Source organism: Bacillus sp. FSL R5-0397, from assembly GCF_038593395.1.
Lineage (GTDB): Bacteria > Bacillota > Bacilli > Bacillales > Bacillaceae > Bacillus > Bacillus altitudinis.
Window position 1 is genome coordinate 1430761 of the sequence record NZ_CP151992.1, and the last position, 57671, is coordinate 1488431.

Annotated in this window: 61 protein-coding genes (2 of these 61 only partly in view); 57 read left to right on the top strand and 4 right to left on the bottom strand. The window is 41.1% G+C overall.

The features are described 5' to 3' along the window. The 4 genes in view from ctaD to ctaG are tightly spaced (at most 30 nt apart) and all read left to right on the top strand, a layout consistent with a single transcriptional unit that may run on beyond the window. Positions 1 to 696, top strand: the 3' portion of a protein-coding gene (gene ctaD, locus NSQ70_RS07225) for a cytochrome c oxidase subunit I (RefSeq protein ID WP_007499823.1). 1176 nt of this gene lie to the left of the window's left edge; the window shows 696 of its 1872 coding nt (coding positions 1177-1872); its start codon lies off the left edge, out of view; its stop codon occupies positions 694 to 696. Then, positions 693 to 1316, top strand: a complete 624-nt coding sequence (ctaE, locus tag NSQ70_RS07230; RefSeq protein ID WP_089374148.1) for a cytochrome c oxidase subunit III — start codon at positions 693 to 695, stop codon at positions 1314 to 1316. The genes ctaD and ctaE overlap by 4 nt, the downstream gene beginning before the upstream one ends. 2 nt (positions 1317 to 1318) lie before the next feature. Further along, on the top strand, positions 1319 to 1648 hold the full coding sequence (gene ctaF, locus NSQ70_RS07235; RefSeq protein ID WP_003211520.1) for a cytochrome c oxidase subunit IVB: 330 nt from the start codon (positions 1319 to 1321) through the stop codon (positions 1646 to 1648). Between the two features lie 30 nt (positions 1649 to 1678). Next, positions 1679 to 2557: a cytochrome c oxidase assembly factor CtaG gene (gene ctaG, locus NSQ70_RS07240; protein ID WP_017367183.1), complete on the top strand. Its 879-nt coding sequence runs from the start codon at positions 1679 to 1681 to the stop codon at positions 2555 to 2557. A 31-nt stretch (positions 2558 to 2588) separates the two neighbouring features. On the opposite strand, the gene NSQ70_RS07245 is transcribed toward ctaG, so the two are convergent. Continuing rightward, positions 2589 to 2954 carry a YugN family protein gene (locus NSQ70_RS07245; RefSeq protein WP_008345035.1) on the bottom strand — a complete coding sequence of 122 codons (366 nt, stop codon included), beginning with the start codon at positions 2952 to 2954 and terminating at the stop codon, positions 2589 to 2591. A 161-nt stretch (positions 2955 to 3115) separates the two neighbouring features. On the opposite strand from NSQ70_RS07245, the gene NSQ70_RS07250 reads away from it, so the two are divergent. The 9 genes from NSQ70_RS07250 to coaD all read left to right on the top strand — a co-directional run bounded on the left by NSQ70_RS07250 (position 3116) and on the right by coaD (position 8177). Next, a complete protein-coding gene (locus NSQ70_RS07250; protein WP_034646433.1) occupies positions 3116 to 3538 on the top strand; it encodes a CBS domain-containing protein in 423 nt (140 codons plus the stop codon). A 122-nt stretch (positions 3539 to 3660) separates the two neighbouring features. Continuing rightward, on the top strand, positions 3661 to 4704 hold the full coding sequence (locus tag NSQ70_RS07255; RefSeq protein ID WP_008345031.1) for a CAP domain-containing protein: 1044 nt from the start codon (positions 3661 to 3663) through the stop codon (positions 4702 to 4704). A 109-nt stretch (positions 4705 to 4813) separates the two neighbouring features. Next, the gene (locus NSQ70_RS07260; RefSeq protein ID WP_024720298.1) at positions 4814 to 5227 is read left to right on the top strand and encodes a YlbD family protein; all 414 of its coding nucleotides are present in this window, start codon (positions 4814 to 4816) and stop codon (positions 5225 to 5227) included. Between the two features lie 19 nt (positions 5228 to 5246). Next, positions 5247 to 5495: a YlbE-like family protein gene (locus NSQ70_RS07265; protein ID WP_017359376.1), complete on the top strand. Its 249-nt coding sequence runs from the start codon at positions 5247 to 5249 to the stop codon at positions 5493 to 5495. Positions 5496 to 5568: 73 nt separating this feature from the next. Beyond that, the gene (locus tag NSQ70_RS07270; protein ID WP_007499810.1) at positions 5569 to 5976 is read left to right on the top strand and encodes a hypothetical protein; all 408 of its coding nucleotides are present in this window, start codon (positions 5569 to 5571) and stop codon (positions 5974 to 5976) included. Positions 5977 to 6033: 57 nt separating this feature from the next. After that, entirely contained in the window at positions 6034 to 6483 is a 450-nt protein-coding gene (locus tag NSQ70_RS07275) for a YlbF family regulator (protein WP_017359375.1), read from the top strand. A 65-nt stretch (positions 6484 to 6548) separates the two neighbouring features. Further along, positions 6549 to 6821: a YlbG family protein gene (locus tag NSQ70_RS07280; RefSeq protein WP_008345023.1), complete on the top strand. Its 273-nt coding sequence runs from the start codon at positions 6549 to 6551 to the stop codon at positions 6819 to 6821. A gap of 312 nt (positions 6822 to 7133) precedes the next feature. Next, positions 7134 to 7691, top strand: coding sequence for a 16S rRNA (guanine(966)-N(2))-methyltransferase RsmD (gene rsmD, locus NSQ70_RS07285; RefSeq protein WP_327855507.1), 558 nt, complete (start codon positions 7134 to 7136; stop codon positions 7689 to 7691). Positions 7692 to 7694: 3 nt separating this feature from the next. Beyond that, positions 7695 to 8177, top strand: coding sequence for a pantetheine-phosphate adenylyltransferase (gene coaD / locus NSQ70_RS07290; protein WP_007499803.1), 483 nt, complete (start codon positions 7695 to 7697; stop codon positions 8175 to 8177). A gap of 13 nt (positions 8178 to 8190) precedes the next feature. On the opposite strand, the gene ylbJ is transcribed toward coaD, so the two are convergent. Then, positions 8191 to 9399 (bottom strand): sporulation integral membrane protein YlbJ, encoded by a 1209-nt coding sequence (gene ylbJ, locus NSQ70_RS07295; RefSeq protein ID WP_335372818.1) that lies wholly within the window; start codon positions 9397 to 9399, stop codon positions 8191 to 8193. Between the two features lie 156 nt (positions 9400 to 9555). Here ylbJ and NSQ70_RS07300 point away from each other — a divergent pair, with 156 nt between their 5' ends. Both NSQ70_RS07300 and NSQ70_RS07305 read left to right on the top strand, forming a co-directional pair. Then, entirely contained in the window at positions 9556 to 10335 is a 780-nt protein-coding gene (locus tag NSQ70_RS07300; RefSeq protein WP_025207288.1) for a patatin-like phospholipase family protein, read from the top strand. Positions 10336 to 10339: 4 nt separating this feature from the next. Beyond that, positions 10340 to 11368, top strand: a complete 1029-nt coding sequence (locus NSQ70_RS07305) for a SepM family pheromone-processing serine protease (protein ID WP_017359372.1) — start codon at positions 10340 to 10342, stop codon at positions 11366 to 11368. 34 nt (positions 11369 to 11402) lie between these two features. Here the strand turns inward: NSQ70_RS07305 and NSQ70_RS07310 are convergent, their stop codons facing one another. Then, on the bottom strand, positions 11403 to 12830 hold the full coding sequence (locus tag NSQ70_RS07310; protein WP_342502525.1) for a nucleotidyltransferase: 1428 nt from the start codon (positions 12828 to 12830) through the stop codon (positions 11403 to 11405). Positions 12831 to 12856: 26 nt separating this feature from the next. On the opposite strand from NSQ70_RS07310, the gene NSQ70_RS07315 reads away from it, so the two are divergent. The 3 genes from NSQ70_RS07315 (at position 12857) to gerR (ending at position 14248) form a co-directional block, all read left to right on the top strand. Continuing rightward, positions 12857 to 13375: a DUF177 domain-containing protein gene (locus NSQ70_RS07315; protein WP_039963609.1), complete on the top strand. Its 519-nt coding sequence runs from the start codon at positions 12857 to 12859 to the stop codon at positions 13373 to 13375. 21 nt (positions 13376 to 13396) lie between these two features. Continuing rightward, complete coding sequence (rpmF, locus tag NSQ70_RS07320) at positions 13397 to 13570, top strand: 50S ribosomal protein L32 (protein ID WP_008354700.1); 174 nt, start codon at positions 13397 to 13399, stop codon at positions 13568 to 13570. Between the two features lie 138 nt (positions 13571 to 13708). Continuing rightward, complete coding sequence (gene gerR, locus NSQ70_RS07325) at positions 13709 to 14248, top strand: sporulation-specific transcriptional regulator GerR (RefSeq protein ID WP_342502526.1); 540 nt, start codon at positions 13709 to 13711, stop codon at positions 14246 to 14248. Positions 14249 to 14301: 53 nt separating this feature from the next. On the opposite strand, the gene NSQ70_RS07330 is transcribed toward gerR, so the two are convergent. Further along, a complete protein-coding gene (locus NSQ70_RS07330; protein WP_007499784.1) occupies positions 14302 to 14781 on the bottom strand; it encodes an N-acetyltransferase in 480 nt (159 codons plus the stop codon). A gap of 210 nt (positions 14782 to 14991) precedes the next feature. On the opposite strand from NSQ70_RS07330, the gene NSQ70_RS07335 reads away from it, so the two are divergent. From NSQ70_RS07335 to NSQ70_RS07525, 39 genes are all read left to right on the top strand, one after another. Beyond that, positions 14992 to 15885, top strand: coding sequence for a 2-dehydropantoate 2-reductase (locus NSQ70_RS07335; RefSeq protein WP_342502527.1), 894 nt, complete (start codon positions 14992 to 14994; stop codon positions 15883 to 15885). 65 nt (positions 15886 to 15950) lie between these two features. After that, positions 15951 to 17570 (top strand): bacillithiol biosynthesis cysteine-adding enzyme BshC, encoded by a 1620-nt coding sequence (bshC, locus tag NSQ70_RS07340; protein WP_058337376.1) that lies wholly within the window; start codon positions 15951 to 15953, stop codon positions 17568 to 17570. A gap of 128 nt (positions 17571 to 17698) precedes the next feature. Next, on the top strand, positions 17699 to 18130 hold the full coding sequence (gene mraZ / locus NSQ70_RS07345) for a division/cell wall cluster transcriptional repressor MraZ (protein ID WP_003211163.1): 432 nt from the start codon (positions 17699 to 17701) through the stop codon (positions 18128 to 18130). Between the two features lie 66 nt (positions 18131 to 18196). Continuing rightward, positions 18197 to 19129 (top strand): 16S rRNA (cytosine(1402)-N(4))-methyltransferase RsmH, encoded by a 933-nt coding sequence (gene rsmH, locus NSQ70_RS07350; protein WP_007499781.1) that lies wholly within the window; start codon positions 18197 to 18199, stop codon positions 19127 to 19129. A gap of 36 nt (positions 19130 to 19165) precedes the next feature. Next, complete coding sequence (gene ftsL, locus NSQ70_RS07355; RefSeq protein WP_058337375.1) at positions 19166 to 19513, top strand: cell division protein FtsL; 348 nt, start codon at positions 19166 to 19168, stop codon at positions 19511 to 19513. A gap of 7 nt (positions 19514 to 19520) precedes the next feature. Further along, positions 19521 to 21671: a penicillin-binding protein gene (locus NSQ70_RS07360; protein ID WP_024720306.1), complete on the top strand. Its 2151-nt coding sequence runs from the start codon at positions 19521 to 19523 to the stop codon at positions 21669 to 21671. Between the two features lie 125 nt (positions 21672 to 21796). Further along, the gene (locus tag NSQ70_RS07365; RefSeq protein WP_017359366.1) at positions 21797 to 23716 is read left to right on the top strand and encodes a stage V sporulation protein D; all 1920 of its coding nucleotides are present in this window, start codon (positions 21797 to 21799) and stop codon (positions 23714 to 23716) included. 211 nt (positions 23717 to 23927) lie between these two features. Further along, positions 23928 to 25403 carry a UDP-N-acetylmuramoyl-L-alanyl-D-glutamate--2,6-diaminopimelate ligase gene (locus tag NSQ70_RS07370; protein WP_249855831.1) on the top strand — a complete coding sequence of 492 codons (1476 nt, stop codon included), beginning with the start codon at positions 23928 to 23930 and terminating at the stop codon, positions 25401 to 25403. A 136-nt stretch (positions 25404 to 25539) separates the two neighbouring features. After that, a complete protein-coding gene (gene mraY, locus NSQ70_RS07375; RefSeq protein ID WP_007499771.1) occupies positions 25540 to 26514 on the top strand; it encodes a phospho-N-acetylmuramoyl-pentapeptide-transferase in 975 nt (324 codons plus the stop codon). Beyond that, positions 26515 to 27870, top strand: coding sequence for a UDP-N-acetylmuramoyl-L-alanine--D-glutamate ligase (gene murD, locus NSQ70_RS07380; RefSeq protein WP_058337373.1), 1356 nt, complete (start codon positions 26515 to 26517; stop codon positions 27868 to 27870). A gap of 59 nt (positions 27871 to 27929) precedes the next feature. Next, positions 27930 to 29030, top strand: a complete 1101-nt coding sequence (gene spoVE / locus NSQ70_RS07385; protein ID WP_007499768.1) for a stage V sporulation protein E — start codon at positions 27930 to 27932, stop codon at positions 29028 to 29030. A 198-nt stretch (positions 29031 to 29228) separates the two neighbouring features. Beyond that, positions 29229 to 30323 (top strand): undecaprenyldiphospho-muramoylpentapeptide beta-N-acetylglucosaminyltransferase, encoded by a 1095-nt coding sequence (gene murG / locus NSQ70_RS07390; protein ID WP_342502528.1) that lies wholly within the window; start codon positions 29229 to 29231, stop codon positions 30321 to 30323. Positions 30324 to 30353: 30 nt separating this feature from the next. Continuing rightward, positions 30354 to 31265: a UDP-N-acetylmuramate dehydrogenase gene (gene murB, locus NSQ70_RS07395; protein WP_024720310.1), complete on the top strand. Its 912-nt coding sequence runs from the start codon at positions 30354 to 30356 to the stop codon at positions 31263 to 31265. A 136-nt stretch (positions 31266 to 31401) separates the two neighbouring features. Beyond that, complete coding sequence (locus NSQ70_RS07400) at positions 31402 to 32181, top strand: cell division protein FtsQ/DivIB (RefSeq protein WP_039166792.1); 780 nt, start codon at positions 31402 to 31404, stop codon at positions 32179 to 32181. Beyond that, positions 32178 to 32867 carry a DUF881 domain-containing protein gene (locus NSQ70_RS07405; protein WP_007499760.1) on the top strand — a complete coding sequence of 230 codons (690 nt, stop codon included), beginning with the start codon at positions 32178 to 32180 and terminating at the stop codon, positions 32865 to 32867. Before NSQ70_RS07400 ends, NSQ70_RS07405 begins: the two co-directional genes overlap by 4 nt. Before the next feature lie 20 nt (positions 32868 to 32887). Further along, positions 32888 to 33613, top strand: coding sequence for a DUF881 domain-containing protein (locus tag NSQ70_RS07410; protein ID WP_342502529.1), 726 nt, complete (start codon positions 32888 to 32890; stop codon positions 33611 to 33613). Continuing rightward, positions 33613 to 33981, top strand: a complete 369-nt coding sequence (locus NSQ70_RS07415; RefSeq protein ID WP_003210988.1) for a small basic family protein — start codon at positions 33613 to 33615, stop codon at positions 33979 to 33981. The genes NSQ70_RS07410 and NSQ70_RS07415 overlap by 1 nt, the downstream gene beginning before the upstream one ends. Before the next feature lie 159 nt (positions 33982 to 34140). Next, positions 34141 to 35463 (top strand): cell division protein FtsA, encoded by a 1323-nt coding sequence (gene ftsA / locus NSQ70_RS07420; protein ID WP_007499754.1) that lies wholly within the window; start codon positions 34141 to 34143, stop codon positions 35461 to 35463. A 33-nt stretch (positions 35464 to 35496) separates the two neighbouring features. Further along, positions 35497 to 36642, top strand: coding sequence for a cell division protein FtsZ (ftsZ, locus tag NSQ70_RS07425; RefSeq protein ID WP_242731977.1), 1146 nt, complete (start codon positions 35497 to 35499; stop codon positions 36640 to 36642). A 305-nt stretch (positions 36643 to 36947) separates the two neighbouring features. Beyond that, positions 36948 to 41261 carry a S8 family serine peptidase gene (locus NSQ70_RS07430; protein ID WP_342502585.1) on the top strand — a complete coding sequence of 1438 codons (4314 nt, stop codon included), beginning with the start codon at positions 36948 to 36950 and terminating at the stop codon, positions 41259 to 41261. Positions 41262 to 41510: 249 nt separating this feature from the next. Beyond that, positions 41511 to 42440, top strand: a complete 930-nt coding sequence (gene spoIIGA, locus NSQ70_RS07435; RefSeq protein WP_017367198.1) for a sigma-E processing peptidase SpoIIGA — start codon at positions 41511 to 41513, stop codon at positions 42438 to 42440. 59 nt (positions 42441 to 42499) lie between these two features. Further along, positions 42500 to 43219, top strand: coding sequence for an RNA polymerase sporulation sigma factor SigE (sigE, locus tag NSQ70_RS07440; RefSeq protein WP_007499746.1), 720 nt, complete (start codon positions 42500 to 42502; stop codon positions 43217 to 43219). A gap of 143 nt (positions 43220 to 43362) precedes the next feature. Beyond that, the gene (gene sigG / locus NSQ70_RS07445; RefSeq protein WP_003211879.1) at positions 43363 to 44142 is read left to right on the top strand and encodes an RNA polymerase sporulation sigma factor SigG; all 780 of its coding nucleotides are present in this window, start codon (positions 43363 to 43365) and stop codon (positions 44140 to 44142) included. A gap of 150 nt (positions 44143 to 44292) precedes the next feature. Continuing rightward, complete coding sequence (locus NSQ70_RS07450) at positions 44293 to 45231, top strand: sugar-binding transcriptional regulator (RefSeq protein ID WP_024720314.1); 939 nt, start codon at positions 44293 to 44295, stop codon at positions 45229 to 45231. Positions 45232 to 45474: 243 nt separating this feature from the next. Further along, positions 45475 to 46719, top strand: coding sequence for an SAF domain-containing protein (locus NSQ70_RS07455; protein WP_342502530.1), 1245 nt, complete (start codon positions 45475 to 45477; stop codon positions 46717 to 46719). A gap of 12 nt (positions 46720 to 46731) precedes the next feature. Continuing rightward, positions 46732 to 47163 (top strand): transcriptional regulator GutM, encoded by a 432-nt coding sequence (locus NSQ70_RS07460; RefSeq protein WP_008354650.1) that lies wholly within the window; start codon positions 46732 to 46734, stop codon positions 47161 to 47163. A 17-nt stretch (positions 47164 to 47180) separates the two neighbouring features. Beyond that, on the top strand, positions 47181 to 47711 hold the full coding sequence (locus NSQ70_RS07465) for a PTS glucitol/sorbitol transporter subunit IIC (RefSeq protein ID WP_003210918.1): 531 nt from the start codon (positions 47181 to 47183) through the stop codon (positions 47709 to 47711). 13 nt (positions 47712 to 47724) lie between these two features. Continuing rightward, positions 47725 to 48735, top strand: a complete 1011-nt coding sequence (locus NSQ70_RS07470) for a PTS glucitol/sorbitol transporter subunit IIB (RefSeq protein WP_024720315.1) — start codon at positions 47725 to 47727, stop codon at positions 48733 to 48735. Between the two features lie 26 nt (positions 48736 to 48761). Continuing rightward, positions 48762 to 49118: a PTS glucitol/sorbitol transporter subunit IIA gene (locus tag NSQ70_RS07475; RefSeq protein ID WP_007499733.1), complete on the top strand. Its 357-nt coding sequence runs from the start codon at positions 48762 to 48764 to the stop codon at positions 49116 to 49118. Between the two features lie 127 nt (positions 49119 to 49245). After that, positions 49246 to 50022, top strand: coding sequence for an ABC transporter ATP-binding protein (locus NSQ70_RS07480; RefSeq protein ID WP_342502531.1), 777 nt, complete (start codon positions 49246 to 49248; stop codon positions 50020 to 50022). Between the two features lie 79 nt (positions 50023 to 50101). Further along, positions 50102 to 50338, top strand: coding sequence for a YlmC/YmxH family sporulation protein (locus NSQ70_RS07485; protein WP_342502532.1), 237 nt, complete (start codon positions 50102 to 50104; stop codon positions 50336 to 50338). A gap of 212 nt (positions 50339 to 50550) precedes the next feature. Next, complete coding sequence (pgeF, locus tag NSQ70_RS07490) at positions 50551 to 51414, top strand: peptidoglycan editing factor PgeF (RefSeq protein ID WP_035700679.1); 864 nt, start codon at positions 50551 to 50553, stop codon at positions 51412 to 51414. 6 nt (positions 51415 to 51420) lie between these two features. Then, positions 51421 to 52110 (top strand): YggS family pyridoxal phosphate-dependent enzyme, encoded by a 690-nt coding sequence (locus NSQ70_RS07495; protein ID WP_026050091.1) that lies wholly within the window; start codon positions 51421 to 51423, stop codon positions 52108 to 52110. A gap of 1 nt (position 52111) precedes the next feature. Next, positions 52112 to 52570: a cell division protein SepF gene (gene sepF, locus NSQ70_RS07500; RefSeq protein WP_017359354.1), complete on the top strand. Its 459-nt coding sequence runs from the start codon at positions 52112 to 52114 to the stop codon at positions 52568 to 52570. A gap of 6 nt (positions 52571 to 52576) precedes the next feature. After that, positions 52577 to 52858, top strand: coding sequence for a YggT family protein (locus tag NSQ70_RS07505; RefSeq protein WP_024720319.1), 282 nt, complete (start codon positions 52577 to 52579; stop codon positions 52856 to 52858). A gap of 54 nt (positions 52859 to 52912) precedes the next feature. Next, positions 52913 to 53689, top strand: coding sequence for an RNA-binding protein (locus NSQ70_RS07510; protein ID WP_017367204.1), 777 nt, complete (start codon positions 52913 to 52915; stop codon positions 53687 to 53689). Between the two features lie 26 nt (positions 53690 to 53715). Beyond that, a complete protein-coding gene (locus NSQ70_RS07515; protein ID WP_008344947.1) occupies positions 53716 to 54210 on the top strand; it encodes a DivIVA domain-containing protein in 495 nt (164 codons plus the stop codon). Between the two features lie 356 nt (positions 54211 to 54566). Next, positions 54567 to 57332 (top strand): isoleucine--tRNA ligase, encoded by a 2766-nt coding sequence (gene ileS, locus NSQ70_RS07520; protein WP_342502533.1) that lies wholly within the window; start codon positions 54567 to 54569, stop codon positions 57330 to 57332. A 160-nt stretch (positions 57333 to 57492) separates the two neighbouring features. After that, a protein-coding gene (locus NSQ70_RS07525; RefSeq protein WP_008344944.1) for a hypothetical protein crosses the window boundary here: on the top strand, positions 57493 to 57671 show its 5' end (the start). It continues 196 nt past the right edge of the window; only the first 179 of its 375 coding nucleotides appear in the window; its start codon is at positions 57493 to 57495; the stop codon falls past the right edge of the window.

Below are 57671 nucleotides of genomic sequence, written 5' to 3' on the forward strand. Positions count from 1 at the left end.
GTGGTCTTCGGTATTTTAGCAGGTGTGCATTATTGGTGGCCGAAGATGTTTGGGAAAATACTGAATGAGAAGCTTGGGAAAATTGGCTTTGTGCTGTTTTTCGTCGGTTTCCATTTAACGTTCTTTATCCAGCATTTTCTCGGTCTTTGGGGCATGCCGCGCCGAGTCTTTACATTCTTGCCAGGTCAGGGTCTAGACCTTGGGAACTTGGTGAGTACGATTGGGGCACTGTTCATGTTTGTAGCAGTTGTCATCATGCTGATTAATATCATCTGGACGACAGCAAAAGGGGAGCGTGTATCGGGCGATCCTTGGGGAGATGGAAGAACGCTTGAATGGGCAGTATCTTCACCTCCGCCAGAATATAACTTTAAGCAGCTGCCTCTTGTACGGGGACTTGATCCATTATGGATTGAGAAAATGGATGGCAAAAAAGGAATGACAGCATCTGAACCGCTCGATGATATTCACATGCCGAATAATTCCATCTTGCCTATCATTATCTCATTCGGTCTATTTGTGTCAGCGTTTGGTTTTATGTATCGTCAAGAACACAGCTGGGGTCTACCGGTGATCTTCATTGGTCTTGGCATCACGTTTGCGACCATGCTCGTTCGCTCTCTTAAAGATGATCATGGATACCATATTCACAAAGAAGATTTGACGGATGACGATGACAAAGGGGTGAAAGCATAATGGAACCACAAAAAATGACAGCGGAAACCTTTCCGGCTTCTCCTGAGAAAGCCACGTTAGAAGGAAAGAATAAGTTCGTCGGGTTCTGGTTGTTTCTTGGGGGAGAAACGGTCCTGTTTGCATCTTTGTTTGCCACTTATTTGGCGCTGAAAAATTCAAATGCAGGCGGTGCAACAACAACTGAAATGTTTGACCTCACACTTGTCTTTATTGCCACAATGCTTCTGTTAACGAGCAGTTTAACGAGTGTGTATGCTATGTATCATATGAAAAACTTTGCCTTTAAAAAAATGCAGCTTTGGTTAGGTGTAACCGTTCTTTTAGGTGCTGGATTTTTAGGGGTAGAAATTTATGAGTTTTATCATTATGTGCATGCGTATGAATTTACCATTACGAGCTCTGCACTTGGCTCTTCCTTCTATACGCTTGTTGGAACACACGGGGCTCACGTCGCATTTGGACTTTGCTGGATCACCGCTCTGATGATTCGGAATATGAGACGCGGACTCGATTTATACAATGCACCAAAATATTATGTGGCAAGCCTTTATTGGCACTTCATTGATGTTGTGTGGGTCTTCATCTTTACCGTTGTATATTTAATGGGAATGGTGGGATAAGAATGGGAAATAAAAACACAAATCAGTCCAAAGTCGATCTTGTCTATCGGAAAAAGAAAAATGCCGAAGAAATGAAGCATCAGCTCATTTCTTTCGGCTTGATGATTGGTTTAACGTTTGTTGCCTTTTTAACAATCGCCTCTGAAGACGTCGGAAATTGGTTCGCTGTCCCTTTTATTTTACTGCTTGCAGTGATTCAGGTCGCTTTTCAGCTTTATTATTTTATGCACATGAACCAAAAAGGGCATGAAACACCCGCGTTGTTTCTTTACTCAGGTGTGTTTGTCGCGTTTATTACCGTTTTAGCCTTTTTGACCATTATTTGGTGGTAAGCTCGCTTTGCCCTTGAAGGAGGCGCAGCAATGGAAAACTTAGAGATATTTGGATTTCGTGCATTATGGAGTCCTTACTATTTGACATGTATTGTAGCAGCAGCCGCTTTTTATCTGCTTCTCGTGACGAAGGGTAAGCACCGTGCGACGGTGAAAGAGAAAACGCTGTTTCTCACGGGGCTTGTGTTGCTTTATGCAGTGAAGGGGAGCCCGATTGATTTAATGGGGCATATTATGTTCAGTGCGCATATGGCGCAAATGGCAGTGCTCTATTTGGTCATCCCGCCCCTTCTTATTACAGGTTTACCTGCGGCGATTTGGGAGCGGATCATTCAAACACGGGGTATTCAGCCGATTTTCCGCTTGTTTTCTAAGCCGTTGATTGCCTTACTCGGATTTAACGGGTTGTTTTCGCTGTATCATATTCCGCTTGTGTTCGATTTTGTCAAAACAGATCCGTTTTATCACGCATTGATGACGGTTGTCATTTTTATCGCTGCCTTTTTCATGTGGTGGCCGCTTGTCCATAAAGTGCAAAGTCAGCCGCAGATTACAGGCATTTTAAAGCTTGGATATATTATGGCAGATGGGATTTTAATGACACCTGCCTGCGCACTCATTATGTTTAGTGAAGCGCCTATCTATGCCACTTATTCAGATGCCGGCGCATGGATACAAGCACTGCACCTATGCGTACCGAGTGATATGCTTGCAGGTCTTGCGCTTACGGGACCTGACATGTTTCATACATTGCCGCTGCTAGAAGATCAGCAGCTAGGTGCTATTTTGATGAAAATCATTCAAGAGATTGTATACGGATCCATTCTTGCTGTTGTCTTCTTTGACTGGGCGAGAAAAGAAAGAGCGAAAGATGCCGTACCAGATGCGCTCATTCCGAAATATGAATAAATGAAAAGCACAGCCGCAGGGGCTGTGCTTTTTATGCTTCAGCAGTGATCGCTTCTAGTTTTTCTTTCAATTGGTTCAGTGTTTTTTTGCTGGATTGAATAAGAGATTTAGGGAAATCTTCGCCTTCTCCATATTCAACACCATGCGGATAATAGTGTTTTCCAAGTAAAGGTGTCAGCAGCTGGATGTGGGCTTTTTTGGAGCCGACATCTCCCTCAGTGGCGTAGCCAGAGATCCGTAAGTAAAACGTCCCCTCTACCATGTTATACTTCCTGTCGTACGTCACACGCTCATAATCCCATTGATCGGCTCGTACAAATCCTTCACTTTCCATAATGAAATCCAATTTATTTAAGTCAGCTGATACCTTTTCAATCCCCGTACCTTCAAACTTCACCCAAAACCCCTCCTTATAAAAATTCCCTTTACTGACAATCATAGTATGAAAGCGTTAAACTTTCAACTGTGAAGGGTATGTTCTTTTATAAGCTGGTTACAGTAATAAAGAAAATAACGGATGGAGGAATCAACGTGAAAACGAAAAAAATCAAAGATATCATGACGAAAAAAGTAGTGACGTTGCAAAAGGACGACAATGCGTATGAAGCGGCAGTCAAAATGAAAGATGCTGACATTGGTGCCATTCCGGTAGTCGACGGAGATCAGCTTGTTGGTATTGTCACAGACCGCGACCTTGTACTTAGAGGTATTGCTGAGAAAAAGCCGAACTCACAAGAGGTTGGTGCCATCATGACGAAGGAAGTTTTGACAGCTGAAGAAGATGCAACCCTAGAAGAAATTGTCAGGTTGATGTCAGAACATCAGCTCCGCCGTATCCCGGTTGTCAAAAACGGGGCACTCACAGGAATCGTAGCCCTTGGGGATTTATCAGTTGAAGATTTATCAAACGATCGTGCAGGTGATGCCCTGACGGAAATCTCTCAACAAGACCAGGATCATGGCCAAGGATTTCTTCATTAGGAGGGGCATATTTTAAATTCGTGTTAAATAGGCTGTATTGTCGTTGATAAATGGAGCAAGTTTTGTTTAAATGACAGTAGAAGGTACTTTTTGTACCTTGCCAATTTAACGGAGGTGTTTATTTGAAAACTGTGCTGAAAACACTCTTCATCCTCCTGATTATATCTGGAACGTACGTTCTGTTTATTCAATATGGATCTTCACCAGAAAAAGAAAACAGCAATGAGCCGAAGGTGTCTAATGAAGAAACATCTAGCGATAAGCCGATCAACATTCCGAAAAAAGGTCTCATGTCCTTTATGGGGAAGTCTTCAAACGAAGTGCTTAAACAGCTAGGGGAACCAGATCGCATTGATCCTTCCGCATATGATTATGACTGGTGGATATACAATCAATCGAAGAAGCACTATATTCAAGTAGGGGTAAAGGACAGTAAAGTGGTGACCTTGTTTGCGACAGGGGATGGGCTGAATGTTGAGCCGTTTAAAATCGGTCAAGCCACAAGTGAAGTATTTAAAAAAACACAAATCGCTCCTTACATTCATGTAGAGGACGAGGGAAATTCATATCGCTTTGAATTCTCAGAAGATGATATGAATACCAGGCCGACGGTGAAAGTGGGAGATGATGTGTATGTCCAGCTCTACATGGATAAGTTTGAAAGCACTCTTTCGAGCATTCGAGCCTTTAATGCAGATACATTTGTCAAACAAAAGCCGTATGAAGTCGTTTATCGAGGTCAATTAATTGAACCTGAGGCGATATCAGGCGAAAAGTGGAAGGATATTGAAGCGTCGAGTCAAAAACAAATTTTTGATATGACCAATATTATCCGCCATAAGTACAAACTGCCGACCTTAAAGTGGGACGATGAAACCTCTGAAGTGGCATTCATGCATAGTGAGGACATGAAGGATCATCATTATTTCTCCCATGAATCTAAAAAATATGGCACGCTGAAAGACCGGTTAGAAAGAGGCGAGGTCGCATTTCAGCTTGCGGGGGAAAACATTGCGTATAATTATGTTGATGGCCCTGCAGCTGTAGAAGGCTGGCTGAATAGCGAAGGTCACCGGAAGGCATTGTTAAATCAAGATTACACGCACCTTGGCGTTGGTGTGAAAGAAAAGTATTATACACAAAACTTCATTAAGAAAACGTCTTAATCCTCTAAACAGCTGCGCACAGATGGCGGCTGTTTTTTTATGAAAAGGGCTCACCAAAATAGACCCAGATGTATATAGTATAGTAGGCATTTGTATGGGGGGTGAGGATATGACAAATAAGCAAAAGCAAACATCCATTGATGAATTTAAACAGTTCGTCAGACGCCATCCGAAATTAATTCAAGAAGTGCAGACGCAAGAAAAAAGCTGGCAAAGTTTATACGAGAATTGGGTCATGTTTGGTGAGGAAGATGACATGTGGTCTCCTTACCGGCAAACACAAACGGAAGAAGCAAAAGAAGAAAAAGCCGCTAAGCAAAGTGAACCGGGAAAAGCAGATTTTATGTCTAAAATGGTTTCTGCAGTGAAAAAAATGGACGCTGATCAAATGAATGAACAAATTAATAAAATGAGCCAGTCTATTTCCTCTTTACAAAGCTTACTCGGTCAATTTTCATCAAATGGCTCAAAGAAGGGTTCATCTGGAGGCAGCCAGCACCCATTCTCCTTCAGGAAAGATTAATTGAAAGGGGATGCTTTTGGTGCGGAGAGAAGTACAAGAGTTTGTCATGGCCGAAGAGGATCGAATCAAATTCATCAGGCAGCGCCCACTCTGGTATAGACAGTTAACGCGGCATCCTGAAAATGTCACTTCGTTTGAATTAGATAAAATGAACTTTTACGAAAAAACCATTCCTCATCGTGTGAGCCAGTTGAGCAATAGTGTCCAAATGGCTGAAATGATGATCCAGATGTTCCAAGCAATGCGCAATCAAAATGGAGCCGGGTGAGGCTTTTTTTGAGTTGATTAAGATGTCTATTTCATGAGCATCCTATGAAAGTAGACGAAAGGAGAATCAGAACATGAAATGGATGCTGTCAATATGCGCATTGCTTTTTCTTCTCACCGGATGTCAAAGTCAACATGATCAAGAGCAAGTAACTAGGCAAGAACCAGCAGTACCAGTCATGCAACAGACGCAAAGTGAAATGAAGCAGCAAGGCTTTTTAAAATACAAAGTGCAGGGATCTGTTGTGTATATAGAAAGTACACTTCAAGATTTTCACCTTGAACCTTCACCCTTGAAAAAGGATAAGAAGGCGGGATATTTTACAGTGTATGTAGACGGGAAACGGGCAGGCAATGAGTATACTGCGGCGTTTGTGGTCAAGCACCTTTCAAAAGGAAAGCATAAAATGACCGTTGTGCTAAATTCTCGTCACCCTGAATATAAGCAGAAAAGAGAGACGTGGGATGTATTTGTCACGTAAAAGCATTTTCTGATCCATAGGTTTCGTGGTAAACTATGAATTGGAGGTGCAACATTTATGTATGCGACAATCGAATTCGTGGAGCTCCAAGAGGAAGCAAATCAATTGGCTGCCATGATTCTTCAGTCGGAGGAGGCTGAACATTACCGCAACTGCTTTAAGCGTCTCCAGCAAGACGAAGAAGCCCAACAAATTATTGCCCATTTTACAAAAGTAAAAGAGCAATATGAAGATGTGCAGCGGTTCGGCAAATACCATCCGGACTATAGAACGATCTCAAAAGAAATGCGTGAGGTCAAAAGAAAGCTAGATCTTCACGATACAGTGGTTGATTTCAAAAAAGCAGAAACAGCGATTCAATCCATCTTAGATGAGATTAGTATTGAAATCGGTCAAGCTGTATCAGCATATATTAAAGTTCCAACAGGGAACCCATATTTTGATGGTCTATCATCATGCGGCGGTGGCTGTGGATCAGGAGGCAGCTGTGGCTGTAAAGTATCTTGACGAGACTTGAACGTCTCGTCTTTTACATAATGAACGGAAAGAATTGAAAAGCGGCAGGTGAAAAGATGGATACCAAACGTCAAGGGATGGTCGTTTGGCTGCATTCGTTAAAGCAGTCAAAAGCGCTAAGGAAATTTGGGAATGTTCACTATATTTCAAGGAAAATGAAATATGCAGTGATTTATTGTGATATGAATGATCTTGAGCGCCACATGGCAAAGCTCAGTTCATTGCCATTTGTAAAACGTGTTGAGCCTTCCTATAAACCTTTTATTAAATTAGAGTACGAATCGAAATTGGACAAAGCAAAAGAGTATGATTATAAGGTGGGCTTTTAAAGACACAAAAAAATCCCCGCGGCATCACCCGCGGGGTCCTTCTATTCTTAATGATTCATTAAGGAGAAGGCAAAGGGAGAGGAGAAACCGGAGGAAGAACTTATGGGGAAACGTAAGTCTTCTCCGCGGTTGGCAACAGCACCACATCAGATGCTGTTAACAGTAGTATGACCCTCTCTTTTGTGATCTATACATAGAAAATGAATGGAATTCAGTGCATTGTCCCATGTGGAGTGGATATGGTAAGATAATGTTGAATTTTTTGTCATCAAACAATATTCAATAGATGCAAGCAGAAAAAGTGGTGGAAAAATGAGAGTGATTTCTGGAACAAAAAAAGGCCGCACGCTGAAAGCCGTACCCGGCCAATCAACAAGACCAACAACAGATAAAGTAAAAGAATCCATTTTTAATATGATTGGACCGTATTTTGATGGGGGATGGGCCCTTGATTTATTTGCTGGAAGTGGTGGTTTAGGAATTGAAGCGCTTTCTAGAGGATTCGATCATTGTATATTTGTGGATCGAGATGTGAAGGCGATTCAGACGATTAAAGGCAACTTGAATCAATTGTCGCTGATGGATCAAAGTGAAGTGTTTCGAAATGATGCAAACCGTGCACTCGCCGCTGTAGTGAAGCGAGAAGAATCTTTTCAAGCCATCTTCCTTGATCCGCCGTATAAAGATCAAAAGTTGAAAGCACTTCTTGATACGATTGATGAGCATTCCTTATTAGCAGATGATGGCGTCATTGTGTGTGAGCATGATAAAGATGTGACACTGCCAGAGGAAGCAGGACAGCTGCATATCTCAAGGCAGGAAATGTACGGAATGACTGGCATTACGATCTATAGAAAGCGGGGAAATTAAAGCATGGGGAATATAGCCGTTTGTCCGGGTAGCTTCGATCCAGTCACATTGGGCCATTTGGATATTATCAAAAGAGGGGCAAAGATTTTTGATGAAGTATATGTGTGCGTCCTCAATAACTCGTCAAAAAAGCCGTTGTTTACTGTTGAAGAGCGATGTGAACTCATTCGTCAAGCAACAAAGGAGCTACCAAATATCAAAGTGGAATCCTTTCATGGACTGCTCGTTGATTATGCGAAACAAAAAGAGGCGAAAGTCATTTTGCGCGGACTTAGAGCGGTGACGGACTTTGAATACGAGATGCAAGGGACATCAATGAACAAAGTGTTGAATGATGACATTGAAACGTTCTTTATGATGACGAATAATCAATACTCCTTCTTAAGTTCAAGCATTGTTAAAGAAGTAGCGAAATATCATGGATCAGTCAAAGAGCTTGTACCGCAAGAGGTCGAAGCTGCGCTGAAAGAAAAATTTAATGGATGAGTGCATTGTGCACTCATCCATTTTTTAATTTCTGATAATAGAGCGCAATATACACGATCAGACTGAACAAGGTGATGAGAGGACCAACAGATACAAGTTGATTCCATAACACGCTGCTAAACATCACGACTTGCTCGCTTGTTTCAAATGCCCCTGCTGGAAGCGCCATGTCTGCTTTAGAGACATAAAGGGGTTTGAATAACAAAAAGGCAAAGACGGCTGCGTAAATACCGTGAAGTAAACGGGCGAAGAAAAAGGGTTTAAAGCGTATATCGGTTGCTGCCAAAATGCCGGCTACCTGAGCTTGAACGGAGAATCCGCTAAATCCTAAAATAAAGCTGACCACAATTGTTTTAGCGAGCAGGGAAACCTCTTGTGACCCTGTGAGCTGACTTCCTAATGTGATTTCAAATAGACCCGCAATCATGGCTAGATCTAATTCCGGCGGAAGGTGCATCGTTTTCAGTATAGAGCCGATCCCGATAGAGAGAAGATCTGTTACATGAACGACAGCGAGCATTTGACTAAAGACAGAAAATAAAATGATAAAGCCGCCAATCATAAAGAGCGTTTGAACAGATGACATGACAGCGTCACTTAATATTTGGCCAAGTGGTCTTTTTTCTGCGAGTCTTGCCATATGAAGAGCGCTGAATGCTTCTCGAATTGGAGGCAATAAAAATCCTTTTCGGCTTCTGAGGTGCGCATCATGACGTGCTTTATATCCGCGCATTGTCACCCCAACCGCGAGATTTCCTAAATAATGTGCACAGGCTAACACAATGCCTAAAGCTGGGTGATGAAAAAATCCTACAGCCACTGCTCCAAAAATGAACAAAGGGTTTGAAGAATTGGTAAACGACACAAGGCGTTCTGCTTCAATTCTCGTCAGCTGTCCTTCCTGCCGAAGTCTTGTCGTCAATTTAGCGCCAGAAGGAAAACCAGAGGCCATTCCCATCGCCAGCACAAATCCGCCGACACCAGGCACCCGAAAGATAGGCCGCATAAATGGCTCTAATAATACGCCGACAAATCTGACAATCCCGAAACTGATTAATAGCTCGGACAAAATAAAAAAAGGTAGCAGCGATGGAAAAACCACTTCCCACCACATTGCAAGTCCATTTTTCGATGCTTGCAAAGAGGCTTGTGGATGTGTAATCACAGTGGCTGTTAAAAAGATAAAAAAAGCAGCGATGAACAGAGTGTTCCATTTTTTCATGGAGATGTCGCCCCTTGCCGTTATAATCTATTGGCGAGCTCGTGATTAAAGAAAAAGAGATGCTAGCCGAGCCTGTCTTCTATTACTATACGATGAGAAGGGGCATGTTTAGACCTATAGATTCGTATATATGCATAGAAAGAGGAGGGTGGATTCATGAAACGACCGATTATCGGGCTTGCGCTGGGCTCCGGGGGTGCCAGAGGGATGGCGCATATCGGGGTTTTATCTAGTCTTGAGAAACAAGGAATTCAGGTGGATATGATCGCAGGAAGCAGTATTGGTGCTCTTGTGGGGAGCTTTTATGCAGCAGGACAAGACGTAGAAAAAATGAAAAAACTTGCACTTGTCTTCAGAAGAAAGTATTATGCTGACTATACACTGCCAAAAATCGGTCTGTTAAAAGGAAATCGAATTTTGCAGCTGATTCACACGTTTACATATGGGAAGAATATTGAAGAAATGCGCATGCCTCTTGCGATTGTCGCCTGTGACCTTCAGACAGGGGAGAAGGTTGTGTTCAAAGAAGGGTCTGTCTCACAAGCAGTCAGGGCAAGCATTAGCATTCCGGGTGTGTTTGTTCCGCATGAAATAGGCGGCAGGCAATTGGTGGATGGAGCGGTAGTGGACCGCATTCCTGTCTCTGTTCTCAAAGAAATGGGGGCAGATCTCATTATCGCCTCTGATGTATCTAGGGTGAAAAAAACAGAAAAGGCAACGAGATTATCGGATGTCATTATGCAAAGTTTGGACATCCTTCAAAATGAATTGGTTCGTCACCAAACCATTCATGCAGATCTCATGATTCGGCCGAAGCTCGAGACCTTTAGCTCTAGTGCGTTTACACAGGTTCAAGAAATGATTGAAGCAGGTGAACTCGCCGCCGACCAACTAAAAGGAAAACTGAAAGATGTCATTGATAAATGGGAGTGTTAATCGAATGAAAAAATTAAATATTCGCTGGCTCAGCTTTTTTGCTGTTGTTCTAGTCTTATTTGGCTTAACTTTTGTGAAACTGCCCTATTACGTCACAAAGCCAGGTGATGCCACAGAAATTGCGCCACACATTCAAGTGGACGGAGGATATGGCGAGAAGGGCAGCTTTTCTCTTATGACCATTAAAGTAGGTCCAGCCAATCCATATACGTATTTGCTTGCAAAAATGAACAAGTATGACGAAATCGTTCCAGAAGAAAATATTAAAGCGGACGGAGAGTCTGATGAGGATTATATGAAACGGCAGCTGCAGCTCATGAAAAGTTCTCAAGAAAATGCGATGATTGCCGCTTATACAAAAGCGGGGAAAAAAGTAGATTATACGTTTAATGGGGTATATGCGAGCTATGTGATGAAAGGAATGCCTGCATATGGGAAGATTGAAGTTGGCGATAAGATCAAAAGCGTCGACGGCCATACATATGAGTCAGCAGATAAAATGGTTTCGTATATCAGCAGTAAAAAAGCAGGCACGACTGTCCGTTTTGTACTTGAACGTAATGGCAAAGAAATTACGCAGAACGTGACGTTAAAACCATTTAAAGAAGAGCCAAAACGAGTGGGAATTGGCGTATCATTATTTACAGACCGTCATGTGAAAGTGTCTCCTTCTGTGAAAGTGGATATTGAAAACATCGGCGGTCCATCGGCTGGTTTAATGATGTCACTTGAAATTTACAATCAGCTGACAAAAGAAGATGAAACACATGGCTATGCGATCGCAGGAACTGGAACGATTGATGCAGATGGTACAGTCGGACCGATTGGCGGAATTGATCAAAAGGTTGTTGCAGCAGACAAAGCAGGAAAAGACATCTTCTTTGCACCGAATGATAAAGGTGACCCAAACTCTGACTACAAAAATGCAGTCAAAACAGCAAAAGATATTAAAAGTGATATGAAAATCGTTCCTGTGGATACCATGCAGGACGCACTAAACTATTTAAACAAATTAAAAGAGAAAGCATCATAAAAAAGAGCAGCCTGACTTGCAGGCTGCTTTTTTTCTATCGAGATGAAAAGAGTCCGCTCTCTTCATCATATCGAATCGGTGATGTTTTAAACTCTGCTTTTGTTAACTCTGTTTGCATGGGTTCAGAGATGGGAAGGCTGAACACCCTTGAAGCGCGAATATCAAGATCAAGGGCGGGATGTGAAAAGGAAGACAGTTTACTCACAAGTGGTACATCCAACTCTTTTTTTACAAGAGACAAGTACTGTTGTCCTTTCCTTGTCATTCCAAGTAAACGAATATAGGGCGCTTTTTTCTCTTCAAGCAGCTCGTGCATCGTCTTTTTCTTCACGTTCATTAATAGATGCGTATTCATCCGCTGTAACCTTGTCCACGTATATCGTTTTGTTTTGACAAGTGATAGATACTCCTCGTAGGAAGACGCATGTGTCATGGCTTTTTGCATGCGGTGTTCAATGCCTTCTTCAATTTCATAGATGCCCTCTAATTCACTCGTATCCATTGTATGAAAAACATGTTTCAGAAAGCGAAAATAGGCTTCTTGCGTATGTAAAAGACCATATGAAGAATGATAGTCGTGTAATTGCTTTAAAGAAGCGTCCGGGAGGTAGGGCTTGACTGCTTGAAATGAGCTCTGTTCTTTTAAAGCTTTTCGGATACTTGTGGCGCTTGCGATTTTTTGGGTGTCAGGCAGTTCTTCATCATGATAATCAGATGCAATTCTTTGAGACGTAAAAGGCTGCATGTGAGGAGCTCTCTCTAAGATGGCTTTAACATAATGAAAGCCTAAAATGTTATTTGGTTTGGACAAATCCAGTAAGTGTTCAGAATGAATGGCCTCTTGAAACGCACCTGCTGCTGCTGCGGGATAACTAAGACCTTCTTTCACCTTTTCTTTTGTTAAAAGATCAATCTCTGCCTTTTTTTCATGCCAAGCGTGTGCTGTGCGCTCAAATGCCTTGATTTCTCCATCCTCACTGCCGAAAAAAAGAGAATGGCATTTTAATGCATCGAGGATAGACACAGCGCCATTGGCGAAGGTTTCTGCCTTTTGTACGGCATATATGTATGGAAGCTCACACACAATGTCTACACCGTTTTGCAGTGCCATTTTTGTACGTGCCCATTTTGAGACGATGGCAGGCTCCCCGCGCTGGAGGAAAGAACCGCTCATGACGGCAATGGCAACATCTGAGGAGGTTTGTTTTTTCGCCTGATTCACATGATAGGCATGCCCATAATGAAATGGATTGTACTCGACAACGACTCCCACTGCTTTCAATAGATGTTCCGCCTTTCTTGCTATGGTTAAATGGTCTGTGCTACAGTAGCATAAGGGAAAAATGAAGACCATTTTTTTCAGTGTAGGCATTCCGAGAACTGATGTCAAACAGCCCTTTGACATCATGAAGGACTGTAAAGAAAAAATATTGACAAATAGCATGATGAAAGCTATAATCATGTTTGTTGCTCTTAGAGGTGATACAATTGAAATGGACAGTTTATCAGTTACATCAAAAAGCTAAAAACAGCTTCGATTTTCATGAGACGGTTGACTTAAATGAACTTACTAGCCTTCATTCAGATATACGTCGCATTTCACCAGTAGAGGTGAAAGGGACTGGAGTGATCGAATCAAAGCAAGTCGCATTTGATTTAACCATCACAGGTGAAATGACATTGCCTTGTTCAAGAACGCTTGTTGATGTAAATTATCCATTTGCGATTTCAACAAAAGAACTATTTGTACTTCATAAGACAGACGATATAGAAGATGAAGACGTTTCTATTGTAGAAGACGATATCATCGACTTAACGCCTTTAGTCAAGGAAGAAATACTTCTTGAAGTGCCCATGCAAATCTTTTGCGACCAAGCTGACGTAAAAGGTGCTGCACCACAGGAAGGGAATGACTGGGCGGTCATTTCGGAAGATGCACATCAAAACCGAATTGATCCTCGTCTGGAAGGCTTGAAGAAGCTCTTAGAAGAAAATAATGAATCTTAACTCTTTAAGGAGGTGGGAATAATGGCTGTACCTTTTAGAAGAACTTCTAAAATGAAAAAAAGATTGCGTCGTACGCATTTCAAACTACAAGTACCTGGTATGGTAGCTTGCCCAGAATGCGGTGAAATGAAAATTTCTCATCGTGTCTGCAAATCTTGCGGAACATACAAAGGCAAAGACGTAAAAAGCAACTAATGCTTGATAAAAAAACGTGAGGGAATCTTCCCTTGCGTTTTTTTATTGATCTATTTTTTAGGTTTCTCTCCTGCAAATAGTCTATCTACTCTAGTAAGCGCATATGATGTGGTATTCAGATTCAGGGGGGATGATGAGTTGACGATTACACGGCAGGACGCATGGACACAAGATGAAGATTTACTTTTAGCAGAAGTTGTTTTAAGGCATATCCGAGATGGGGGTACCCAGCTTTCAGCATTTGAAGAGGTTGGAAAAGCATTGTCAAGAACAGCAGCAGCATGTGGATTCAGGTGGAATTCTTACGTCAGAAAGCAGTACCAGGCAGGCATTGAGCTTGCCAAAAAACAGCGAAAAGAACTGCGTAAAAAAATTGGTATCCATTCTTCGGGTTTACCGCAGCATGCGTTCACCATAGAAGAGAAGGCATCTTCTGATCAGACTGAACTGACGCTTCGAGAAGTAATTCGGTTTCTAGAGCAGCTTGAGAAAGAACCATCTGGTCCAGCTTATTTACGGGAGGAGCTTAAAGATGCACAGCATCAATTAAAATCACTCAACGAAGAAAATGAACAGCTGAAACGTCAATTAAAAATGACAGAAGAAGATTACCGGGCACTTATTGGTATTGTTGAAAGAGTCAAACAGAATATCAGCTTAAAAGATTACGCAAAATAAGAAAACGCCCCTCATAGATGGAAAGAGGGGCGTTTTCTTAATGATTAAAATGATTAAGCGGACTCACCTGTGTTCTTTTGAATATGTGCAGGCTCCCAAATGAGTGGGTTTTCTCCTTTATCGCGTTCCATATCATATTTCACCGCTTCAAAGCCCATTTTATCCCAAAAACCGGCGGATTTGACGCGTGGATTCGTTCGAATTGGAAGGCCAAAAGATTTTGCGAAATCAACAAGTGCTTCGCCGTATCCTTTACGTTGATATCCTGGCAACACTTCTAGCTTCCACAGCTCTAGATAATCATGATTATGGTCAAAATACGTCGTCGTCGAGCCATCTACTTGATAGAGGCTCATACGTGCCACAAGCTTATCTCCAAAGTAAATCCCATAAAATGGAGAGTTGCTGTCATTTTCAATCATATTACTTTCTAGGTCTTCAAGCATGGAAAGTTCTTGTATGCCATATTCCTTAAATTGTTTAAATTCCTCTAATGTTTTGTAGTTAATCAGAAGACGTTTTACTTGTGTCATGTGATCTTCCCCCTTACACACATAATGTCGACAGTGATGTCATTGAAGGCGTTTTCATCCCATCCGCCTAAAAAAGTTTTTACACTTATTATTATAGTTTTTTAATTAAAAAAATTCAATCATAGCGCGTTATCTGCTTTTTGCATCGTAGCACGAAACTGGTAAAATGGTTGATAACATGAAGTAAACAGAAAAAAGGAAGTGCGGCAATTGAAAATTGGAATCATTGGCGGTGGTGCGATTGGTCTGCTTTGTGCCAGTTATTTATCAGAGCATCATGACATCACCGTCTTTACAAGAAGAAAACAGCAGGCAGAAGAAATTCGAGCATTAGGCATCGAACGAATGGTAAGAGGGGAAACCATTCAATCAGCTGTTGGGGCCGATACGAGGGTCAAAGGAATATTTGATTTGCTGATTGTGACAGTGAAGTATCATCATCTGCAAGATGTTCTAGGGGAATTATCGGGACTGCCTCGTCATCGGATCTTATTTTTGCAGAACGGAATGGCCCACCTCGTCGATTTAAAGAACTGGAAAACGGCACATCAGTTATATATTGGTGTAGTAGAGCATGGCGCAATGAAGGTGTCTGATCGCGCAGTAAACCATACAGGAATTGGTGTCATCAAGTGGGGAGCATTTCTGCATGAGGAAAAAGGACCTATGAGTAGTGAACTGTCAACGGGCGATTTTCAAATGGTTTATACAGATGAATGGAAGAAAGTACTGGAGGAAAAACTGCTCGTCAATGTGTGTATTAATCCGTTGACGGCTTTATTACATGTGGATAATGGGGAATTGGTATCGAACCCGTCATATGAACATATGATGACATGTGCATTTGAAGAAGCGGTTTCCATTCTAGGGTTGCTTGAGAAAGATCGTCTATGGGCTCATGTGAAATCAATTTGCCATCAAACGGCTGCCAATCAATCGTCGATGCTGCAAGATATCGTCAAAGGCCGCCAAACTGAAAGAAAAGCAATCATTGGCTACCTTTTAAAAAAAGCTCAAGGTCAAGGGATGACGCCGCCATTCCTCACTTTCTTGAATAGAAGCTTGGAAGTATTGGAAAAAAAGCAAACAAAATCTTTTGAGTGAGCTCATTTACATGCTATACTTTTTTCGGGAAACTAACTATTTATTGAAGAAAGGAAGTTCTAAACATGCAATTGACTGAACTTTCCATCCGAAGTCAGAATTTATTCATACGTGATTATATAGAAGAAAAAAAAGAGATGACTGCTTTTTTTGATTATGATATACATTCTGAGCACACATGGAAAAAGAGATACGACGATCTCATGGAAAGGAGCTTCCCGCGCGAGGCTTTAGCGGATTATATGAGCGCATATCATGCAAAATTTGATTCGGCTGCGATGCGTGAGAATATTGAGAAGATCCGTGATGAACGGAGCGTCATGGTGGTTGGAGGACAGCAGGCAGGCCTACTGACAGGTCCGCTTTATACCATACATAAAATCATTTCCATTATTCAGTTTGCCAAAGAAAAAGAATCAGAGCTTGGCGTTCCTGTTATCCCGGTCTTTTGGGTAGCGGGTGAAGATCACGACGTAGACGAAATTAACTTTGTGTACACGTCTGGCGAAAAAGGCCCAGTCAAACAAAAGCTTCCATTACATCATGTGAAAAAAACAGCTGCGAAAAGAACACCTCTCCACCAAGAGAAAACAGAGAGATGGCTTCGTGATGTATTTTCAACCTATGAGGAATCTGCTTACACAAATGACTTGTTTGATCAGCTTCTTCGATGTTTACGCAAATCAGAAACGTTTACTGATTTCTTTGAGTGGATTGTTTGCGATCTATTTGAAGAAGATGGACTGCTGTTATTGAATTCAGGAGACTTCGGCGTGAAGCCACTTGAACGTACGTTATTCAAGCAAATTGTGGAGTCGAGTGATGCGATCGTGGCTCACTTAAATAACACGCAAGCTGCCATGGAACAAGCGGGGTATCAGCCGATTATTGAAGCTGGTGACCATCAAGCCAACTTGTTTTACGAATATGATGATGAGCGTTTCCTCATTGAACAAGAGAATGGCCAATTTTCTATATCTGAAGTGGGGCTTACTTGGACAAAAGATGAGCTTTTGCAGGAAGTCGAGGAGCACCCAGAGCGGTTTAGCAATAATGTGGTGACCCGTCCATTGATGCAGGAAACCCTTCTTCCAACGCTTGCTTTTATGGCTGGACACGGTGAAGTGAACTATTGGGGTGAGCTGAAAGGCATCTTCGAGTACTTCGATGTCAAAATGGCACCCGTTCTTCCAAGATTGCACGTCACCATTCTTGAAAGGCATATTGATAAGAAGCTGCCGATAAGAGAATTGTCGGTTGAAGAAGTGCTGACAAAAGGCGTGAAAGAAAAGAAGGATGCGCACTTTCAGCAAAGTCTTCCAGACAGCTTCGTTCAATCGGTTCAACATGCCAAACGTGAATTAGCGAATGTTCACGAGGCCATGAGACAAGAAGCGCTAGAGATCGAACCAAGCTTTGAACAGCTATTAGATAAAAATGCCAAATTTATAGAAGACCAGCTTCAATTTGTTTATCAAAAGGTTGCAAAGCGTGTGGAAGAGAAGGAAGGATACATCCTTCGAGATTTTGAACGGATTGAAAATAGTTTAAAACCACTCGAAGCACCACAAGAAAGAATTTGGAATATCATGTACTTTTTAAACAAATATGGTCCAGAATTCTTCAAAACGTTCAAAAATCTGCCATTTTCATTTCAAAACAAGCAACAAATTGTCAAACTTTGAAATAAAGTTTTAATGAACCCTGACTAGTTCAGGGTTTTTTTTTATGTAGAAACAGTGTAAAATAAGTTTTGTGGAGAGAAGTGGTGGATAGTGGAGAGTATAGGTGAGAAAGTGGGGCTCTGATGATCATGTTCATGGGTGAATACCAACATACGATTGATACAAAAGGGCGCATGATCATCCCTGCTAAATTTAGAGACGGTCTCGGAGAACAGTTTGTGCTGACGAGAGGGCTTGATCAATGTTTATTTGGCTACCCTATGAGTGAGTGGAAACTAATTGAAGAGAAACTCAAAGCACTGCCGCTAACGAAAAAAGATGCACGCGCGTTTACCCGGTTCTTCTTCTCCGGCGCAGTTGAATGTGATCTGGACAAGCAGGGGCGCATTAACATCGCATCCAACCTACTCCAATATGCAAAACTCGAAAAAGAATGTGTGGTCATCGGCGTTTCAAATCGAATTGAGTTGTGGAGTAAGTCGATCTGGGAACAATATACAGAAGAGCAAGAAGATTCTTTTGCTGAAATTGCTGAAAACATGATTGGATTTGATATATAATAATCCCTTGTGCAGCAAGCTTTCTACACATTCATTTCTATTTGAAAAAGGTGGGACCATATCATCATGTTTCAACATGAGACAGTATTATTAAAAGAAACAGTTGACGGTTTAAACGTCAAAGAAGACGGTACATATGTGGACTGCACGCTAGGCGGCGCAGGTCATAGCTCATATTTACTATCTCAATTATCAGAAAAAGGTACATTAATTGGGTTTGACCAAGACGATGCTGCACTGGATCATGCACGAGAGAAGCTCGCACATGTTAAAGCGAACATTCTTTTCATAAAAAGCAACTTCCGATATTTAAAAGAACGTCTGAATGAACAAGGAATTACAAGCGTAGACGGTGTGATTTTTGACCTTGGGGTTTCATCACCTCAGCTTGACACACCAGAGAGAGGCTTTAGTTATCACCATGATGCACCTCTTGACATGCGAATGGATCAAACCGCTGCTTTGTCGGCAAAACAAGTGGTGAATGAATGGCCATTTGAAGATCTAGTTCGGATTTTCTACAAATATGGGGAAGAAAAGTTCAGCAAGCAAATCGCACGCAAAATTGAAGAAGCCAGAAAAAAAGCGCCAATTGAAACAACAGGAGAGCTTGTCGACATTATTAAAGAAGGAATTCCCGCACCTGCAAGACGAAAAGGCGGACATCCAGCGAAAAGAGTATTTCAAGCGATCCGAATTGCCGTAAATGATGAATTGAAAGTATTTGAAGAAGCACTAGAACAAGCAATAGAGTTACTCAATCCGAAGGGGAGAATTTCTGTCATTACATTCCATTCACTTGAAGATCGGATTTGTAAAAGTACATTTAAAGAAATGTCTTCTCTTCCAGAACTTCCGCACGGACTGCCAGTGATTCCAGAAGGACTTGAACCAAAACTGAAGCTGATCACGAGAAAACCAATCGTTGCATCAGAACAAGAGCTGGAATATAACAACCGTGCCCGTTCAGCGAAGCTCCGAATTGCAGAAAAAAAGTAAACGACACCATAGATGATGATAAAAAGGAGGTTTCTTATGAGTAATTTGGCTTACCAAAGAGAAGTAAAGCAACATCAAACCGAGCAACAAGGTCAATCGGTTGTGATTAGAAGAAGAGGTTCTATTACACTTGGTGAAAAAATCTTACTTGTCATGTTTGTCATGGCTCTCATGTGCAGCTCGATCCTCATCATTTCTAAAGCCTTTGCTGTTTATCACGCAAATATCGAAGTGCAGAAGCTAGAACAGCAAGTGACTTTAGAATCGAAAAAGATCACTGAACTGCAAAAGCAAAAAGATTTACTAAGTGAACCAGAGAGAATCATTGAAGCCGCTAAAAAAGCAGGCTTAAGCATGTCGAAAGATGTTAAGAAGGTCGATTAACATGGCGATGCCTAAAAAGAATAAAATGATGAACAGAGGCGCGGCAATTGCGAGTATTTGCTTCGCCCTGTTTTTCTTTATCATCCTTGCACGTTTTATTTATATTCAGATTACGGGAACCGTCGATGGACAAGTGTTAGCTGCAAAAGCCAATGAACAATATCAATCGAAAAAAACACTTGAAGCCAAAAGAGGCTCCATTTTAGACAGAAACGGAAATGTGATTGCGGAAGATACATCTGTGTATAAACTGATTGCGATCATGAGCAAGAAAATGACGGTCGATCCAAAGCATCCGATGCATGTCGTTGACAAAGAAAAGACAGCAAAAGAGCTGTCAAAAGTCATTGATATGAGTGAGAGTGAAATTTTAAAGCGTCTGAATACAAAGGATGCGTTCCAAGTCGAGTTTGGTAAAGCCGGAAAGGATATTAGTTTTTCAACTAAGGAAAAAATTGAAAAGCTAAAACTTCCTGGGATCGCCTTTGAAAAAGATACAAAGAGGTATTATCCAAACGGCATGTTCGCTTCGAACTTAATCGGTTATGCTAGATTAGATGAAGCCACCAAGGACATGTCAGGCGCAATGGGTCTAGAAAAGGCTCTGAATAAATATTTAAAAGAAAAAGATGGCTATGTAACGTATAACAGCGACAGAAGCGGATGGGCACTTCCGAATAGTAAAGAAGACATCGTTGCCCCGAAAGATGGGAAAAACGTCACACTGACCATCGACCAAAAAATTCAAGCATTTCTTGAAGAAAGTATGACGCAGGTCGCTAAAAAATATAAGCCGAAGAAAATCATTGCGACAGTCGTTGATCCGAAAACTGGAAGAGTTCTTGCAATGGGACAGCGGCCAAGCTTTAATTTAAATGAACTCGACATTACGAATTATAACAACGATGTCATTTCTTACGCATTTGAACCAGGTTCAACGATGAAAATTTTTACACTTGCTGCTGCTATCCAAGAAGGAGTGTACCAAGGCAGTGACAAGTATCAGTCTGGTACTTATAAAGTAGGCGGCGGTCTTGTAAGAGACCATAACAACGGAAATGGCTGGGGAAAAATTGATTTTCATGAAGGTGTTCTACGTTCTTCAAACGTAGCTTTTGCGAAATTGGCAAAAGAAAAATTAGGTTTCACACGCTACGAACAATACTTGCAAAAATTCCATTTCTATGACAAAACAGGCATAGACTTGCCGAACGAAGCGTCTAGTAAAATCAATTTCAGATACGAATATGACAAAGCATCGACTGCTTATGGTCAGGCGTCCGCGATTACCCCAATTCAGCAAATTGAAGCGGCGACAGCCATTGCAAACGGTGGAACGATGATGAAGCCATATGTAATCGATCATATTACAGATCCGAACACAAACAAAACAATTTTACAGCACGAACCAACAGTAGCAGGAAAACCAATTTCTTCTGATACAGCGAAGCAAGTCCGTGACATTTTAGGTGAGGTCGTTTCCTCAAAAATTGGCACAGGACAGCCATACCAAATCAAAGGTTTTGATGTCGCTGGGAAAACGGGTACAGGACAAATTGGCGGTGCTGGCGGCTACCTTCAAGGGAGAAACGATTACGTCTTTTCATTTATGGGAATGGCACCAAAAGATGATCCGAAGCTACTCGTTTATGTGGCTGTCCAACAGCCTCAGCTATCTGAAACACAGACAGGCTCTGCCCCTGTTTCAGAAATCTTTAACCCTGTGATGAAAAATAGTTTGCTCTATTTAAATATCGCACCAACAAAAACAGACGATAAAAAATCTGGCAAACAGAAAATAAAACAAGAAACAATGCCGTCATTCCTAGATTTAGAAGTGAAACAGGCAGAAACAGAAGCAAAAAACAAAAAGTTATCACCTGTTGTCATTGGTGACGGTTTATCCATTAAACGCCAATGGCCAAATGCGGGCTCTGAATTCTCTGAAAGCCAGAAAGTCTTTTTGAAAACAGCAGGGAAAACCATTAAAATGCCTGATATGACAGGCTGGTCCAGAAGGGAAGTTCTTCAATATGCGTCTATTTCAGGTGTGCATATTGAAACAAATGGACAGGGATATGCTGTCAAACAAAGCGTGAAAAGTGGAGCAGAGATTTCAGATAAAGTCGTCACAGTGACCTTCAAAAGTCCAAATTAACTTGAAAACCTAGCAAATCATTTGCTGGGTTTTTTTCTTTTGCTTGAGCGATGGACGAGATCGTTCTATAAAAAGACGAGCCTGCATATGATGAAAACAAGCCATATGTAAGGAGTGAACCGGGCGTGCGAGTGTCAAGTGTAACAGTGAGAAAACGATTGCTTTTCGTGCTGCTGTTTGGGGTGATCATTTTTTTCATCATAGATACTAGATTAGGATATGTGCAGTTTATTATGGGCGAGAAGCTGACAAGTTTAGCGAAAGATTCATGGAGCCGTAACCTCCCATTTGAACCAGAACGAGGAGATATTTTGGATCGAAATGGGGTGGAGCTTGCGACGAACAAAAGTGCGCCCTCTATTTTAGTCGTGCCGCGGCAGGTGAAAGACCCAGCAGAAACAAGCAAAAAATTAGCTGCAGTACTGAATATGTCTGAGGAGAAAGCGTACAAGCATGTCACCAAGAAAACGTCTATAGAACGAATTTCCCCAGAGGGGAGAAAAGTATCTCATGAAAAAGCAAAAGAAGTCAGAGAACTTGATTTAGATGGAGTCTATGTAGCAGAAGACAGCATCAGACATTACCCGTTTGGAAGTTTCTTATCTCATGTATTAGGTTTTGCTGGAATTGATAATCAAGGCTTACTTGGGCTAGAAGCGTACTATGATGATGACCTAAAAGGTGAAAAAGGCTCTGTGAAATTTTATTCTGATGCAAAAGGGCAGAAAATGCCAGATGAAGCAGATGATTATACACCGCCTAAAGATGGCCTTGATATGAAATTAACAGTTGATTCAAAAGTGCAAACCATCATCGAACGAGAACTAGACAATGCTCAGGCAAAATATAACCCAGATGGCATGATTGCCATTGCCATGAATCCGAAAAATGGTGAGGTGCTGGGAATGTCGAGCAGACCTGACTTTGATCCGGCTGACTATCAATCAGTTGATTCAAAAGTATTTAACCGAAACTTACCGGTGTGGAGCACATATGAGCCAGGATCGACGTTTAAAATCATTACACTGGCAGCTGCCTTGGAAGAAAATAAAGTGAATTTAAAACGTGATCATTTTTTTGACAGCGGATCTGTGACAGTGGATGGCGCAAGGCTCAGATGCTGGAAAAAGGGAGGACATGGATCACAGTCGTTTCTAGAAGTGGTACAAAACTCTTGTAACCCAGGTTTCGTCGAGCTAGGCGACCGTCTTGGAAAAGATAAACTATTTTCTTATATTAAAAATTTCGGCTTTGGTCAAAAGACAGGAATCGACCTTCAAGGAGAAGGTAGAGGAATTTTGTTCCCGCTTGATCGTGTTGGTCCTGTAGAACAGGCAACAACAGCCTTTGGTCAAGGTGTATCTGTTACGCCGATTCAACAAGTGGCTGCAGTGGCAGCCGCAGTAAATGGAGGAACGCTTTACACGCCGTATATTGCAAAAGAATGGATCGATCCAATTACAAAAGAGGTAGTTAAAAAGCAATCACCAATTGCCAAGAAGAAAGTCATTTCAGCGGAGACGTCTAAAGAAATCAGGTATGCCCTTGAAAGTGTAGTCGCTCAAGGAACTGGTCGGAATGCATTCGTTGAAGGATATCGGGTGGGCGGAAAAACAGGAACAGCACAGAAAGTAAAAGACGGAAAGTACATGGAAAATAACCACATTGTGTCATTTATCGGGTTTGCACCTGCGGATGATCCAAGCATTGTTGTATATGTAGCAGTAGATAACCCAAAAGGCACGATTCAATTTGGTGGGACAGTAGCCGCACCTATTGTGGGCCATATTATGCGAGACAGTCTGCCTGAAATGGGCGTGAAAAAAAGAAAAGGACAAATTGAAAAGAAGTATCAATGGCTGGACACAAAAACCATTGAGGTACCGAATCTTGTAGGAGGATCTGTTTCTGACCTTGAATCACTCCTGATTAATTTAAAGATTGATGCTTCAGGAACTGGCAGTAAAGTGGTGAAGCAATCGCCTGCTGCCGGCACAAAGGTCAAAGAAGGTTCCACGATCCGATTATACTTAAATGATGAATAATAAAGAATGAACAGAGGGTAGCCGCACTCATTCGGCTGCCTCTTTTTGTTGAAAGTGAAGGGTCGCTTTAAAAAAAGAGCATAAAGTGTGTTTTTTCCAAGAGAAACTTAAGGAATACGCTGGATGTATCCTTTTTTTTACGATAAAATATAGACTGTGTGTTTTTTTCACAAGACATGCACGTGAACGAATTTGAGAGGTTTGATATGAAATGAAATTACAAGAACTCCTTACATACTTTAAAAGTGAAAACAGTGAACTGATAAACGAAAATCCGGAGATTACTTCCATTGAAATGGATTCAAGAGAAGTGAAAAAAGGGAGTCTTTTTGTCTGTATAAAAGGCTATACAGTAGATGGACATGATTACGCTGAAAAAGCTGTGAAAAGCGGGGCTGCAGCGATTGTAGCAGAACACCCACTTCACCTAACAGATGTACCAGTCATTATTGTAAAACACTCTCAAAGAGCACTTGCAAGAATGGCAGATGCTTTTTACGAACAGCCAACTCATAAACTCAATCTAATTGGTATTACAGGAACGAACGGGAAAACGTCCACAACACACATGATTGAGCAAATCATGAGAAAAGCCGATAAAAAAACAGGTTTAATCGGTACGATGTATATGAAGGTAAACGATGAAATTCTCGAAGTGAAAAACACAACACCTGAGAGTGTCACCCTTCAGAAGACCTTTAAGCAGATGCTTGATCAAGAGGTAGATACGGCCATTATGGAAGTGTCATCACATGCTTTGCATCTTGGGCGTGTTCATGGATGTGATTATGATATTGCCGTCTTTACAAATCTTACCCAAGATCATCTGGACTACCACAACACAATGGAAGAATATAAACATGCAAAAAGCTTGCTCTTTTCCCAGCTCGGAAGTGCCTTTCAGCACGATAAGCCGAAGCATGCCATTTTAAATGCAGATGATGAAGCGTCTAATTATTTTGAAAAAGTCACAGCTGCTGAAATTATGACGTATGGCTTAGAGCAAGAATCAGATGTAATGGCAAAGAACATTCAAATCAAACCAAAGGGAACACAATTTGATTTGATTACCCCAATCGGCACAAAAAACGTGACGGTTGCCCTTATTGGGAAATTCAATGTGTATAACATTCTAGCAGCTGTATCAGTAGGAATTGTATCAGGCTTAACGTTTGAAACGATCGTTAGTGCCATTGAAGAACTTGAGGGAGTCAAAGGAAGATTCGAACTTGTGAATTTTGATCAAGACTTCCCAGTCATCGTTGATTATGCGCACACACCTGACAGTTTAGAAAATGTACTGACTACGTGCAGAGAATTAACAGAAGGTAGAATTTTCTGTGTAGTTGGCTGCGGGGGCGACCGTGATAAAACCAAGCGCCCTCAGATGGCCCAAATCGCTGTGAAATATGCAGATGAGCCTGTTTTTACATCAGATAATCCAAGAAGTGAAGATCCATCAGCCATTTTGAAAGACATGGAAAATGGCGTACCAAACGCCTATTATCACAGCTTTGTGAACCGGAAACAGGCCATCTTTTTTGCCATTGCTAATGCAAAAAAGGGCGATACAGTCTTAATAGCTGGAAAAGGCCATGAGACGTACCAAATCATTGGTGATCAAGTCTATGACTTTGATGATGCCAAGGTGGCAGCGGACGCTATTTTAGATCTAAACAAATCTTAAAAATGATGAAAAGAGTGTAATGAAATGAAGCATTTTGTACAAAAACAACATACGAAAGACACGAATGAATATCATAATAATGAATGCTATTTTCTAATGGAAAACGGCTTTGGAAATTCGGAAGGAGTAAAGAACAATGCTTGAACAGGTGATATTGTTTACAATCATAATGGGATTTTTAATCAGTGTTCTTTTATCCCCGATTTTTATTCCGTTTTTAAGAAGGCTTAAATTTGGTCAAAGTATTAGAGAAGAAGGACCTCAGTCTCACCAAAAAAAATCTGGTACCCCAACAATGGGTGGAATTATGATTATCTTTTCTATTACAATTACAACGATCGTGATGATTAACAAATTCTCTGAGATTAGTCCAGAAATGTTTTTATTGTTATTTGTCACCCTTGGCTACGGATTATTAGGATTTTTAGATGATTATATTAAAGTAGCGATGAAGCGAAATCTTGGCTTAACATCGAAACAAAAACTGATCGGGCAAATTGTGATTGCTGTGATTTTCTATGCAGTCTTCCATTATTATGAGTTTGCAACGACTATTCGCATTCCAGGAACAGATGTCAGCTTTGACTTAGGATGGGCATACTTTATCCTCGTCGTTTTCATGCTTGTCGGTGGTTCTAATGCGGTAAACCTTACGGATGGACTTGATGGTTTATTATCTGGAACAGCTGCTATTGCATTCGGAGCTTTTGCTATATTGGCTTGGAATCAATCTCAGTATGATGTGGCGATCTTTTCGGTAGCAGTAGCAGGCGCTGTCCTTGGGTTCCTTGTCTTTAATGCGCATCCTGCAAAAGTATTTATGGGTGATACGGGATCGCTTGCTTTAGGCGGTGCCATAGTGGCCATTGCCATTTTAACGAAACTTGAGATTTTACTCGTCATTATTGGAGGAGTATTTGTTGTTGAAACGTTATCCGTTATCCTTCAAGTCATCTCCTTCAAAACAACTGGAAAAAGAATCTTTAAGATGAGCCCGCTTCACCACCACTATGAGTTAGTTGGCTGGTCTGAGTGGAGAGTAGTTGTCACCTTCTGGACAGCTGGTTTATTGCTTGCTGTTTTAGGAATTTACATCGAGGTGTGGTTATAATTGAATAGGATGCAAATGTTAAAAGACGAACATGTACTAGTACTAGGCCTTGCAAAAAGCGGATATGCGGCAGCCTCAATTCTTCACGAGCACGGAATAAACGTGACGGTCAATGACCAAAAAGCTTTTGAAGAAAACGAGCCTGCTCAGTTACTTTCTGAAAAGGGGATTGATGTCATTTGTGGCAGTCATCCTCTTCGTATGTTTGACGATAAAGAAATTACGATTTTAATTAAGAACCCTGGAATTCCTTATGAGAATGTGATGGTTCAAGAGGCGCTTCGCCGAAAAATTCCAGTTTGGACTGAAATAGAATTGGCGTATCATTTGACCTCATCTCCTTTTATTGGGATTACCGGATCAAATGGAAAAACGACCACGACCACTTTGATTTATGAAATGTTGAAAAAAGACAGCCAAAAAACATTGGTAGCTGGTAATATCGGAACGGTCGCAAGTGAAGTTGCCGCGCGTGCAGCGGGCGATGAATGGATCGTAACTGAGCTCTCTTCATTTCAGTTAATGGGAACCGTTGAATTCAGACCTAAAATCAGCTTAATATTAAATATTTTTGACGCACATTTAGACTATCATCACACGCGTGAAGAATACGAAAAAGCAAAACAGAAAGTGTATGCACATCAACAAGAAGATGACATAGCTGTGGTTAACCTAGATGATCCATCTGTTGTCAAACTAGCAGAAGATTCGAAAGCGCAAAAAGTGTTTTTCTCTGTTAAAGAGCCGGTAGCACATGGAGCGTTTATTAAAGATGGTGCCATCTACTATATGAATGAACATGTCATTGACCTCAAGGATGTTGTTCTTCCTGGTGAGCATAACCAAGAAAATATTCTAGCAGCTATTTGTGTTGTAAAAAATGCAGGCTGCTCAAACGAAGCGATTGCGCAAGTTCTTACTACATTTAGTGGAGTGAAGCATCGTTTGCAATTTGTGGAGACGATTCAAAATAGAAAATTTTATAATGACAGTAAAGCGACCAATATACTGGCAACAAGTAAAGCTTTGTCTGCCTTCAAGCAGCCGACCATTTTACTAGCAGGTGGACTGGATCGTGGCAATGAATTTGATGAATTAAAACCTTTTATGAAGAATGTAAAAGGAATAATTACATTTGGTGAGACTGCGCCTAAGTTTGTGAAGCTTGGTGAAGAGCTGGGAATACATCACGTAAAACATGTCGATAATGTTGAACAAGCAGTACCTGCGGCGTTTAGCATATCTGAAGAAGAAGACGTGATTTTATTGTCTCCAGCTTGTGCAAGCTGGGATCAGCATAAAACATTTGAAGAACGTGGAGACATGTTTGTAAACGCCGTGCATATGCTTAAATAAGGGCTTGTCTCTCATATGACTGACAGCCCAAATGAAATTATGCTTGGGGTGTCGGTCTCTTGACGAATAAGAAAACTTCTCCGGATTTTTTGCTTGTTGTCATTACGTTACTTTTATTGACGATTGGTTTAATTATGGTGTACAGCGCAAGTGCTGTGTGGGCATCGTATAAATTTGATGATTCGTTTTATTTTGCAAAAAGACAGCTTTTGTTTGCCGGAATCGGAGTTATCGCAATGTTTTTCATTATGCGGGTCGATTATTGGACGTGGCGGACTTGGTCAAAGATACTGATTGCAGTGTGTTTTCTCCTCCTCGTGCTTGTCTTGATTCCTGGTATCGGTATGGAGAGAAATGGTTCAAGAAGCTGGATTGGTGTCGGTGCGTTTAGTATTCAGCCCTCTGAATTTATGAAGCTTGCGATGATTGCGTTTCTTGCAAAATTCTTATCTGAAAAACAAAAGAATATCACATCCTTTCGTAAAGGTTTCGCCCCAGCACTAGGCATTGTGTTTTCTGCATTTGCCATCATTATGCTACAGCCGGACCTAGGTACAGGAACGGTTATGGTTGGAACCTGTATTATTATGATATTTGTTTCAGGTGCGAGAATCGCTCACTTTATCTTTCTCGGTCTTTTAGGGCTTAGCGGATTTGCCGCACTTGTCTTATCAGCACCCTATCGAATAAAACGAATTACATCTTATTTAAATCCTTGGGAGGATCCACTTGGTAGCGGGTTTCAAATTATTCAATCCTTATACGCTGTCGGTCCAGGCGGTCTGTTTGGAATGGGGCTAGGTCAGAGTAGACAAAAATTCTTCTATTTGCCTGAGCCTCAAACAGACTTTATCTTTGCTATATTGTCTGAAGAACTTGGATTTATAGGTGGATCACTCATTTTGCTGCTCTTTAGTGTTCTATTGTGGAGAGGCATTAGAATAGCCCTTGGGGCACCAGATTTATATGGAAGTTTCTTGGCAGTGGGCATCATCTCAATGGTTGCCATTCAAGTAATGATTAATATCGCAGTTGTCACTGGTCTCATCCCTGTGACGGGCATCACACTCCCATTCTTAAGTTATGGCGGTTCATCACTGACATTAATGCTGATGGCAATTGGCGTACTTTTGAATGTAAGCAGGTATGCTAGATATTAATGTGCTGTTAGTTCATGAAACCATATAGACTTTTATTTTGCAAAAGTATGAAAAAATGATTTGAAGAGTGAAAATGGCAGTTTCTGTTTCGAAAACATGATGATTGACTCTTCTTTACAGGTTTTGACGGAGCCCTGTTGTTTAAAACAGGGTTTATACTTTGTTCAGAGCAGAAAAAAATTGAGGGGAAATGGTATAATGCGTATAGTTATTAGTGGAGGCGGAACAGGCGGGCATATTTATCCTGCTCTAGCTTTTATTAAAGAAGTGAAAAGACTGCATCCTGATGTGGAATTTTTATATATTGGCACTGAGAATGGGCTTGAAAAGAAAATTGTAGAAAGAGAAAATATCCCTTTTAAATCAATTGAAATTTCAGGTTTTAAAAGAAAGCTTTCCTTTCATAATGTAAAAACAGTGATGAGGTTTCTAAAGGGCGTCCAAAAAAGTAAATCTTATTTAAAAGAATTTAAGCCGGATGCTGTTATTGGAACAGGTGGTTATGTGTGTGGTCCAGTTGTTTATGCTGCGTCTAAGCTAAAAATCCCAACGATCATTCACGAACAAAATAGCCTGCCAGGCATCACAAATAAGTTTCTGGCACGGTATGTGAATAAAGTAGCCATCTGTTTTGAAGAAGCAAAGGAACACTTTCCTTCAGAAAAGGTTGTTTTTACGGGAAACCCAAGAGCCTCTGAAGTCGTCTCTATTAAAGAGGGAAAATCTCTTAAAGAGTTTGGGCTGGATGAGAAGAAAAAAACGGTTCTCATTTTTGGCGGGAGCAGAGGTGCAGCTCCAATCAATCGAGCAGTGATTGACATGCAAGATGAATTAAAGGCAAAGAACTATCAGCTTTTATATATTACAGGTGAGGTTCATTATGAAAAAGTGCTGAACGAATTAAAAGAAAAAGGTGAAGCACCGAATATGATCACAAAGTCTTTCTTGCATCAAATGCCGGAGTATTTAAAATCAATTGATGTCATTGTTGCAAGAGCGGGAGCCACAACGATTGCTGAAGTGACGGCACTTGGAATTCCGACCATCTTCATTCCAAGTCCATACGTGACCGCAAATCATCAGGAAATTAACGCTAGATCACTTGAAAAACATGATGCTGCGATCGTTTTAAGAGAATCAGAGCTTTCTGGAGATCGCTTGCTTCATGCAATTGATGAAATTGCTGGTAATGACGAGAAACTACATCAAATGAGCCGTTTAACAAAAGAACTTGGAGTACCAGATGCGGCCACACGTTTATATAATGTGTTAAAAGAAATTACGACTTCATGATGAATGATATGAGGTAAGGCGGAGGGTAATATGGAGAACTTGAAGAATGAATTATTAGAAGCGCAAGTTGGTAAAGTACTTGAAAATGAACCGCTTGCAAATCATACGACAATGAAAATAGGCGGACCGGCCGATCTATTAGTCATCCCTAAAGATATCGATGCTGTCAAAACAATTATGGATCAGGTAAAAAAACATGATACTCAATGGACGGTCATTGGGAGAGGATCCAATTTACTTGTCCTTGATAAAGGAATTCGCGGGGTCGTTTTAAAGCTGGGCGCTGGGCTTGATCACTTAACTGTCAATGATGAAGAGATTACAGTTGGTGGAGGCTATTCAGTTGTAAGACTCGCGACGTCTCTTAGTAAGCAGGGGCTGTCAGGATTGGAATTCGCAGCTGGTATTCCAGGATCTATTGGTGGCGCTGTTTATATGAACGCAGGGGCACATGGATCTGATATCAGCAAGATTCTTGTGAAAGCGAGAGTCTTATTTGAAGATGGAACGATCGAGTGGTTAACTAATGAGCAAATGAATTTTAGCTATCGAACTTCTGTGCTTCAAAAGGAACGCCCTGGAATTGTTCTCGAAGCAGTGTTCAAGCTTAAACAGGACGAACGTGAGAAAATCACAAAGAAAATGCAGCAAAATAAAGATTATCGCAAGGAAACACAACCGTATAATAAACCATGCGCCGGCAGTATTTTCCGAAATCCATTACCTGAATATGCAGGACAGCTTGTAGAAAAGGCGAATTTAAAAGGATATCAGATTGGCGGCGCTAGAATTTCTGATATGCACGGAAACTTTATTGTCAACGCTGGTGGGGCGAAGGCTCAAGATGTACTCGACTTAATTCAGTACATTCAAAAGAAAATCAAAGATGACTACAATGTAGAGATGCATACAGAAGTAGAAATTATTGGTGAAGCAAATTAAAGGCTACTACTTATGAATGATGGTATCACAGGAAAACAAACGGCATTTTTTCATGCCGTTTGTTTTCTAATCAATATGAGATAAAGAATGATCCAAAGGTGCGGACAAGCAGCTTTGAATGAGGTGAAGAGTATATATGCGGCCTGATCATGAAAATGAAAAGATCGTCAATATAGAAGAGCGAATCCCTAAAATTAAAGAACAAAGGAAGCAGAAAGCGAATCGGAGATTAATCTCTTTTATTCTGCTGTTTTTTATCATGGTTTTAATTATTGTCTATTTGCAAACACCAATCAGTAAAATTTCTTCTTTAACCATTACTGGTAATGAACATGTACCAACAAAACAGCTCGTTAAACTTTCGCAAATTAAAGAAGGCGAGACAGAGTTTTGGAATTTAAATAAAGATATAACAGCAGACCATATAAAGCAAAATAAATTGATTAAAAGTGTCAGTATCAAAAAACATTTCCCTAATAAGGTCAGTATTGCTGTCAAAGAGTATGCAAATATTGCGTATCTGCAAAAGGGACATTTTTATTATGAGCTTCTTGAAAACGGGACGGCTTTGCCAGATGAAGTAACACCAAGTCACGCAGGACCTATTTTTGTCGATTGGGACAATAAAGAGAAATTGAAGCAAACAGTGAAAGCTCTGAATCAACTGCCGGCTTCTATTCAGGAACTAATCTCAGAAGTATATTACGTACCGACTAGCTCCAATCAGTGGCTCGTTAAATTTTATATGAATGATGGAAACACCGTTATTGCATCAATTAAAACATTCGCAGATAAAATGACGACGTACCCTGCCATTGTCAAAGAGCTTTCGTCCTCTGAGAAAGGTACGATTCATATGGAAGTAGCTACGTATTTTGAAGCTTTTAAATCTAAGAAAAAGGAAGATGAACGTTGAGAGGCAAAACCGTCATATTCTCAATTGTAATGCTTGTTCTTGGATTTCTGATTTCTTTTTCATACCAATATACGAAGCAGCATCGAGCAGATGTCAATCGAACAGAACAATGGAAAAAAGAATATTCTTTGAAAAGTCAGCTAACAAAGCAAGAAAAGGCGAATCAAAAACTTGAAAAAGAACTTTATCGTCTTCAATCAAAGGTCCAAGAAACAGAGTTTGGTTTGAAAAATGAAAAAGAGCAGTATTTTAATGTTTTAGAAGATGTTGAGAAATACAGAATGTTTACAGGAGAAATAGGTGTAAAAGGGAAAGGGGTAAAAGTATCTCTTGAAGATGCATCTTATATCCCGAGTGGACAAAATGTCAATAATTACATTGTGCATGAGAGCCACATTTTCCATGTGATAAACGAACTATTTATATCAGGTGCATCTGCTGTAGCTATAAACGGACAAAGAATCACACACCAATCATACATACATTGTAATGGTCCAGTCGTCACGGTTGATGGTGTTCAACATCCAGCACCATTTGTCATTTCTGCTATTGGAGATCCAGCTGTTTTAATTCCTGCATTAAACATTGCAGGCGGGGTGGTTGATCAGCTGACAAGTGATCATATTTCCATGACGATTGAAAAGAAGGATATTCGTATGAATCCTCTTCTAAGAAACAAAGATTAAATGTGAAAAGGTGAGTGGTGTTGAGGAAAAAGAAGCCATTACTTAGTTTGACAGTCCTGATGGTCATATTTGGCATCATGGTCTCCATCCAGTTTAACTCTCTACAAAAGCCTAAAGTTCGCGATACTCGAGACGTTTGGGAATTAAGAGAGGATTTATCTGCATCTAAAAGTAAAGAACTGGATTTATTGAAAGAAATTGATAAATATGATGAAATGCTAAAAAAGTATGGCAACCAAGAAGATCAATCAAAAGAAGCACAATTAACAAAAACGTTGAAGGATTTGAAAGAAAAGGCTGGTTTTACAGAGGTAACGGGTGAAGGAGTTGAAATAGAAATTACTCAGCTTTTTTCTAAGGAACTTACCGGAGAAGAAGTCAAAAATATACCACCTGATCTTCTGAAAAAATTAATCAACGAAGCCAATATGTTTGGGGCAAAACATATTTCCATTAATGAACACCGGGTGATTAACACCAGTGTTATTCGAGATATTAATGGTACGACGAAAATGGATGGTTACAGCATAGATGGTGATACAGTCACGATTGAGATGGTCAGTGAGCAGGCCGATAAATTATACAGCCGTTTAAATGTATCAGATATTGGTGATTTGTTTGCTCAGGAAAATTTCAGTTTGAGTATTAGACCGCCGAAGAAAAAAATTCATTTAAAAGCATTTGACGGTACAATTCAATTAAATGAATTGAAGCCTCTTGACGATGTAAAGGAGGGAAAATCTTAATGTGGCTTCCTGTACTTGGTTTAATCATAGGAGTTGCGATCGGTTTCTTAACGAATTTTACGATACCGAATGAGTATTCTAACTATCTTTCCCTCGCTGTACTTGCTGCGCTTGATACATTGATTGGTGGAATCAGAGCACATCTGCAAGGGGCATACGATGAACTAGTGTTTGTATCAGGTTTCTTCTTTAATATTATACTCGCAATAAGTTTAGCTTTTCTGGGCGTCCATCTTGGTGTAGACTTGTATTTAGTCGGAATGTTTGCATTCGGTGTTAGATTGTTTCAAAATATCGCCGTTATTCGAAGAATTCTACTAACAAAATGGACAATTTCTAGAGAAAAAAAGAAAAAAAGTGAGTCATAAAAAAGGATATACATATGATGTAACGAATATTTTCAGTAATCCTAATAAAAAATGTTGATTTTTTAAGTTTTGTTACACACTTGTAAAAACACATTCATTGTATTGTTGTTCAGCAAATAATAGAATAGAAAGTATTGATATGTGAGGAGGTGCCATAGAATGAACAACAATGAAATTTACGTCAGCCTTGACATCGGTACATCCAATATAAAAGTCATCGTCGGAGAAATGGCGGATGATTCGCTTAACATTATAGGTGTTGGAAATGTCCCTTCAGAGGGGTTAAAAAAAGGATCGATTGTTGATATAGATGAAACAGTTCATTCTATTAGACAAGCATTTGAACAGGCTGAGAGAATGGTAGGTTTTCCTTTACAAAAGGCGATAGTCGGAATTAACGGAAACCACATTCATATTCAGAATACGAGCGGCGTGGTCGCAGTGTCTAGTGAAAATAAAGAAATACATGCTGAAGATGTGAGACGTGTCTTGGATGCTGCACAGGTAGTATCTATTCCGCAAGAACATCTCGTAGTAGACGTAATTCCGAGACAATTTATCGTCGACGGAAGAGATGAGATCACAGATCCGAAAAAAATGCTAGGTGTACGGCTAGAAGTGGATGGATCGTTAATCACAGGTTCTAAAACGATTCTACATAACTGGCTCCGATGTGTAGAGCGGGCTGGTATTGAAATTATGGATATTTGCTTGCAGCCACTCGCATCGGGTTCAGCGGCGTTATCGAAAGATGAAAAAAATCTAGGGGTAGCTCTTGTCGATATTGGCGGCGGCTCTACTACGATATCCGTATTTGAAAACGGGCATCTCTATTCTACTCACAGTATCCCATTGGGCGGAGAGAACATTACAAAAGATTTGTCTATAGGACTTAGAACTTCCACTGAAGAAGCTGAACGAATCAAAAAGCAATTTGGGCATGCATTCTATGATGAGGCATCGTCTGAGGAGACATTTGAAGTTTCCGTCATCGGTACGGACCAAAAACAGACGTATACACAACTTGAAGCAGCCAATATCATTGAAGCACGATTGGAAGAGATTCTGCTTTTTGTGGCAGAGGAATTACGCAATATGGGTGTCCATGATTTGCCTGGCGGATTCGTTCTAACAGGTGGACAGGCAGCTATACCAGGTATCCTTTCTCTGGCACAAACGGTCTTACAAAACAATGTAAGAATCGCAAGTCCTAATTATATTGGGGTCAGGGAACCTCAATATATGACAGGAGTGGGCCTGATCCATTTTGCTTATCGCAATGCAAAGATTCAGGGCAGACAGGTTGGATTCCAAATGCCGGATGAAGCATTTCATGAAGTAGGCGCGTCCATGGAGCCGGTTTCTTCTACACCACAAGTAAAAGAAGCTCAGCCAAGACCGAAAGTGAAACAAAAAGCGCAACAAGAGACAAATAAAAAACCGGGCAAAATGAAAAAACTATTTAATATGTTCTGGGAATAGAACTAGATTTTCGACGGATTAGGAGGATTCAGCATGTTGGAGTTTGAAACAAATATAGACGGCCTAGCATCAATTAAAGTAATCGGTGTAGGTGGCGGCGGAAATAACGCTGTCAACCGAATGATTGAAAATGACGTACAGGGTGTCGATTTTATTGCAGTGAATACAGATGCACAGGCGTTAAACTTATCAAAAGCAGAAACAAAAATGCAAATCGGTGCTAAGCTGACAAGAGGGCTTGGAGCAGGTGCGAATCCTGAAGTCGGTAAAAAAGCTGCTGAAGAAAGCAAAGAACAAATTGAAGAAGTCCTAAAAGGCGCTGACATGGTCTTTGTGACAGCCGGTATGGGCGGTGGAACTGGTACGGGTGCTGCACCTGTCATTGCGAAAATCGCAAAAGATTCTGGAGCCTTGACAGTTGGAGTTGTGACTCGTCCTTTCACATTTGAAGGAAGAAAGCGTCAGCTTCAAGCAGTTGAAGGGATTGCTTCTATGAAAGAAGCAGTTGATACGTTAATCGTGATTCCAAACGATCGCCTGCTTGAAATTGTCGATAAAAACACGCCAATGCTTGAAGCATTCCGTGCAGCAGATAACGTGTTAAGACAAGGTGTTCAAGGGATCTCAGATCTCATTGCAACACCAGGTTTAATTAACCTTGACTTTGCTGATGTGAAAACGATCATGTCTAACAAAGGTTCAGCTCTTATGGGAATTGGTGTCGCAACAGGCGAAAACCGTGCTGCTGAAGCAGCGAAAAAAGCCATTTCTTCACCACTTCTTGAAACAGCGATTGATGGAGCGCAAGGTGTTATCATGAATATTACTGGTGGTACGAACCTCAGTCTTTATGAGGTACAAGAAGCAGCGGATATTGTTGCATCAGCCTCTGATGAAGATGTCAACATGATCTTTGGATCTGTCATTAATGATAACTTGAAGGATGAAATTGTGGTCACAGTCATCGCAACCGGTTTTATTGAGCAAGAGCCGGAAGTGACAAAACCTCAAAGAAATCCATTAGGACAAGGATTAAAGCAAAATCAATCCATTCCACCAAAGCGTGAAGTAAAACGTGAGGAACATCAACAAACATCATCACAACCAAGACAAAATGCACAGTCAAGTGATGATACATTGGATATCCCAACGTTCTTACGTAACCGCAACAAACGATAAGCAAGCACGATTCAACCCCTTCCTTTGGAAGGGGTTTTTTATGTCTGCATGGTGAGAAGATCCTGAGCTTGATTGATATAAAAGTCTTGTTTCCGCATGTTATTTGGAACTATTGTATGTGTTTTGGCTTGAGTCTTTTAAGTCAAAAGAATCATTTTTCATTTCCTTTACAAAAAACGACAAAATGTTGAACTTTATTTGACTACATTAATGAGAACACCATGAAACTTGTCATGATCAAAAAGAAGGGGGAGGGGCAGGATACACACTGTTTGACCATTTGAGGAGGAGGGATTTTATTGAAAGTGAAGTTTCGCAAAACCGCCGTCTATCGTTTCATGAGTCTTTTGGTGATTGGTACTTTAACGATGACAAGCTTTGGGATGGTTCAAGCAAAATCGACTTCTACCTCATATCAGGAGGAAGCCGTTTCCTCTAAGACAACAAAAGCCAAGATTTCTTCGAGATTAAAGAAGCAGTTTCAAAAGGAAGATAAGGTGACCTTCTTAGTCAAAATGAAGGAACAAACGAATGTACAAAAAGTAGCAAAAGAAGCTGTATCAAAAGCAAAAAAACAAAAATTAACTGCGGCTAAAACGCAGTACACAAAAAGATCATCCGTTGTATCTGAGCTGAGAGCAACATCTGATGAAACGCAGCAAGCGCTCCTAGCGTATTTACAAAAGGAAAAAAAGAATAAGCAAGTGAAAGATATTCATTCCTACTATATTGTGAATGGTCTAGCTGTGACGGCAACAAAAGAAGTGATGGAAAAGATTGCTTCTTTTCCAGAAGTAGCTCAAGTGCTGCCGAATGAAACACGTCAACTTCATCGTCCTGTTGATTTGAAGCATGCTAAGCCAAACAAACAAATCAAAGCAGTAGATGGGGTCGAATGGAATATTGCTCAGGTGCATGCACCAGAAGCGTGGGATTTAGGCTATGACGGGACCGGAACCGTTGTGGCAAGTATTGATACAGGTGTCGAATGGGATCATCCTGCGCTAAAAGAAAAATACCGCGGGTTTGATCCTGCTCGTCCGAACGAACCATCTCATGAACTGAATTGGTATGATGCCACGACAGGCTCTGAAGTCCCTTATGATGACTTGGAGCACGGGACCCATGTGACAGGCACAATGGTTGGTTCTGAGCCAGATGGAAAGAATCAAATTGGGGTCGCACCGGGAGCAGAATGGATTGCAGTGAAAGCTTTTTCAGAAGATGGCGGTACAGATGCTGATCTGTTAGATGCCGGTGAGTGGGTTTTAGCACCGAAAGATCAAAACGGAAATCCTCACCCAGAAAAGGCACCTGATGTTGTGAATAATTCGTGGGGCGGTGGCCCAGGTCTTGATGATTGGTATAAAGATGTAGTGAATGCTTGGAGAGCAGCAGACATCTTTCCAGAATTTTCAGCCGGTAATACCGATTTATTCAATCCAGGTGGCGCGGGTTCGATTGCAAATCCCGCTAACTATCAAGAAGCCTTTGCTACAGGCGCAACAGATCATGACAACAAGTTAGGGTCTTTCTCCCTTCAGGGTCCTTCTCCATATGGCGTAATGAAACCAGATATTGCTGCTCCGGGAGTAAACATTCGTTCTTCGATCCCGGGAAAAGGATATGAGGATGGGTGGAATGGTACATCGATGGCAGGTCCGCATGTCTCAGCTGTTGTTCTTCTTCTTCGCCAAGTGCAATCAGACCTTTCTGTTGATGAAATTCAGCAAATTCTCATTGAGACAGCGAAACCACTGACAGATCAGCAATTTCCTGAATCCCCTAACAACGGCTATGGGGCAGGGTTAGTTGATGCAAGAGAGGCGATTACGGCTTTAACCAATGGAATCGGTACGATTGAAGGCCAGGTGACAAAAGAGGGAGAAGATACAGAACCACCTGTTTTTTCACATAAAGGTCCGAATGAAATTTTTGCTGCAACGCCAACCCCATTGACCATCACTGCAGAAGATGGGATAGCAGTGACAAATGTTTCTTTGACTTACCGAGTAGATCAAGGTGAATGGGAGACGTTGCAAGCCAACCGCACGGATGGAAATCATTTGAAAGGAAACTATACGGTGCAGCTCCCTGAACTTGAGGGGGAAAACGTGACGTACCGATGGATTGTGAAAGATTTTGGAGAAAATGAAGCGGCATCAGATTCTTATACACTTCCAATTAAAACATCCATCACCACTGGCTACTCACAAGATTTTGAAGCATGGCCAAGTGGATGGTTCAGTGGTGGAACAAAAGATCCGTGGCAGTGGGGAAAACCGTCCACAGGTCCAAAACAAGCATTTAGCGGGGAACATGTCTATGCCACCAATTTAGACAGTCCTTATGAAAATAAAACGGACGCCAATTTGTCTATGCCGCTCATTGCTGTACCAGATTCAGGTTCTTCCTACCTGCAATATCAATACTGGCATGATCTCGAAGCCAATTATGATTATGTGCATGTCTATGTACAGCCAGAGGGTGAAGACGCCGTTCAAGTGACAGCTTATACGGGGAAAACAAATGCGTGGACAGCAGGCGAAGTTGATTTATCTGCTTATAAAGGTCAAAAAGTGAGAGTCCTGTTTCAGATAAGAACAGATGGCAGTGTCACAAAAGATGGCTTTTATTTAGATGATGTGAAAATCACAGATGAGGCTTTGTCTCAACAAGCTAAGAACCAGCTAGGTGTGATCAAAAAAGAAAAATCCACAAGCCAGAATAAGAAATCAGTTGATCCAAAAAAGGCAAAGCCTGCTAAAGTAAAAAATAAACATGTACACATTCAAAAGCAAAACAGTCATGATGCTCCATCTATTCAAGCTCTTCCAATGAAAGCGCAAATCAGTGTTCTAGAAAGCGGAAAATCAACTTCCACCGATGAAGCGACAGGGAAATATCAGCTGTCTCAAGGAGCAGGAGAATGGACAGTGAAAGCGGAAGCTTACGGCTTTGAATCACGGTCCCAAAAAGTCAAAGTGGCATCAAAAGAAACAGCAGAAGCGAATTTCTCCTTACAGCCGCTAGAGAAACGAACGATCTCCGGCACGGTCGTCAATGAAACAACTGGTGAAAAGGTGAAGAATGCAACTGTTTATCTTGTGGAGGACGCAAAAATTGAGCCGGTGAAAACAGATGAATCCGGTGAATTTTCTCTAGAGGCATTAAGCGGTGTCTATACAGTCAAAATTTTTGCAAAGGGGTTTAAAGGCTATACGTTTACAGCGGATGTGACGGAAAAGCCACTTGAAAAGTCAGTGAAACTTGAGCCTTTTATCGGTTTTCCGGGAGAGATTGGCTACGATGATGGAACGGCTGAAAATGCACGGGCTTTCTACGATCCTGGCAATGGCTGGGCTGTGAAGTTTTCATTAGAAAAAGGAAAGAAACAAGCACAAGTCACAGGTGGTCTTTTCCGGTTTTGGACATCAGAATGGCCAGCTCCTGGAGGCGATGAATTTGCTGTTGAAGTATATGATGCTTCTGGGAAGGGTGGCGCACCAGGTGAGAAAATCGCAGGACCTTTAAAAGCAAATGCACTGCGTAATGGTGAATGGACAAAAGTAGATTTAGAAGATCAAGCCATTACAGTAGATGGTGATTTCTATCTTGTTTATATTCAAACGAAAAAGAATACCGAATCGCCGGGACTTGCCACAGATGAAGATGGCCCTAATGCTGAAAGAAGCTGGCAGCTGACGAGCGGTGCTTTTTCTCCTTCTCCGAAAGAAGAGGGGAATTATATGATTCGTGCGCTCGTAAACTATGAAGCAGATGTACCAGAAATCACTTCTCCAAAGGAAGGAACCATTACAAATCAAGGTGAATTGACGATTGAAGGCACAGCCTCTCCGGGTCTCGATGTGGCCATTTATCAGAATGATGAAGAGGTGGCCAACGTCAAATCAGATGAGTCGGGTACTTTCAAAGAAAATGTATCTGTTCCAAGTGGAGAGCATGTCTTCACGGCGGCGACTGTAACGGATAAAGGCTCAACAAAACATTCCAAGCCAGTCAAGGTGATCATCGATCAAACAGCACCGACGTTGACCATTGATACACCGAAAAAAGGCGACAAGTCTAATAGAGAATCACTCACGGTGGAAGGGAAAGTAGCGGATGATTATCTAGATCAAGTCACAGTCAATGGAAAAAAAGCGACTGTAAAGGATGGGGCATATTCTGCAAGGGTGCTGCTTGAGAACGGGAAAAATACAATCAAAGTGACAGCAAAAGATGCAGCTGGAAACAAAACGACTAAAAAGGTCGACATCGATGTTCAATATGATGCACCTGTCATTTCTGAATTAACGCCAAAAGATAATATGAATCTATCATCAGGTGAATCGGTTAAGATTTCATTTAAAAGCAGGGAAAAGCTAGATGCCACCTTTGTTCTTCATATGCCGCTGACAAATGCTAGATCAAAACTTCAAAACACAACCGAACTGCCGATTCGTGAAGTAGCACCGGGAACGTATGAAGGCTACTGGACGGCGACATCTATTGCAAAAGCAAAAGGTGCAGTGATTGAAGTCATTGTCAAAGATGATTATGGAAATGTCACAAGACAGAAGGCAGAAGGAACACTCACCATCAATGAGAAAGAATGACAGCGAAAAAGACACGACTCTTCGGAGCGTGTCTTTTTTTGTGCAATGGGTAGAGGAGACACTTGTCCAACAAATCATTCGGATGTTCTTTCTGTCTCATACGTCGACAAAAACGATAACAATCCACCAAAAGTTCTCTATCATCCCCTACAAGAATTGACAGACTTCCATCCGATGACTGTTTTATACTGGTACAAACAAGTGCAAGTACTGCTTTTGATTCTTTGTTTCAGATGAAAGGAGCAGAAGGTGGTCATTTATTTAGATGTCATTTGGCTGTTAAACTTTTGTTTTGATCTATTGCTGCTCTTACTCACGGCATTTATTCTCAAACGACAAGTGAAAAAAAGGCGATATATGTTAGGAGCTCTCATTGGATCGAGCATTGTTCTCTTGCTCTTTACGCCATTTGCAATGATTGTGTCGCACCCTTTAGGCAAACTGCTTTTTTCTGTCTTGATCGTGCTTGGAACCTTTGGCTTTCAAAGATTTCGTTCCTTTTTTCAAAACCTGTTTGCTTTTTACTTTGTCACATTTTTGATGGGAGGGGGCATGATCGGGGTTCATTCGTTTTTGCAGACAAATACAGTCATTCAAGATGGACTGCTTATTTCACAAAATGATGGATTTGGTGATCCCATTAGCTGGCTTTTTGTTCTCACTGGCTTTCCGGCCATTTGGCTGTTTTCAAAGAAACGATTAGGAGAGGTTGGTGCGAAAAAAAGACAATATGACGAACAAGTACTTGTGGAGATACACATTCAAGGAGAAACGATCCGCTTAAATGGTCTAGTCGATTCTGGAAATCAGCTGTATGATCCATTGACGAAAACACCTGTCATGATCGTCCAGCTCGATCAGCTCACATCTATTTTCGGAGAGCCATTTATAGAAAAAATGAAACAGTTTCATCCTGTTGAAGTGATGCAAAAGCTCGATGACCATTTTCCGCTGCTCGATCGTTTAAGACTCGTTCCGTATCGCGCAGTCGGTCATGATCACGGGTTTCTACTATGCTTTAAACCAGATACGGTCGTCCTTTATACAAAAACGCATATGATCCAGCCAGCGAAGTGTTTTGTTGGGATGAGTCTAAGTGGATTATCAGCAGATCAGGAATTTCAATCCATCATTCATCCAGAGATGTTAGACGGAAAAATGATACAAGGGGTGTCGTAGTTTTTTTGTGATGTCTTTTATCTTACGAAGTCAACTGGACATTTAGAAGGGAGAAGAAGATGAAAAAATTAAAATTTAAACTCACTTACTACTGGTATAAACTCCTCATGAAGCTAGGGCTAAAGAGTGATGAGATTTATTATATTGGTGGAAGTGAGGCACTGCCTCCGCCGTTATCAAAGGATGAAGAACAAGAATTGCTCGTTAAATTACCTAAAGGGGATCAAACAGCAAGAGCCATTTTGATCGAAAGAAACTTGCGATTGGTCGTTTATATCGCAAGAAAATTTGAAAACACAGGCATTAACATTGAGGATTTGATTAGTATCGGAACGATAGGCCTCATAAAGGCAGTAAATACGTTTAATCCAGAAAAAAAGATCAAACTGGCCACATATGCGTCTAGATGTATTGAAAATGAGATTTTGATGTATTTGCGCCGAAATAATAAAATCCGTTCAGAAGTATCCTTTGATGAACCGCTTAACATCGACTGGGACGGAAATGAATTGCTTTTATCAGATGTGCTTGGGACAGATGATGATATTATCACCCGGGATATTGAAGCAAATGTCGATAAAAAATTACTGAAAAAAGCGTTAGAACAATTAAACGATCGTGAAAAACAGATCATGGAACTGAGGTTCGGTTTAGTTGGCGGTGAAGAAAAAACCCAAAAAGATGTTGCCGACATGCTTGGTATTTCTCAGTCCTATATTTCAAGGCTCGAAAAAAGAATTATTAAACGATTGCAAAAAGAATTTAATAAGATGGTCTAAAAAAATTTTTTTGAAAGCTTTATCCCTGCACTGTCAAAGGGATCACCATTTTTTCACATCTTTCTCGTCGTAGACCGTGCATATTTTTCCATCCCACGGAGATACTGAACTTTGTACAACAGCTCCTGTAGGGAGGGAAAAAAGTGTCCAGAAATAAAGTGGAAATCTGCGGAGTCGACACCTCCAAACTGCCTGTTCTGAAAAACGACGAGATGAGAAAATTATTCAGACAGCTGCAAGATGAAGGTGATGATACAGCAAGAGAAAAGCTAGTCAATGGCAATTTGCGGTTGGTTTTAAGTGTGATTCAGCGTTTTAACAACAGAGGCGAGTATGTTGATGATCTCTTCCAAGTAGGCTGTATCGGATTAATGAAATCAATTGATAATTTTGATTTAAGCCACAATGTCAGATTTTCAACTTATGCGGTCCCTATGATCATAGGAGAAATCCGTCGATACTTGCGCGATAACAACCCCATCCGGGTGTCTCGTTCACTAAGAGATATTGCCTATAAGGCGCTTCAAGTCCGTGAGAGACTGATTAGTGAGACAAGCAAGGAACCAACGGCAGAAGACATTGCCAAAGTGTTAGAAGTCCCTCATGAGGAAATTGTTTTTGCCCTAGATGCCATTCAAGATCCTGTTTCTTTGTTTGAACCGATTTATAATGACGGAGGAGATCCGATTTATGTGATGGATCAAATTAGTGATGAACGGAACAAAGATACACAATGGGTAGAAGAATTGGCCTTAAAAGAGGGAATGCGCAGATTGAATGATCGAGAAAAAATGATTCTTCGCAAACGCTTCTTCCAAGGCAAAACACAAATGGAAGTGGCAGAAGAAATCGGCATTTCTCAAGCACAAGTATCAAGGCTTGAAAAAGCAGCAATCAAACAAATGAATAAAAATATTTTTTAAAGCCGCCGCTAATGTGCGGCTTTTTTCATTCTTTTTAGAGAACCCATCTGTAGTATTGACTCTGTTATTTTTTTCATTTAATCTGTTTTTAACAAATGTTATTTAAAATATCATTTGTGAGGGAATAGAGAAGCGGAAAGAAGGGTTATTATGACATTCCATGATGAAAGAAGGCTGCTCATTAAGGTTGCGCATATGTACTATGAAGAAGGCGCCACTCAATCTAAAATTGCAGAAGCTGTTGGGGTTAGCCGTTCGCTCATATCGAAATATTTGGCAAAAGCACGTGAAGCAGGAATCGTGGAAATCATTATTCATGATGAAGTAAATCAACAATATGGTTCGTTAGAAAGAAAAATAGAGCGAAAATACGGGTTGCGAGAAGTCGTGTGTGTGGAATCTCTCAGTCAAGAAACAACAAAAAGTCGAATAGGAGCTGCGGCTGCGGGCTTTTTATTAAAAGTCATGAAGGATGGACAAGTCATCGGTTTTTCATCAGGGACAACCTTGCATGAAATGGCGAAAGCGCTTACGTCTGTTCAGCATTTTCCGTCTGTAACATTTGTTCCGCTAGTCGGAGGCGTCGGAAATGAAGATGTTGATATTCATGCCAACTATATTATTGGAAGATGCTCAGAAGCACTCAAATCCAAATGTGAGTTTTTACATGTGCCTGTCATGCTTGATACGAAAGAAGCGAAAGATGTACTCATTAGACAGCCGTCGATCAAAAAAGTCATTGAATTAGGAGAATCATCAAATATCGCAGTCGTAGGAATAGGCGGGGTTCCTCAACATTCAACGATGGTGAAATCCTATATGACAAGTGGTGAGGAAGATATCCTGCAAGCGAAAGATGTCGCGGGTGACATTTGTTATAACTTTATTGATCATAAAGGTGAAGTGTATCCGCATCCGTGGAACGACCGGGTGATGGGGATCAGTCCTCTAAAACTGAAAGAGATCCCTCTTGTGATTGGTGTCGCTGGAGGAGAAGAAAAAATTGAAGCGATCAGGGCAGCGTTAGAAGGTGGATTAATTCATGTGTTAATTACAGATGAACAAACCGGAGATGCCCTATTAAAGTAACTACCTAAGCCGATTAGGTAGTTTTTTTGAGTCTTTAGACTCAAAAAGATTGAGAATTTTATCGATTTTATCTTGACACAAAGTTGACACATCATATAAACTAAGTTCATAACAAATGATAAATAAAATAACAAATGTTACAAGAGACAGATTTTTGTTAATTTTTATAACATTTGTTAAAAGTTTCAGATTATTTTTCTAGCAATCTATTGTGAAGCAAGAAAACCTGAAAGGATGATTTAGATGTCAATTTATCAACAATTGTTAGCACGAGAACGCAGCGGAGATCCAATCAAAGTTGGGATTATCGGGGCAGGCCAAATGGGGTTTGGACTCATTTCACAAATTTCTAAAATTCCAGGCATGATTGTTGCAGGTGTTTGTGATATTCATCTTAGTGCAGCTGAGAAAGCAGCGAATTTTTACAAGCAACATGCGAAACCACATCAAATGGTCGTCACAAATGATTACAGAGAAGTGATTCAATCAGATACTGTGGAAGTCGTTGTGGATGCAACAGGTGTTCCAGAGGTCGGAGCAAACATTTCTTTGGAAGCGCTTAATTCAAAAAAACATCTTGTTCTTTTAAATGTAGAAGTCGATATTACGATCGGCTTGGTCATGCATAAATTATTCACGAATGCAGGACTTGTTTACTCTGGATCAGCTGGAGATGAACCAGCAGCAACGCTAGAACTATACGAATTTGCAAAAACAATGGGGCTTGAAGTATTGGTTGCTGGGAAAGGTAAGAACAACCCATTCTTCCCAGAAGCAAACCCAGATACGTGTAAAGCTGAAGCAGATAGTAAACATATGAGTGCCCACATGCTAGCAGCATTCCAAGACGGAACAAAAACGATGGCAGAAATGAACCTATTAAGTAATGCAACAGGACTTTTGCCTGATAAAGTCGGCATGCATGGAGTAGAAGCGAATTTAGAAAATGTAGCAGATAAATTAAATCAAAAACAGCAGGGCGGCGTACTGGATAACTTCGGAGTCGTTGAATATGTAAACGGACTGGCACCAGGTGTCTTTGTCATCGTCAAGAGTGATCTTGAGCCAGTAGATGAAGAACTTCGCTACTTAAAAGTTGGAAAAGGTCCTCACTACACACTGTATCGTCCTTTCCACTTAGCAAGTCTTGAAACACCAGTGACGATCGCAAAAGCAGTCTTACAACACGATTCTTCAATCCATCCAATTGGTGTACCAGTATCAGAAACTGTCGCTGTGGCGAAAAGAGATATTAAAGCAGGAGAAACACTTGATGGTATTGGCGGATACTCCGTAAGAGGTGTACTTGAAACACATCAAGACATGAAAGCGAACGGCCACATCCCAATTGGCTTAATCAGCGGAAAAGTGGTAGCGAAAAAAGATATCAAATTGGGGCAATTCCTATCTCATGATGATGTAGAACTTGATGCAAGCACAACGGTCTGGAAGCTGCGTTCATTACAAGATCACTTATTTCAATCATAAGGACGTGAGGCTATGGAAAAATTAGCAATCGTACTTTGTATCATTCTGATTGTGCAGTATGGTTTATCGTTTATTCAAATCAAGTACTACCGCAAGAGCATGGATTCACTGATTGACGACTATAAAGGGAAACAAGGCTATCACTTGTTTTCAGGAATGGAGCGGCGCAAATTTGGTCCTGGAGCCATTGCGCTCATCATTGTCGATGAATCATACATCATTCAAAAGTGTCATGTGCTGGGTGGCGTCTCGATTTTGTCTAAATTTAAGGAACTGCCTTCCTATGAAGGAAAACATGTGGGGGCTGTGCTTGATGAGCATCACATGATGAAACAAACATTGAAAAAGCGCAAAAGGGGACCAGCTGTCATGCAAGCACTCTCCATGGCAGCGGAGCAGGCGCTTGTCTCGATTTCTAAAAAAAATATAACAAATGTGAACTAAGAAAGGGGAGATGAAACATGGAATGGATTCAATGGTTTGGAGAGCACTTTATCGGGATGTTTGAAGCCGGCGGAAAGCAGTTCATGGGTCTTGTGACAGGTATCGTTCCAACGCTTGTTGTGTTACTTACTTTCACTTATGCTGTCATGAAGTTTATTGGAGAAGAGCGAGTGAATAGAGCGATTCAGTTTGCAGCGAAATATACCATTTTGCGCTATACGTTAATGCCGATCTTATCCGTTCTTATTTTGACAAACCCAATGGCTTATACGTTTGGCCGCTTCTTACCTGAAAAACAAAAACCAGCATTCTATGATTCAGCTGTTTCATTTGTTCATCCGGTGACATCGCTGTTCCCGTATGCCAACGCAGGAGAACTGTTTGTCTACTTAGGAATTGCGAACGGGATTAAAGAAGCTGGATACTCTATGTCAGAGCTGGCTGTTCGTTACTTCTTAGTCGGGATCGTTGTCATTTTACTTCGCGGAATCATTACGGAATGGATCACAAAGTACTTAGCAGGAAAAATGAAAGCGAATTCACAATAGGGGAGGGTTAGACATGACAAACCACAAAGTATTTGTTGCAAAAGGTGCTGGCGGATGGGGAAAAGGATTAGAGCTTGAACCAACCGGTAAAAGAAGAAAGGTCGTTTCCATTACAGGAGGAGGCATTCACCCAGTTGCACGAAAAATTGCAGAAATGACAGGGACAGAAGCATGTGATGGCTTTAAAAATTCTATACCAGAAGATGAAATGATGTGTGTTGTCATTGACTGCGGAGGAACAGCGCGAATCGGACTTTATCCAATGAAACGCATTCCAACTGTCGATGTGCTGGCATCCTCTCCTTCTGGACCGCTTGCAAAACACATTACAGAGGATATCTTCGTATCAGGTGTCACAGAAAAAGATATTTCCTTTGCTGAAGCATCTGATAGTGAAGGGAATGTAGAAGGTCAAGAAAGCAGCGGCCCAATTGACAAAGAGAATTTCAAAGAAACCTATTCAAAACTGAAAGAGGAAAATATCGAACGTCAAGAAAAAGGGAATTTCCTCATGAGATTCTCAAGAGGAATCGGAAAAGTAACCGGCACATTCTATCAAGCTGGTCGTGATTCTGTTGATATGCTCCTTAAAAACATTATTCCATTCATGGCCTTTGTCAGTATGTTAATTGGAATTATCAATTATACAAAAATCGGTGATCTGATTGCCCATTTCCTTTCACCTTTGGCAGGATCTTTATGGGGGCTCTTACTGCTCGTTGTTGTCTGTACCTTACCGTTCCTGTCGCCTGTCTTAGGACCTGGGGCAGTCATCGCACAAGTCATCGGTGTACTGATTGGTAGTCAAATTGCACTAGGAAACATTCCGCCTCAATTTGCTCTTCCAGCACTGTTTGCGATCAACGGTCAAGTAGGGTGTGACTTTATCCCGGTTGGGCTATCACTTGGTGAAGCGAAGCCGGAAACGGTACAATATGGGGTACCAGCTGTTTTGTATAGCCGTCTCATTACAGGCGTTCTATCTGTTGTGATCGCATACGTTGCCAGCTTCGGTATGTATTAAACGTATTAAAGGAGGAATCGAGATACATGGTAACACAATCTGTCGTAAAAGAAATTGGGATCTTAGTCCCGCAGTTTAAAGAAGATAAGCTGATTGTTTTATTTGGACCAGCAGCGCCGCAGGAATTAAGAGATATGTCTGTCATTCATGAGTTTGAACACTTAGAAGAAGAGCCGCTAAAATTAGGCGGAACGATTCAAGTGGGCGACCAAACTTATACCATTACTGCTTTAGGCAATAAAGCAAATGACAACTTTAAGGAACTCGGCCATATTTCGATCTACTTCCAAGAGCCGTTTGATGATGTATTACCGGGAGCTGTCTTTGCATCCCCGCATACGTTTCCTGATATTAAAGAAGGCGTACGAATTGAAATTTCGTAACCATGGAAAAAGTTGTTCCTTATAGGGAGCAGCTTTTTTGCGTTAGGTTTACTGATTGAAACATTTGCGATATGCTGTAGACGTTATTATTTGTATATTCAGAATTTTTATTCAGGGGGAAAAGATCGTGTCGCTTGACTTGAAGGATGTTTCTTTAAAACGAAATGGAAAATGGCTGCTTCGTTCTATTGACTGGCAGGTGAAAAACCAGGAACACTGGGTGCTTTATGGTTTAAATGGTGCTGGGAAAACGGCTTTATTAAATATGCTTTGCTCATATTATTTTCCAACGTCAGGTGAGATGACGGTGTTAGGCCATGTGTTTGGCAAGGAAGCGCTTGGTGAAATACTAAGGAAGAAAATTGGTCTCATCTCTGCTGGTCTTGAAAAGAAGCTGCACAGAGATGACAATGCATTTGAAATTGTTTTGAGCGGGGCATTTGCTTCCATCGGACTGTATGAAACACCGACAGATGAGATAAGAGAGAAGGCGATTGATTTATTAAAAACATTTGGCTCGTTTCAATATGCCAATCGCACGTATGAAACCCTCTCGCAAGGAGAGAAACAAAAAGTGCTCATCGCAAGAGCTTTAATGAATGATCCGAAGCTCCTAATATTAGATGAACCTGTGACGGGTCTTGATTTTTTAGCAAGAGAACAGGTGCTAGAGACGATCTCATTGATTGCATCAAAACCAAATGCGCCCACATTGCTCTATACAACCCACCATGCAGAAGAGATTCTCCCGATTTTTCAGCACACTTTATTATTAAAAGAAGGTACTGTTTTTCATAAAGGGGAGACAAAGCAGATGATGACAAGTGACTTGCTTTCTTCCTTTTTTGAATGTCCAGTCGAAGTCATGTGGCAAAACGGCCGTCCTCACTTAAGTAAATTGTAGATAAGAGAAACTATTGGTCTGCTTCCCTGCTTTTCCATCATACATATTATAGTAGAAAACGAAAGGCGGGGAAGGACAGATGATCAGTATTTCTGAATTCCAAATCAAAGATGTCGTCGATGTGTCCAGCGGAAAAAAATTAGGTACTATTGGAGACATTGAAATCAATGTCACGAGCGGTAAAATACAAGCGATTATCATTGGCGGTACAGGTAAAATGATGGGATTTTTCGGAAAAGAAGAGGAAATGATTGTCCCGTGGCGAAATATAGTAAAAATTGGCGAAGATGTGATACTTGTCCGTTTGTCTTCTTAATTTGTGTAAATTCCTCAACTAATAGATCAAATTTTCCTTAAAACAAGCTCTCCATTCTCAGCAATCAATGTCTTTTTCGGGTAAAAAGATTACGTTTTCATATCAATTTGAAAAAAAACCTGTAGAAAGGGCACATTTGAGTGTAATATTTAATGAATCCCACTAACTGTCTTAGCAGGTCTTGTGGTAAAATAGGAGCGATATAAAGAGAGATGAATGAAAGGTGGGAGGCAGCTTTGATAGACAAATATGACCCCTTTCAGCAGAAATCACCTTATGCAATGCTGATTCATGATTGGACGAACATGACATGTTCTGGAAAAGAGATATTGGCCGGTTTTACGACAAAAAATGGCGGCTTTAGTCTTTCTCCATATCAATCAATGAACACTGGACTCCATGTAGGAGATGATGCTTCTAGTGTCCAAATGAATCGTCAAGTCATTGCAGATGCTACTGCTGTGCCGCTCTCTAATTGGGTGTTTGCTGACCAAACACACGAGGATCGCATCATGAAAGTCACGAAGGAACAAAAGGGAAGAGGAAGTCTTCAGTATGATGAAGCGCTCTCTAGAACAGATGGTTTATACACCTCTGAACCAAACATCATGCTCGCTCTTTGTTTCGCTGACTGTGTTCCGCTTTATTTTCTAGCACCGCAATCTGGGCTGATTGGAACGGCTCATGCCGGCTGGAAAGGAACCGTCAAACAAATTGGCGCCAACATGGTTGATGCATGGGTTCGCCAAGAAGGCGCTGATGCCGATCATATACAAGTCGTCATTGGACCATCCATTGGCAGCTGCTGCTACATAGTAGATGATGTTGTCATAGATCAAGTGAAACAGCTTCCTTTTTCAACAGAGGATGTGTATTCCGAGATGTCACAAGGACAATACAAAATTGACTTAAAAACACTAAACAAAAACGTATTACTTCATGCAGGATTAAAAGAAGAAAACATACATGTCAGTTCGATGTGCACAAGTTGCAATGAGCAGCATTTCTTCTCACACCGGCGTGATCAAGGGAAAACAGGACGTATGATGTCTTTTGTCGGGTTTAAGGAGGCATAAGTGCAATTGAATGTACGAGAGAATCTCAGACAAATAAATGAACAAATAAACGAAGCATGTAAAAGAGCAGGTAGACATCCAGACGATGTATCGGTTGTCGCTGTCACAAAGTATGTCTCGATTGAACGAGCATTAGAAGCCAAGGATGCCGGAATTTTGCACTTTGGTGAAAATCGTGACCAAGGGTTACTTGAAAAACAGGCAGCCATAACCGATGAAAACATTAGCTGGCACTTCATCGGCAGTTTACAGACGCGAAAAGTGAAATCTGTCATTCAGACCATTGACTACTTACATTCGCTAGACAGAATGTCTCTTGCGAATGAAATTGAAAAAAGAGCGGATCACACGGTTCGCTGTTTTGTACAGGTGAACACATCACTTGAGGAGTCAAAACACGGCTTACAAAGCGAAGACGTGATTCCATTTGTCAAACAGCTGGCTGATTTCAAACATATTGAAATTGCTGGACTCATGACGATGGCTCCATTTACAGATGATCACACGGTGATACGAAACTGTTTTAAAACATTAAAAAGCCTTCAACAAGAGGTAAAACAACTGAACCAAGTAAATGCACCTTGTCAGCATTTATCGATGGGCATGTCAAACGATTTTGAAATCGCAATTGAAGAAGGTGCGACATTTGTTCGGATTGGCTCTTCACTTGTTGGAAATGAAACAGGAGGTGCGTGACATGAGCATAAAAAATAAGTTTAAAAGCTTCTTCACACTCGATGATGAAGAGTATGAGTACGAATATATTGATGAAGAAAGAGAACCAGCACAAGAAGAAAAAAACACAAAAGATAAAGCGGCATTTCAAGAGCGTCCTCAGGCAGGAAAACAAAATGTCGTCAGCTTGCAAAGCGTGCAAAAATCCTCTAAAGTGGTGTTAAGTGAGCCGCGTGTTTATGCAGAGGCACAGGAGATTGCAGATCATATTAAAAATCGGCGTGCAGTCGTCGTCAATTTGCAGCGCATTCAGCACGATCAAGCAAAGCGAATCATCGACTTCTTAAGCGGAACGGTTTATGCAATCGGTGGAGACATTCAGCGTATTGGCTCGAATATATTCCTCTGCACTCCTGATAATGTGGATGTATCTGGCACAATATCAGAGCTATTGACAGAGGAAGAACCTCAGAGGTGGTAAACCAAAGTGACTCTATATTACATTTTCCAGTTTCTACAGACTGTATTAACGATTTACTCATTCGCGATCATTATTTACATCTTTATGTCATGGGTACCATCTGCAAGAGAAACAGCGATTGGTCGCTTCTTGACAAACATTTGCGAACCGTATTTAGAACCATTCCGTAAAATTATTCCGCCAATTGGCATGATAGACATCTCGCCAATTGTGGCATTGCTTGTGATTCGTTTCGCATCATTGTATGGACTAACTGGTCTTTATAATATGATTGTACGATTCATGTAAACAGGCTGCCGGGCTTGGCATCTGCCAGGCTCTTTTACATAAAAGGGGAACAAAATGAGCGATATTTATCAACATTTTAGAAAAGACGAACAGCCATTTGTCGACCAAGTATTAGGCTGGAAAAACATCGCACTCGATCAATATCGAATGAAATTAACAGACTTTCTTGATCCGCGTGAGCAGTTCATTACCCAGTCCGTGATTCAGCATTCTGATGAACTGGGTCTCATGTTTTTTGGCGGGTATGAGGAAGCAGAGCGGAAAAGGGCTTTGATCTATCCTGACTATTTAGCACCGACCATACAGGATTTTGAACTGACTTATTTTCAGGTGAACTATGCGAAAAAGTTTATTTCGATAGAACACCCCAACCTTCTCGGTTCGCTCATTGGGACAGGCCTGAAGCGTCAAAAATTCGGTGATTTGTTGTTTTCAGAGGACAACGTGCAATTTATTTGTACAAGCGATGTTGCCGATTTTGTTCGGGCTCAGCTGACGCATGTCGGCAGAGCATCTGTTTCATTAGAGGAAATCAGCAAGGCAGATCTTCAGCCAGTCATCAGCAAAACCGATATCAAAGAAGATACGATTTCTTCACTGCGGCTTGACGCTGTATGTGCTGCTGTCAGCCGTCAGTCTCGGCAAAAAGCACAGCTTTTGGTCAAAAATGGTCTTGTCAAAGTAAACTGGAAAGTCACTGAAGACCCTTCCTTTACAATTGGTGAAGGTGATCAGCTCTCTGTCAGGGGATTTGGCCGCTTTAGCTTAAAAACAATTGATGGGAAGACGAAAAAAGATAAATTCAAAGTAACATTTGAGCTTCTGACATAACGAATTTGAATCTGGAGGTGGCAAGAGTGCCATTAACACCTAATGATATTCATAATAAAACGTTCACAAAAAGTTTTCGCGGCTATGACGAAGATGAAGTAAATGAGTTTTTAAGCCAAGTACGTAAAGATTACGAGATCGTACTTCGCAAAAAGAACGAGCTTGAAGACAAAGTCAACGAGCTTGATGAAAGACTAGGCCATTTTGCAACAATTGAAGAAACATTAAACAAATCCATTCTTGTGGCGCAAGAAGCAGCAGAAGACGTGAAGCGTCATTCTGATAAAGAAGCGAAATTGATCATTCGTGAAGCTGAGAAAAATGCAGACCGTATTATCAACGAAGCGTTATCAAAATCAAGAAAGATTGCAATGGAAATCGAAGAGCTCAAGAAACAGTCGAAAGTCTTTAGAACTCGTTTCCAAATGCTCATCGAAGCTCAGCTTGATCTTCTGAAAAATGATGATTGGGATCATTTGCTGGAATATGAAGTTGACGCTGTCTTTGACGAAAAAGAATAAGCGCATCACCTTGACATGACGTGCTCATGTTGCATATAATACCATCATAAATTAACAAGAGATAAACGTTTGAAAGGGACACTCGCAGCGGTTACATGCGTAATAAAGCGAATCAGGGACGGTGGAAGCCTGACATTACGAAACGCTGCAATGAGATCACCCCTTTAGTTCCTTTTCTGAAATGTATGAGTAAGAAAAGGCGTCTGATCACGTTACGATTTTAGAGTGGATAAGCGGCAGTTTCAAAGCGCTTGTCTAAAAGGGTGGTACCGCGAGACAAGCCTTCTCGTCCCTTATGGGATGAGAGGGCTTTTTTTATTGTTTTTTAATACGAATTTGCATGTGGAGGAATAGGTATGAACTACAAAGACACCTTATTAATGCCAAAAACAGAATTCCCGATGAGAGGGAACTTGCCGAACAAAGAGCCTGAAATCCAAGAGGAGTGGGCAGAAAAAGACATCTATCAAATGGTTTTAGAGCGGACAAAAGGACGCCCGACCTTTATTTTGCATGATGGACCTCCATATGCGAATGGTGACATTCATATGGGGCACGCACTCAATAAAATCCTCAAAGATTTTATTGTCCGTTTTAAATCAATGAATGGATTCCATGCACCGTACGTACCGGGCTGGGATACACATGGCTTACCGATTGAAACAGCCCTTACGAAAAATAAAAAAGTCAAACGCAAAGAAATGTCGACAGCAGAATTCCGTAAACTATGTGAGGAGTATGCATGGAAACAAATCGAAGGTCAGCGCAATCAGTTTAAACGTTTGGGCGTAAGAGCAGACTGGGATAATCCATATGTGACATTGAAGCCTGAATACGAAGCGCAGCAAATTCTTGTCTTTGGTGAAATGGCGAAAAGAGGCTATATTTACAAAGGTCTTAAGCCTGTTAACTGGTCTCCATCAAGTGAATCAGCACTTGCTGAAGCAGAAATTGAATACAAGGACAAACGTTCACCATCGATTTACGTATCATTTAAAGTGAAAGATGGCAAAGGCGTACTTGAAAACGGCGAGCAGTTCATCATCTGGACAACAACACCTTGGACACTTCCTGCAAACCTTGGCATTTGTGTACATCCAAACCTAGAGTACAGTGTGCTTCAAGTGGGTGCTGAGCGATATGTCATCGCATCTGAGCTAGTTGAACAAGTGGCAAAAACACTTGGCTTTGAAGAGTACGAAGTTGTGAAAACCTTAAAAGGTAAAGAATTAGATAAGGTCGTTGCAGCACATCCAATTTACGATAGAGATTCTCTTGTGATGCTTGGCGATCACGTCACAACAGATGCAGGAACAGGCTGTGTTCACACAGCGCCAGGTCACGGGGAAGATGACTTTATCGTAAGTATGAAGTACGGTCTTGATGTGTTATGTCCAGTAGATGAAAAAGGTGTGATGACAGAAGAAGCACCTGGTTTTGAAGGACTATTCTACGAGGATGCCAATAAAGCCATCACAGAACAGCTTGAAGCAAAAGGCGCATTGAAAAAGCTCGACTTTATCACGCACTCCTATCCGCATGACTGGAGAACGAAAAAACCAACAATTTATCGTGCAACTGCTCAGTGGTTTGCTTCCATTAAAGATTTCAGAGAAGCACTATTAGATAATATTAAAGAAACGAAATGGGTTCCAGCTTGGGGCGAAACGCGCCTGTTCAATATGGTGCGTGACAGAGGTGACTGGTGCATTTCAAGACAGCGTGTATGGGGCGTTCCAATCCCAGTCTTCTATGCTGAAAATGGTGAGTCAATCATCACAGATGAAACGATTCAGCACGTCTCTCAATTATTTAGAGAACATGGCTCGAATATTTGGTTTGAAAAAGAAGCAAAAGAATTATTGCCTGAAGGCTTTACACATCCAGGCAGCCCGAACGGTGAATTTACAAAAGAGCAAGATATCATGGATGTATGGTTTGATTCTGGTTCTTCTCACCAAGCGGTATTAGAAGAACGAGATGACCTGGTTCGTCCGGCAGACCTTTACCTTGAAGGTTCTGATCAATATCGCGGCTGGTTTAACTCATCTTTATCTACAGCAGTTGCAGTCACTGGAAAAGCGCCATATAAAGGTGTTCTCAGCCATGGCTTTACGCTTGATAAAGAAGGACGCAAGATGAGTAAATCATTAGGCAATACGATTGATCCGACGAAAGTGGCGAAGCAGCTTGGTGCGGAGATTCTTAGACTTTGGGTATCTTCTGTCAACTATCAAGCCGATCATCCAGTGTCTGACGACATTTTAAAACAAGTCGCAGAAGTTTATCGTAAAATCCGTAACACGTTCCGCTTCTTGCATGGTAACCTGTTTGACTTTGATCCAGCAGTCAATGCAGTACCAGTCGAAGAGCTTCGCGAAGTGGATCAGTATATCTTAATCAAATTAAACAAATTGATTGATAAAGTGAAAAAAGCTTATGATGATTACGAATTTGCGGTTGTCTATCATGCCATCCACAACTTCTGTACGATTGAGCTTAGCTCTTTCTATCTCGATTTTGCAAAAGATGTGGTATACATTGAGCATGCGGATCATCCAGACCGCCGCAGCATGCAAACGGTTTTCTATGAAACATTAATGGCGTTAGTGAAGCTAACAGCACCAATTCTTCCGCATACAGCAGATGAACTATGGAGCCACTTAAGCTTTGTTGAAGAGCCAAGTGTTCAGTTAACAGATATGCCAGAAGGTGTAGCTGTTCCTCAAGCAGAAGCGACAGAAGTGAAGTTTGACCGCTTTATGGAAGTACGTGACGATGTGCTAAAAGCGCTGGAAATTGCGCGTAATGAGAAAGTCATCGGACGTTCACTTGAAGCGAGTGTGACCCTTTATGCAACAGAGGAAGTGAAAAACCTTCTTGCATCCATTAAAGAAGATGTGAAGCAGCTCTTTATCATTTCTGAGTTAACAGTAGAAGATGAGAAGCATGCAGACGCATCAGCGCCTGAATACACATCAGGACGTATTGTTGTTCGAAAAGCAGAAGGCGAACTGTGCGAACGCTCCCGCATTATTTCAAAAGATGTTGGCGCAAATCCAAAATACCCAACATTGTCACTCAAAAATGCTGAAATCGTGGAGAAATATTACCAGAATTAACAGCGTGATATCACCAACTAGCGCCCTGCATATAGCGGGGCGTTTTTGATATAGAGAAAATGACAGCGTTTAGAACGAAAGGAAAAATCTTATGGCTTTAAAGTGAACAGGCGGGGCAACAATATGATTATCACGACAGGGCAGGAGTTGAAACAGCGACATGAATGGCGATCTAGAGACGATTTACATGGAACTCCTTCAAATGAGAGAAGAACTGCAATCGAAACTGTTTGAATATGCATCATTGCGTTCACCCGCTGAACATGTCACGTTCGATCAAGCAAAAACGACCACGCTTCTTTATCACATCAAAGAAGAACTGCAAGATGTTTCGCTCGC

Bases quoted from the DNA above. Each gene is read 5' to 3' on its own strand.
- ctaF (WP_003211520.1), top strand. From the start codon at position 1,319: ATGGGAAATAAAAACACAAATCAGTCCAAAGTCGATCTTGTCTATCGG.
- ctaG (WP_017367183.1), top strand. From the start codon at position 1,679: ATGGAAAACTTAGAGATATTTGGATTTCGTGCATTATGGAGTCCTTAC.
- NSQ70_RS07250 (WP_034646433.1), top strand. From the start codon at position 3,116: ATGACGAAAAAAGTAGTGACGTTGCAAAAGGACGACAATGCGTATGAA.
- NSQ70_RS07260 (WP_024720298.1), top strand. From the start codon at position 4,814: ATGACAAATAAGCAAAAGCAAACATCCATTGATGAATTTAAACAGTTC.
- NSQ70_RS07270 (WP_007499810.1), top strand. From the start codon at position 5,569: ATGAAATGGATGCTGTCAATATGCGCATTGCTTTTTCTTCTCACCGGA.
- NSQ70_RS07275 (WP_017359375.1), top strand. From the start codon at position 6,034: ATGTATGCGACAATCGAATTCGTGGAGCTCCAAGAGGAAGCAAATCAA.
- NSQ70_RS07280 (WP_008345023.1), top strand. From the start codon at position 6,549: ATGGATACCAAACGTCAAGGGATGGTCGTTTGGCTGCATTCGTTAAAG.
- rsmD (WP_327855507.1), top strand. From the start codon at position 7,134: ATGAGAGTGATTTCTGGAACAAAAAAAGGCCGCACGCTGAAAGCCGTA.
- coaD (WP_007499803.1), top strand. From the start codon at position 7,695: ATGGGGAATATAGCCGTTTGTCCGGGTAGCTTCGATCCAGTCACATTG.
- ylbJ (WP_335372818.1), bottom strand. From the start codon at position 9,399: ATGAAAAAATGGAACACTCTGTTCATCGCTGCTTTTTTTATCTTTTTA.
- NSQ70_RS07300 (WP_025207288.1), top strand. From the start codon at position 9,556: ATGAAACGACCGATTATCGGGCTTGCGCTGGGCTCCGGGGGTGCCAGA.
- NSQ70_RS07305 (WP_017359372.1), top strand. From the start codon at position 10,340: ATGAAAAAATTAAATATTCGCTGGCTCAGCTTTTTTGCTGTTGTTCTA.
- NSQ70_RS07310 (WP_342502525.1), bottom strand. From the start codon at position 12,830: ATGATTATAGCTTTCATCATGCTATTTGTCAATATTTTTTCTTTACAG.
- rpmF (WP_008354700.1), top strand. From the start codon at position 13,397: ATGGCTGTACCTTTTAGAAGAACTTCTAAAATGAAAAAAAGATTGCGT.
- NSQ70_RS07330 (WP_007499784.1), bottom strand. From the start codon at position 14,781: ATGACACAAGTAAAACGTCTTCTGATTAACTACAAAACATTAGAGGAA.
- bshC (WP_058337376.1), top strand. From the start codon at position 15,951: ATGCAATTGACTGAACTTTCCATCCGAAGTCAGAATTTATTCATACGT.
- mraZ (WP_003211163.1), top strand. From the start codon at position 17,699: ATGTTCATGGGTGAATACCAACATACGATTGATACAAAAGGGCGCATG.
- rsmH (WP_007499781.1), top strand. From the start codon at position 18,197: ATGTTTCAACATGAGACAGTATTATTAAAAGAAACAGTTGACGGTTTA.
- ftsL (WP_058337375.1), top strand. From the start codon at position 19,166: ATGAGTAATTTGGCTTACCAAAGAGAAGTAAAGCAACATCAAACCGAG.
- NSQ70_RS07360 (WP_024720306.1), top strand. From the start codon at position 19,521: ATGCCTAAAAAGAATAAAATGATGAACAGAGGCGCGGCAATTGCGAGT.
- NSQ70_RS07370 (WP_249855831.1), top strand. From the start codon at position 23,928: ATGAAATTACAAGAACTCCTTACATACTTTAAAAGTGAAAACAGTGAA.
- mraY (WP_007499771.1), top strand. From the start codon at position 25,540: ATGCTTGAACAGGTGATATTGTTTACAATCATAATGGGATTTTTAATC.
- murG (WP_342502528.1), top strand. From the start codon at position 29,229: ATGCGTATAGTTATTAGTGGAGGCGGAACAGGCGGGCATATTTATCCT.
- murB (WP_024720310.1), top strand. From the start codon at position 30,354: ATGGAGAACTTGAAGAATGAATTATTAGAAGCGCAAGTTGGTAAAGTA.
- NSQ70_RS07400 (WP_039166792.1), top strand. From the start codon at position 31,402: ATGCGGCCTGATCATGAAAATGAAAAGATCGTCAATATAGAAGAGCGA.
- NSQ70_RS07415 (WP_003210988.1), top strand. From the start codon at position 33,613: ATGTGGCTTCCTGTACTTGGTTTAATCATAGGAGTTGCGATCGGTTTC.
- ftsA (WP_007499754.1), top strand. From the start codon at position 34,141: ATGAACAACAATGAAATTTACGTCAGCCTTGACATCGGTACATCCAAT.
- ftsZ (WP_242731977.1), top strand. From the start codon at position 35,497: ATGTTGGAGTTTGAAACAAATATAGACGGCCTAGCATCAATTAAAGTA.
- sigE (WP_007499746.1), top strand. From the start codon at position 42,500: ATGAAAAAATTAAAATTTAAACTCACTTACTACTGGTATAAACTCCTC.
- NSQ70_RS07450 (WP_024720314.1), top strand. From the start codon at position 44,293: ATGACATTCCATGATGAAAGAAGGCTGCTCATTAAGGTTGCGCATATG.
- NSQ70_RS07455 (WP_342502530.1), top strand. From the start codon at position 45,475: ATGTCAATTTATCAACAATTGTTAGCACGAGAACGCAGCGGAGATCCA.
- NSQ70_RS07460 (WP_008354650.1), top strand. From the start codon at position 46,732: ATGGAAAAATTAGCAATCGTACTTTGTATCATTCTGATTGTGCAGTAT.
- NSQ70_RS07465 (WP_003210918.1), top strand. From the start codon at position 47,181: ATGGAATGGATTCAATGGTTTGGAGAGCACTTTATCGGGATGTTTGAA.
- NSQ70_RS07470 (WP_024720315.1), top strand. From the start codon at position 47,725: ATGACAAACCACAAAGTATTTGTTGCAAAAGGTGCTGGCGGATGGGGA.
- NSQ70_RS07475 (WP_007499733.1), top strand. From the start codon at position 48,762: ATGGTAACACAATCTGTCGTAAAAGAAATTGGGATCTTAGTCCCGCAG.
- NSQ70_RS07485 (WP_342502532.1), top strand. From the start codon at position 50,102: ATGATCAGTATTTCTGAATTCCAAATCAAAGATGTCGTCGATGTGTCC.
- pgeF (WP_035700679.1), top strand. From the start codon at position 50,551: ATGAATGAAAGGTGGGAGGCAGCTTTGATAGACAAATATGACCCCTTT.
- sepF (WP_017359354.1), top strand. From the start codon at position 52,112: ATGAGCATAAAAAATAAGTTTAAAAGCTTCTTCACACTCGATGATGAA.
- NSQ70_RS07510 (WP_017367204.1), top strand. From the start codon at position 52,913: ATGAGCGATATTTATCAACATTTTAGAAAAGACGAACAGCCATTTGTC.
- ileS (WP_342502533.1), top strand. From the start codon at position 54,567: ATGAACTACAAAGACACCTTATTAATGCCAAAAACAGAATTCCCGATG.